At 68.7% G+C, this 55,149-nt stretch carries 57 protein-coding genes and 1 riboswitch (2 of these 58 only partly in view); of the genes, 24 read left to right on the top strand and 33 right to left on the bottom strand.

Annotation, left to right across the window (positions count from 1 at the left end; genetic code table 11):
- The 3 genes from DD542_RS16475 to DD542_RS16465 form a co-directional block, all read right to left on the bottom strand.
- On the bottom strand, window positions 1-569 hold the 5' end (the start) of the coding sequence (locus DD542_RS16475; RefSeq protein WP_127806387.1) for an FAD-dependent oxidoreductase. 787 nt of this gene lie to the left of the window's left edge; 569 of the gene's 1,356 nt are visible here — the first part of the coding sequence; it begins with the start codon at window positions 567-569; the stop codon falls past the left edge of the window.
- A 71-nt stretch (window positions 570-640) separates the two neighbouring features.
- A complete protein-coding gene (locus DD542_RS16470) occupies window positions 641-2,488 on the bottom strand; it encodes an aldehyde ferredoxin oxidoreductase family protein (RefSeq protein WP_066155698.1) in 1,848 nt (615 codons plus the stop codon).
- Window positions 2,489-2,516: 28 nt separating this feature from the next.
- Window positions 2,517-2,990: a 4Fe-4S dicluster domain-containing protein gene (locus tag DD542_RS16465; protein WP_066155694.1), complete on the bottom strand. Its 474-nt coding sequence runs from the start codon at window positions 2,988-2,990 to the stop codon at window positions 2,517-2,519.
- A 441-nt stretch (window positions 2,991-3,431) separates the two neighbouring features.
- On the opposite strand from DD542_RS16465, the gene DD542_RS16460 reads away from it, so the two are divergent.
- From DD542_RS16460 to DD542_RS16425, 8 genes are all read left to right on the top strand, one after another.
- A complete protein-coding gene (locus DD542_RS16460; RefSeq protein ID WP_127806386.1) occupies window positions 3,432-3,902 on the top strand; it encodes a (2Fe-2S)-binding protein in 471 nt (156 codons plus the stop codon).
- Between the two features lie 11 nt (window positions 3,903-3,913).
- Window positions 3,914-6,286 carry a xanthine dehydrogenase family protein molybdopterin-binding subunit gene (locus tag DD542_RS16455; protein ID WP_079365267.1) on the top strand — a complete coding sequence of 791 codons (2,373 nt, stop codon included), beginning with the start codon at window positions 3,914-3,916 and terminating at the stop codon, window positions 6,284-6,286.
- Window positions 6,287-6,302: 16 nt separating this feature from the next.
- Window positions 6,303-7,091, top strand: a complete 789-nt coding sequence (locus DD542_RS16450; protein WP_127806385.1) for a xanthine dehydrogenase family protein subunit M — start codon at window positions 6,303-6,305, stop codon at window positions 7,089-7,091.
- A gap of 70 nt (window positions 7,092-7,161) precedes the next feature.
- Window positions 7,162-8,094, top strand: a complete 933-nt coding sequence (locus DD542_RS16445) for a MoxR family ATPase (protein ID WP_066155685.1) — start codon at window positions 7,162-7,164, stop codon at window positions 8,092-8,094.
- Between the two features lie 11 nt (window positions 8,095-8,105).
- The gene (locus DD542_RS16440) at window positions 8,106-9,290 is read left to right on the top strand and encodes a VWA domain-containing protein (RefSeq protein ID WP_127806384.1); all 1,185 of its coding nucleotides are present in this window, start codon (window positions 8,106-8,108) and stop codon (window positions 9,288-9,290) included.
- A gap of 40 nt (window positions 9,291-9,330) precedes the next feature.
- On the top strand, window positions 9,331-9,930 hold the full coding sequence (locus DD542_RS16435; protein ID WP_127806383.1) for a carbon monoxide dehydrogenase subunit G: 600 nt from the start codon (window positions 9,331-9,333) through the stop codon (window positions 9,928-9,930).
- 41 nt (window positions 9,931-9,971) lie between these two features.
- Entirely contained in the window at window positions 9,972-11,045 is a 1,074-nt protein-coding gene (locus DD542_RS16430; RefSeq protein WP_127806382.1) for an XdhC family protein, read from the top strand.
- A 133-nt stretch (window positions 11,046-11,178) separates the two neighbouring features.
- Complete coding sequence (locus DD542_RS16425) at window positions 11,179-12,288, top strand: helix-turn-helix domain-containing protein (RefSeq protein ID WP_127806381.1); 1,110 nt, start codon at window positions 11,179-11,181, stop codon at window positions 12,286-12,288.
- Between the two features lie 21 nt (window positions 12,289-12,309).
- Here DD542_RS16425 and DD542_RS16420 read toward each other — a convergent pair whose 3' ends face one another.
- A complete protein-coding gene (locus tag DD542_RS16420) occupies window positions 12,310-13,200 on the bottom strand; it encodes a transporter substrate-binding domain-containing protein (protein ID WP_127806380.1) in 891 nt (296 codons plus the stop codon).
- Between the two features lie 53 nt (window positions 13,201-13,253).
- A complete protein-coding gene (gene pedF, locus DD542_RS16415) occupies window positions 13,254-13,739 on the bottom strand; it encodes a cytochrome c-550 PedF (protein ID WP_127806379.1) in 486 nt (161 codons plus the stop codon).
- A 404-nt stretch (window positions 13,740-14,143) separates the two neighbouring features.
- Here pedF and DD542_RS16410 point away from each other — a divergent pair, with 404 nt between their 5' ends.
- A complete protein-coding gene (locus tag DD542_RS16410) occupies window positions 14,144-16,195 on the top strand; it encodes a sigma-54-dependent Fis family transcriptional regulator (protein ID WP_127806378.1) in 2,052 nt (683 codons plus the stop codon).
- On the opposite strand, the gene DD542_RS16405 is transcribed toward DD542_RS16410, so the two are convergent.
- Window positions 16,172-17,176, bottom strand: coding sequence for an MBL fold metallo-hydrolase (locus tag DD542_RS16405; protein WP_127806377.1), 1,005 nt, complete (start codon window positions 17,174-17,176; stop codon window positions 16,172-16,174). The genes DD542_RS16410 and DD542_RS16405 overlap by 24 nt on opposite strands.
- 8 nt (window positions 17,177-17,184) lie before the next feature.
- Window positions 17,185-18,291, bottom strand: coding sequence for an alpha/beta fold hydrolase (locus tag DD542_RS16400; RefSeq protein ID WP_241559579.1), 1,107 nt, complete (start codon window positions 18,289-18,291; stop codon window positions 17,185-17,187).
- 31 nt (window positions 18,292-18,322) lie between these two features.
- On the opposite strand from DD542_RS16400, the gene pqqA reads away from it, so the two are divergent.
- The 9 genes from pqqA (at window position 18,323) to DD542_RS16355 (ending at window position 24,149) form a co-directional block, all read left to right on the top strand.
- Window positions 18,323-18,397, top strand: coding sequence for a pyrroloquinoline quinone precursor peptide PqqA (gene pqqA, locus DD542_RS16395; protein ID WP_068167214.1), 75 nt, complete (start codon window positions 18,323-18,325; stop codon window positions 18,395-18,397).
- A gap of 72 nt (window positions 18,398-18,469) precedes the next feature.
- Window positions 18,470-19,387, top strand: coding sequence for a pyrroloquinoline quinone biosynthesis protein PqqB (gene pqqB, locus DD542_RS16390; RefSeq protein ID WP_127806375.1), 918 nt, complete (start codon window positions 18,470-18,472; stop codon window positions 19,385-19,387).
- Window positions 19,388-19,394: 7 nt separating this feature from the next.
- On the top strand, window positions 19,395-20,126 hold the full coding sequence (gene pqqC / locus DD542_RS16385; RefSeq protein ID WP_127806374.1) for a pyrroloquinoline-quinone synthase PqqC: 732 nt from the start codon (window positions 19,395-19,397) through the stop codon (window positions 20,124-20,126).
- On the top strand, window positions 20,117-20,389 hold the full coding sequence (pqqD, locus tag DD542_RS16380; protein ID WP_127806373.1) for a pyrroloquinoline quinone biosynthesis peptide chaperone PqqD: 273 nt from the start codon (window positions 20,117-20,119) through the stop codon (window positions 20,387-20,389). The genes pqqC and pqqD overlap by 10 nt, the downstream gene beginning before the upstream one ends.
- Entirely contained in the window at window positions 20,373-21,599 is a 1,227-nt protein-coding gene (gene pqqE, locus DD542_RS16375) for a pyrroloquinoline quinone biosynthesis protein PqqE (RefSeq protein ID WP_241559578.1), read from the top strand. Before pqqD ends, pqqE begins: the two co-directional genes overlap by 17 nt.
- A 4-nt stretch (window positions 21,600-21,603) precedes the next feature.
- Window positions 21,604-22,329, top strand: a complete 726-nt coding sequence (locus DD542_RS16370; RefSeq protein WP_206610685.1) for a hypothetical protein — start codon at window positions 21,604-21,606, stop codon at window positions 22,327-22,329.
- Entirely contained in the window at window positions 22,304-22,915 is a 612-nt protein-coding gene (locus tag DD542_RS16365) for a hypothetical protein (protein ID WP_127806372.1), read from the top strand. Before DD542_RS16370 ends, DD542_RS16365 begins: the two co-directional genes overlap by 26 nt.
- 20 nt (window positions 22,916-22,935) lie before the next feature.
- On the top strand, window positions 22,936-23,460 hold the full coding sequence (locus DD542_RS16360) for a hypothetical protein (protein ID WP_066155650.1): 525 nt from the start codon (window positions 22,936-22,938) through the stop codon (window positions 23,458-23,460).
- A complete protein-coding gene (locus tag DD542_RS16355; protein ID WP_127806371.1) occupies window positions 23,457-24,149 on the top strand; it encodes a hypothetical protein in 693 nt (230 codons plus the stop codon). The genes DD542_RS16360 and DD542_RS16355 overlap by 4 nt, the downstream gene beginning before the upstream one ends.
- 22 nt (window positions 24,150-24,171) lie before the next feature.
- Here DD542_RS16355 and DD542_RS16350 read toward each other — a convergent pair whose 3' ends face one another.
- Entirely contained in the window at window positions 24,172-24,867 is a 696-nt protein-coding gene (locus DD542_RS16350; RefSeq protein ID WP_127806370.1) for a hypothetical protein, read from the bottom strand.
- Window positions 24,868-25,120: 253 nt separating this feature from the next.
- On the opposite strand from DD542_RS16350, the gene DD542_RS16345 reads away from it, so the two are divergent.
- Window positions 25,121-25,825 carry a DUF5666 domain-containing protein gene (locus DD542_RS16345; protein WP_127806369.1) on the top strand — a complete coding sequence of 235 codons (705 nt, stop codon included), beginning with the start codon at window positions 25,121-25,123 and terminating at the stop codon, window positions 25,823-25,825.
- 33 nt (window positions 25,826-25,858) lie between these two features.
- On the opposite strand, the gene DD542_RS16340 is transcribed toward DD542_RS16345, so the two are convergent.
- From DD542_RS16340 to DD542_RS16305, 8 genes are all read right to left on the bottom strand, one after another.
- On the bottom strand, window positions 25,859-26,425 hold the full coding sequence (locus tag DD542_RS16340; protein WP_127806368.1) for a hypothetical protein: 567 nt from the start codon (window positions 26,423-26,425) through the stop codon (window positions 25,859-25,861).
- Window positions 26,401-26,721: a c-type cytochrome gene (locus DD542_RS16335; protein ID WP_066155633.1), complete on the bottom strand. Its 321-nt coding sequence runs from the start codon at window positions 26,719-26,721 to the stop codon at window positions 26,401-26,403. The genes DD542_RS16340 and DD542_RS16335 overlap by 25 nt, the downstream gene beginning before the upstream one ends.
- A gap of 164 nt (window positions 26,722-26,885) precedes the next feature.
- Window positions 26,886-28,577 carry a PQQ-dependent methanol/ethanol family dehydrogenase gene (locus DD542_RS16330; RefSeq protein WP_066156046.1) on the bottom strand — a complete coding sequence of 564 codons (1,692 nt, stop codon included), beginning with the start codon at window positions 28,575-28,577 and terminating at the stop codon, window positions 26,886-26,888.
- 297 nt (window positions 28,578-28,874) lie between these two features.
- Window positions 28,875-29,873 (bottom strand): quinoprotein relay system zinc metallohydrolase 1, encoded by a 999-nt coding sequence (locus DD542_RS16325; protein WP_127806367.1) that lies wholly within the window; start codon window positions 29,871-29,873, stop codon window positions 28,875-28,877.
- Window positions 29,870-30,667, bottom strand: a complete 798-nt coding sequence (locus DD542_RS16320; RefSeq protein WP_127806366.1) for a quinoprotein dehydrogenase-associated SoxYZ-like carrier — start codon at window positions 30,665-30,667, stop codon at window positions 29,870-29,872. Before DD542_RS16320 ends, DD542_RS16325 begins: the two co-directional genes overlap by 4 nt.
- A 21-nt stretch (window positions 30,668-30,688) precedes the next feature.
- Window positions 30,689-31,534, bottom strand: a complete 846-nt coding sequence (locus DD542_RS16315; RefSeq protein ID WP_127806365.1) for an ABC transporter permease — start codon at window positions 31,532-31,534, stop codon at window positions 30,689-30,691.
- Window positions 31,516-32,673, bottom strand: coding sequence for an ABC transporter substrate-binding protein (locus tag DD542_RS16310; protein WP_241559577.1), 1,158 nt, complete (start codon window positions 32,671-32,673; stop codon window positions 31,516-31,518). The genes DD542_RS16315 and DD542_RS16310 overlap by 19 nt, the downstream gene beginning before the upstream one ends.
- A gap of 128 nt (window positions 32,674-32,801) precedes the next feature.
- Window positions 32,802-33,806: a PQQ-dependent catabolism-associated beta-propeller protein gene (locus DD542_RS16305; protein WP_066155616.1), complete on the bottom strand. Its 1,005-nt coding sequence runs from the start codon at window positions 33,804-33,806 to the stop codon at window positions 32,802-32,804.
- A 177-nt stretch (window positions 33,807-33,983) separates the two neighbouring features.
- Between DD542_RS16305 and DD542_RS16300 the strand changes: the two genes are divergently transcribed.
- Window positions 33,984-35,042 (top strand): tripartite tricarboxylate transporter substrate binding protein, encoded by a 1,059-nt coding sequence (locus tag DD542_RS16300; protein WP_164868417.1) that lies wholly within the window; start codon window positions 33,984-33,986, stop codon window positions 35,040-35,042.
- Window positions 35,039-35,797 (top strand): ABC transporter ATP-binding protein, encoded by a 759-nt coding sequence (locus tag DD542_RS16295; protein WP_127806362.1) that lies wholly within the window; start codon window positions 35,039-35,041, stop codon window positions 35,795-35,797. The genes DD542_RS16300 and DD542_RS16295 overlap by 4 nt, the downstream gene beginning before the upstream one ends.
- A gap of 13 nt (window positions 35,798-35,810) precedes the next feature.
- Here DD542_RS16295 and DD542_RS16290 read toward each other — a convergent pair whose 3' ends face one another.
- From DD542_RS16290 to DD542_RS16210, 17 genes are all read right to left on the bottom strand, one after another.
- Entirely contained in the window at window positions 35,811-37,901 is a 2,091-nt protein-coding gene (locus DD542_RS16290; protein ID WP_164868416.1) for a TonB-dependent receptor, read from the bottom strand.
- A 94-nt stretch (window positions 37,902-37,995) separates the two neighbouring features.
- Window positions 37,996-38,376 carry a DUF779 domain-containing protein gene (locus DD542_RS16285; RefSeq protein ID WP_127806360.1) on the bottom strand — a complete coding sequence of 127 codons (381 nt, stop codon included), beginning with the start codon at window positions 38,374-38,376 and terminating at the stop codon, window positions 37,996-37,998.
- A gap of 78 nt (window positions 38,377-38,454) precedes the next feature.
- Window positions 38,455-39,975 (bottom strand): aldehyde dehydrogenase family protein, encoded by a 1,521-nt coding sequence (locus DD542_RS16280; protein ID WP_127806359.1) that lies wholly within the window; start codon window positions 39,973-39,975, stop codon window positions 38,455-38,457.
- 229 nt (window positions 39,976-40,204) lie between these two features.
- Window positions 40,205-40,972 carry a TOBE domain-containing protein gene (locus DD542_RS16275; RefSeq protein ID WP_127806358.1) on the bottom strand — a complete coding sequence of 256 codons (768 nt, stop codon included), beginning with the start codon at window positions 40,970-40,972 and terminating at the stop codon, window positions 40,205-40,207.
- 217 nt (window positions 40,973-41,189) lie between these two features.
- Entirely contained in the window at window positions 41,190-41,948 is a 759-nt protein-coding gene (gene cobA / locus DD542_RS16270; RefSeq protein ID WP_066155599.1) for a uroporphyrinogen-III C-methyltransferase, read from the bottom strand.
- Window positions 41,938-42,288: an NAD(P)H-dependent oxidoreductase subunit E gene (locus DD542_RS16265; protein WP_127806357.1), complete on the bottom strand. Its 351-nt coding sequence runs from the start codon at window positions 42,286-42,288 to the stop codon at window positions 41,938-41,940. Before DD542_RS16265 ends, cobA begins: the two co-directional genes overlap by 11 nt.
- Entirely contained in the window at window positions 42,285-43,313 is a 1,029-nt protein-coding gene (gene cobJ / locus DD542_RS16260) for a precorrin-3B C(17)-methyltransferase (protein ID WP_127806356.1), read from the bottom strand. Before cobJ ends, DD542_RS16265 begins: the two co-directional genes overlap by 4 nt.
- Before the next feature lie 43 nt (window positions 43,314-43,356).
- A complete protein-coding gene (gene bluB, locus DD542_RS16255) occupies window positions 43,357-44,481 on the bottom strand; it encodes a 5,6-dimethylbenzimidazole synthase (RefSeq protein ID WP_127806355.1) in 1,125 nt (374 codons plus the stop codon).
- Window positions 44,478-45,263 carry a cobalamin biosynthesis central domain-containing protein gene (locus tag DD542_RS16250; RefSeq protein WP_206610684.1) on the bottom strand — a complete coding sequence of 262 codons (786 nt, stop codon included), beginning with the start codon at window positions 45,261-45,263 and terminating at the stop codon, window positions 44,478-44,480. Before DD542_RS16250 ends, bluB begins: the two co-directional genes overlap by 4 nt.
- The gene (gene cobI, locus DD542_RS16245; RefSeq protein ID WP_127806354.1) at window positions 45,260-46,078 is read right to left on the bottom strand and encodes a precorrin-2 C(20)-methyltransferase; all 819 of its coding nucleotides are present in this window, start codon (window positions 46,076-46,078) and stop codon (window positions 45,260-45,262) included. Before cobI ends, DD542_RS16250 begins: the two co-directional genes overlap by 4 nt.
- Entirely contained in the window at window positions 46,071-47,426 is a 1,356-nt protein-coding gene (gene cbiE, locus DD542_RS16240) for a precorrin-6y C5,15-methyltransferase (decarboxylating) subunit CbiE (RefSeq protein ID WP_127806353.1), read from the bottom strand. Before cbiE ends, cobI begins: the two co-directional genes overlap by 8 nt.
- Window positions 47,423-48,622 carry a cobalt-precorrin-5B (C(1))-methyltransferase gene (locus DD542_RS16235; protein WP_127806352.1) on the bottom strand — a complete coding sequence of 400 codons (1,200 nt, stop codon included), beginning with the start codon at window positions 48,620-48,622 and terminating at the stop codon, window positions 47,423-47,425. Before DD542_RS16235 ends, cbiE begins: the two co-directional genes overlap by 4 nt.
- Window positions 48,623-49,303 carry a precorrin-8X methylmutase gene (locus DD542_RS16230; protein ID WP_127806351.1) on the bottom strand — a complete coding sequence of 227 codons (681 nt, stop codon included), beginning with the start codon at window positions 49,301-49,303 and terminating at the stop codon, window positions 48,623-48,625.
- A complete protein-coding gene (locus DD542_RS16225) occupies window positions 49,300-50,190 on the bottom strand; it encodes a sirohydrochlorin chelatase (protein ID WP_127806350.1) in 891 nt (296 codons plus the stop codon). The genes DD542_RS16230 and DD542_RS16225 overlap by 4 nt, the downstream gene beginning before the upstream one ends.
- Complete coding sequence (cobM, locus tag DD542_RS16220) at window positions 50,187-50,969, bottom strand: precorrin-4 C(11)-methyltransferase (RefSeq protein ID WP_127806349.1); 783 nt, start codon at window positions 50,967-50,969, stop codon at window positions 50,187-50,189. The genes DD542_RS16225 and cobM overlap by 4 nt, the downstream gene beginning before the upstream one ends.
- A 13-nt stretch (window positions 50,970-50,982) precedes the next feature.
- On the bottom strand, window positions 50,983-51,660 hold the full coding sequence (locus tag DD542_RS16215) for an energy-coupling factor ABC transporter permease (RefSeq protein ID WP_127806348.1): 678 nt from the start codon (window positions 51,658-51,660) through the stop codon (window positions 50,983-50,985).
- Window positions 51,661-51,895: 235 nt separating this feature from the next.
- Window positions 51,896-52,137: riboswitch (cobalamin riboswitch) on the bottom strand.
- A gap of 374 nt (window positions 52,138-52,511) precedes the next feature.
- On the bottom strand, window positions 52,512-52,796 hold the full coding sequence (locus tag DD542_RS16210) for a VF530 family protein (RefSeq protein WP_127806347.1): 285 nt from the start codon (window positions 52,794-52,796) through the stop codon (window positions 52,512-52,514).
- A 94-nt stretch (window positions 52,797-52,890) separates the two neighbouring features.
- Here DD542_RS16210 and modA point away from each other — a divergent pair, with 94 nt between their 5' ends.
- The 3 genes in view from modA to modC are tightly spaced (at most 1 nt apart) and all read left to right on the top strand, a layout consistent with a single transcriptional unit that may run on beyond the window.
- A complete protein-coding gene (gene modA, locus DD542_RS16205; protein ID WP_127806346.1) occupies window positions 52,891-53,646 on the top strand; it encodes a molybdate ABC transporter substrate-binding protein in 756 nt (251 codons plus the stop codon).
- 1 nt (window position 53,647) lies between these two features.
- Window positions 53,648-54,337 carry a molybdate ABC transporter permease subunit gene (gene modB / locus DD542_RS16200; RefSeq protein ID WP_127806345.1) on the top strand — a complete coding sequence of 230 codons (690 nt, stop codon included), beginning with the start codon at window positions 53,648-53,650 and terminating at the stop codon, window positions 54,335-54,337.
- Window positions 54,334-55,149, top strand: the 5' portion of a protein-coding gene (modC, locus tag DD542_RS16195; RefSeq protein ID WP_127806344.1) for a molybdenum ABC transporter ATP-binding protein. 288 nt of this gene lie beyond the right edge of the window; only the first 816 of its 1,104 coding nucleotides appear in the window; the start codon lies at window positions 54,334-54,336; its stop codon lies beyond the right edge, outside the window. The genes modB and modC overlap by 4 nt, the downstream gene beginning before the upstream one ends.

The raw sequence follows: 55,149 nt of genomic DNA, 5'->3' as shown, positions 1-55,149 counted from the left end.
ATGCCGCCGGCCGTCGGCCCCATCATGCGCGGCACCATGCGGTCGCCCATCTCGACCACTGACAGCTCCACACCGCGCTGTTGCAGCGCTTCCATGATGATGCAGCCGATGAAGCCCGCGCCCATCTGCAGCACCTTGGCGCCGGGCTGGGCGAGGTTGGCGATGGCGCGCGCGTCGGCCAGGGTCCAGCAGCTGTGCACGCCGGGACCGTTGATGCCGGGGATCGGCGGCGTCGCGGGGGATGAGCCGGTGGCGATCAGCAGCTTGTCGAAGCCGATGGTGTTGCCGTCGCTCAGTTCGATGGTCCGCTTGGCCGAATCCAGCACCTTGGCGCGCACCCCGCGCCGCACGGTGATGCCCAGCTTCTCGAAGTGGCCCGCCGTGTGGCGCAGGTGTGTGCCCTCCTCGCCGACCTTGCCGATCAGCAGGTAGGGAATGGCCATGCGCGAATACGGCGCTTCGTTCTCGTCGCCGATGACGGTGATCTGGTCCTTGGGTGCGTGCTTGCGGATGGTTTCGGCCGCGATGACGCCGGCCGGGCCGGCGCCGAGGATGACGTGGTGGGTCATGTTCTGTTCTCCAAACTCCAAAAAAAGAAGCGGTCACGGGGACCGCTTCTTCGTTGTCCCCGATGGCGCAATCAGAGACCCAGGCGCGCCTTGGTGTCGGCGGTCGGGCGGCCCTCGGTGTCCCAGCCGCGCACTTCGTAGTACTTGGGCAGCATCTCGCCGAGCTTGCTGACCGTGCCCTTGCCCGGGCCGGTCTTGGCGGCTTCGGTCATCAGGCGCTTGGGCAGGTTGTCGTCGGCCTTGGTGAAGCCGGCCGCGTTGTTGAACTCGCGCTCCATGTTCCAGATGCGCTCGCCGATGTGGTTGAGGTGTTCCATCGTGAACTCCTCTCCGCAGGCGGCCTGCACCTGGGGTGCCACGTCGGCCAGGGTCCAGGCGAAGCTGGTGAAGATGCAGATGCCGGCGGAGTCGAAGGCCGCGGTCGCGTCCTGGAAGGCCTTGACCAGCTCGGGCTTGCCCGCGCTCTCGGACGGCTCGGTCTTGACCGGGATGCCCAGCACTTCGGACGCGATGGTGTAGCCGCGCAGGTGGCAGGCGCCTCGGTTGGACGTGGCATAGGCCAGGCCGATGCCCTGGATCACACGACCGTCGTAGGCCGGGAATTCCTGGCCCTTGACGCTCATGGACAGGTCGGGGTGGCCGTACTTGGCGGTCAGGCGCTTGGAGCCCAGGCCGATCTCCTTGCCAAAGCCTTCGCCCTTGGCGGTCATCACAGCCAGTTCGCACAGCGCCTTGGCCGAGCCGAACGGCGCTTCGATGCCGATCTGCTCCTTGGTGAGCACGCCCATTTCGTACAGCTCCATCACGGCGCCGATGGTGGCGCCGAAGCTGATCGGGTCCATGCCCTCTTCGTTGCAGATCAGGTTGGCGAACTGCAGCGCTTCGAGGTCGTTCACGCCGTTGGCGGCGCCCAGGGCCCAGGCGGCTTCGTATTCCAGACCACCCGACGCACCCCAGTACTCGGGCTTGTTGGCCACCGAGAAGTGGCTCTCGTCGATCTTGGAGATGCGGCCGCAGGCGATGGTGCAGCCAAAGCAGGCCTGGTTGGTCACCAGGTGCTTCTTGCCGTCGGTCGCGCGCGGCGTGGCCATGGCTTCGGCCGAGATGTCCTTGGCGCCCTCGAACTGCACGTCGCGGTGGTTGCGCGTGGGCAAGCCGCCGATTTCGTTGATCACGTTCATCAGCACCTGGGTGCCATAGGTGGGCAGGCCCTGGCCGGTGACGGCGTTGTCGGCCAGCACCTTCTTGGCGGCCTTGGCGGCGGCCATGAAGGCCTTGGGGTCGCGCACATTGCCCACGCCCTTGGTGCCGCGCACGGCAATCGCCTTGAGGTTCTTGCTGCCCATGACGGTGCCCACGCCCGAGCGGCCGGCCGCACGGTGCAGGTCGTTCACCACGGCCGCGTACAGCACGCCCACTTCACCGGACTTGCCGATGCTGGAGACGCGCAGCAGCGGGTCCTGCAGGCTGGTCTTGAGCATCTCTTCGGTCTTCCAGACGCTCTGGCCCCAGAGGTGGCCCGCGTCGCGCAGCTCGGCCACGTCGTCGTTGATGTAGAGGTAGACCGGCTTGGCCGACTTGCCTTCGAAGATGACCATGTCCCAGCCGGCCATCTTGAGTTCGGCACCCCAGTAGCCGCCCGAGTTGGAGCAGGCGATGGCGCCGGTCAGCGGGCCCTTGGTGACCACGGTGTAGCGGCCACCGGTGGAGGCCATGGTGCCGGTCAGCGGGCCGGTGGCCCAGATGATCTTGTTCTCCGGCGACAGCGGGTCGACCTTGGGGTCGATTTCGCTGGTGAGGTATTTGGTGGCGAGGCCGCGCGAACCCAGGTAGGCCTTGGCCCACTCCATGTTCAGCGGTTCGGAGGTGACGGTGCCCGCGGTCAGGTTGACGCGGAGGATTTTTCCAGCCCAAGACATGTTGATGCTCCTTGTATGTGTTGGGGGATCAGGCGGCCGCCTGGTTGCCCAGCTTGTCGGCCCACTGCTTCATCTTGTCGATGCCAGACCAGTTGGCATCGATGAACGTGATGGCGCCGGTCGGGCAGGCGTCGGCACAGGCCGGCTCGCCGCCGCAGAGGTCGCACTTCTGGACCTTGCCGGTTTCCTGCACGTAGTTGATGGTGCCGAAAGGGCAGCTGATGGTGCAGACCTTGCAGCCCACGCAGGTGGTTTCGTTCACCACCTTGGCGCCGGTCACCTTGTCGACCGTGATGGCCTCCACCGGGCAGGCGTGCAGGCACCAGGCCTCGTCGCACTGGGTGCAGGTGTAGGGCACCTTCTTGCCGGTGTGGTGGAAGTCGAAGACCTTGATGCGCGACTTCGAGGTGGCGTAGGTGCCGTAGTTCTCGAACGAGCAGGCCATTTCGCACTGCAGGCAGCCGGTGCACTTGTCGGCGTTGATGTGGAGTGTTTTCTGCATGTAGTTTCTCCGGTGGTGGGGCACACATGGCCCATCAGGAGACCTATGACCATGTGTTCATACGATTGTTGACGTGAAGCACAGCCACTTCGTCAGGGTTAACCCGAAAAGCTCCGCGCCGCTATCAGAAAGTCTCAGATTGAGACTGCCACATGCTGCCCTGCACAACGCCTTGATTTCAAACGGAATTACCGAATCAACAACGTTCATCCGGCGAAATAACACCACCCAACATAGGAATCGGAATACATAGCTTAGAAATGCAGCTGATTTCACAAATTTCCTTTGAAATCAATGCATTTCATTGCCTTTTCAAGCGTCTCAATTTGAGAATGTTTCAGACCGCAATTTGCAATTGAGGGTTAACACTCAAATCGCCGCGGCGCTGCGATGTTTCACTGTTTGAGGACCCCAAGAGGCCCCAACCATCAGGAGACACAGATGCAGGTTCAGCTCACGGTCAACGGCCAGGCCCGGTCGGTCGACGTTCCGCCCAATACCCTTCTCGTCCAGGTGCTCCGGGAGCACCTCAAGCTCACCGGCACCCACATCGGCTGCGACACCTCGCAGTGCGGCGCCTGCACCGTCATCAAGGACGGCCGCGCCATCAAGTCGTGCAGCGTGCTGGCCGCCCAGGTCAGCGGTTCGGAGATCACCACCATCGAAGGGCTGGCCGCCGCCGACGGCGCCATGCACCCGATGCAGGCGGCGTTCAAGGAATGCCACGGCCTGCAGTGCGGCTTCTGCACCCCGGGCATGGTCATGAGCGCGGTGGACCTCTGCAAGCACCACCCCAAGGCCGACGAGACGGAAGTCCGCGAGCTGCTCGAAGGCAACCTGTGCCGCTGCACCGGTTACCAGAACATCGTCAAGGCCGTGCTCAAGGGCAAGGCCGACATGGCTTCGGCCTGAGGAGACACGACATGGGTGCATCCGACTTCAGCAAGCTGCCGCACATCGGCGAAGGCGTCCGCCGCAAGGAGGACTACCGCTTCCTCACCGGCGCCGGCCAGTACACCGACGACATCACGCAGGCCGCGCAGACCTACGCGGTCTTCGTGCGCAGCCCGCACGCGCACGCCGCCATCAAGGGCATCGACACCAGCCGCGCCAAGGCCATGCCGGGCGTGGTGGCCGTGTTCACCGGCGCCGACATCGACGGCAAGATGGGCGGCCTGCCCTGCGGCTGGCTCATCACCTCGACCGACGGCACGCCGATGAAGGAGCCCCCGCACCCGATCCTGGCCATCGGCAAGGCGCGCTACGTGGGCGACCAGGTGGCCATGGTGATCGCCGACACGCTGGAGCAGGCCAAGAATGCCGCGGAGGCGGTGGAGGTGGACTACGACGTGCTGCCGGCCGTGATCGACATGCGCGAGGCCAGCAAGGGCCCCGCCCTGCACGACGCCGCGCCCGACAACCACTGCTACAAGTGGGCCATCGGTGACAAGGGCCAGGTGGACGCGGCGTTCGCGCAGGCTGCGCACGTGACGAAGATCGACCTGACCAACAACCGCCTGGTGCCCAACGCCATGGAGCCGCGCGCGGCCATCGGCAGCTACAACCGCGCGACCGAGGAATACACGCTCTACGTCGCCAACCAGAACCCGCACGTCGAGCGCCTGCTGATGACCGCCTTCGTGCTGGGCCTGCCCGAGCACAAGGTGCGTGTGATCGCGCCCGACGTGGGCGGCGGCTTCGGCTCGAAGATCTTCCTGTACGCCGAAGACGTGGCCCTGACCTGGGCCGCCAAGCAGACCAACCGCAGCATCAAGTGGACCTGCGAACGCAGCGAGTCCTTCCTGACCGATGCGCACGGCCGCGACCACATCAGCCACGCCGAGATGGCGATGGACAAGGACGGCAAGTTCCTGGCGATGCGGGTGCACACCGACGCGAACATGGGCGCCTACCTCTCGACCTTCGCGTCCGCGGTGCCGACCATCCTCTACGCCACCCTGCTGGCCGGCCAGTACACCTGCCCGCAGATCTATGTGGAGGTGGACGCCTGGTTCACCAACACCGCGCCGGTCGACGCCTACCGCGGCGCCGGCCGCCCCGAGGCCACCTACCTGCTGGAGCGCCTGGTCAGCCGCTGCGGCTGGGACCTGGGCCTGTCGCAGGCCGAGATCCGCAAACGCAACTTCATCAACAGCTGGCCCTACCAGACGCCGGTGGCCCTGCAGTACGACGTGGGCGACTACCTGGGCGCGCTGACCAAGGCCGAAGACATGGCCGACGTGGCCGGCTTCGAGCAGCGCAAGGCCGCCAGCGCGGCCAAGGGCCTGCTGCGCGGCATCGGCTACAGCTCGTACATCGAGGCCTGCGGCATCGCGCCGTCGAACATCGCCGGCGCGCTCGGTGCGCGGGCCGGCCTGTTCGAGTGCGGCGAGGTGCGCGTGCACCCCACCGGCAGCGTGACCGTGTTCACCGGCTCCCACAGCCACGGACAAGGCCATGAAACCACCTTCGCCCAGGTCGTGGCCGCCCGTCTGGGCATCGCGGTGGACGCGGTGGACGTGGTGCACGGCGACACCGGCCGCGTGCCCTTCGGCATGGGCACCTACGGTTCGCGCTCCATCTCGGTCGGTGGCGCGGCCATCATGAAGGCGCTCGACAAGATCGAGACCAAAGCCAAGAAGATCGCGGCCCACCTGATGGAGGCCAGCGACGCCGACGTGGAGTTCGCCAACGGCGAGTTCACCGTCAAGGGCACCGACAAGAAGGTCACCTTCGGCCAGGTCGCGCTGACCGCCTACGTGCCGCACAACTACCCGCTGGACAAGCTGGAGCCGGGCCTGAACGAGACCGCGTTCTACGACCCGACCAACTTCACCTTCCCGGCCGGCACCTACATCTGCGAGGTCGAGGTGGACCCCGCGACCGGCAAGACCCGCGTCGACAAGTTCACCGCCGTCGACGACTTCGGCACCATCATCAACCCGATGATCGTCGAGGGCCAGGTGCACGGCGGCATCGTGCAGGGCATCGGCCAGGCACTGCTGGAGAACTGCGTCTACGACAAGGAAAGCGGCCAGCTGCTGACCGGCTCGTTCATGGACTACGCCATGCCGCGCGCCGACGACTTCCCCGAGTTCAAGATCGGCACCATCTGCACCCCCTGCACCCACAACCCGCTGGGCACCAAGGGCTGCGGCGAGGCCGGCGCCATCGGCTCGCCACCGGCCGTCATCAACGCCGTGCTGGACGCCCTGAAACCGCTGGGCGTCACCGAGTTCGACATGCCCGCCTCGCCGGGGCGCGTGTGGGAAGCCATTCAATCCGCCAAGGCCTGACCGGGAGGAGGACACCATGTACGCATTCACGCTCGACAAACCCGCGACCCTCGCCGACGCCCAGAAGGCCGCCGCCGGCGGCGCCAAGCCCCTGGCCGGTGGTCAGACCCTGCTGGCCTCGATGAAGCTGCGCCTGTCCGACCCGGGCAACCTGGTCGATCTCGGCGGAGTGAAGGAACTCGCCGGCATCCGCCGCGAAGGCAACGCCCTCGTCATCGGCGCCATGACGCGCCACATCGACGTGGCGACCAGCGCGGAGGTGGCTGCCGCCATTCCCGCCCTCACCCACCTGGCCGGCCACATCGGCGACAAGCAGGTGCGCGCCATGGGCACCATGGGTGGTTCGGTCGCCAACAACGACCCCGCCGCCTGCTACCCCAGCGCCGTGCTCGGCCTGGGCGCCACGGTGCACACCACGAAGCGCAAGATCGCCGCCGACGACTTCTTCCAGGGCATGTTCAGCACCGCGCTGGAAGACGGCGAGCTGATCACCACGATCAGCTTCCCGATCCCGAAGAAGGCGGCCTACCTGAAGTTCAACCAGCCGGCCTCGCGCTTTGCGCTGATCGGTGTGTTCGTGGCGCAGACCGACGGCGGCGTGCGCGTGGCCGTGACCGGCGCCGGCAACGGCGTGTTCCGCCATGCCGGTCTGGAAGCGGCGCTGAACGCCAGCTTTACGCCCCAGTCGGCCGCCGGCGTCAAGGTCAGCGCCGACGACTGCAGCGGCGACCTGCACGCCAGCGCGGCCTACCGCGCCAACCTGATCAGCGTGCTGACCCAGCGCGCCGTCGCCCAACTGGCCTGATTTCCGGCTGTCACCGCCAGGGCCCCGCGTTCACCGACCCGGGGCCCTTTTTCCTTCACAGAACATCCCCATGAGCGCCTTCGCCTCGATCGATGCCCTGATGCAAGCCCTGCAGTCGGCCGGCTACTACGCCGACCGCCGCCTGGCCACCGCCGTGTTCCTGGCCCTGAAGCTGCAGCGCCCGCTGCTGCTCGAAGGCGAACCGGGCGTCGGCAAGACCGAGCTGGCCAAGGCGCTGTCGGTGGCACTGGGCCGCGCCCTGCTGCGCCTGCAGTGCTACGACGGACTGGAGCAGCGCGAGGCTCTCTACGAGTGGAACTACGCCGCACAGCTGCTGCACATGCGCGCCGCCCAGACCCGGCTGGAGGTCGCGCACACGGACGGCGGCGCCGACGAGGTGGCGCGCATCGAGCGCGAGGTCTACCAGGAGCGCTACCTGATCAAACGGCCGCTGCTGGCGGCGCTGCAGGCCCCCGAGCCCGGCGCGCTGCTGCTGATCGACGAGGTCGACCGCGCCGACGAGCCCTTCGAGGCCTTTCTGCTGGAGTACCTGGGCGAGTACCAGGTCAGCATCCCCGAGTTCGGCACGGTGCGCGCGGCCTGCCCGCCGGTCACCATCCTCACCAGCAACCGCACGCGCGAGCTCAACGACGCGGTCAAGCGCCGCTGCCTCTACCACTGGCTCGACTACCCCGAGCGCGAACGCGAGCTGGACATCGTGCGCGCCCAGGTGCCGCAGGCCTCGGCCGCGCTGGCGACCCAGGTGGCCGACGTGGTGCAGCGCCTGCGCAGCCAGCCCTTTGCCAACGCTTTCCAGCGCTCGCCCGGCATTGCTGAAAGTGTCGAGTGGGCCAAGGCGCTGGTGGCCCTGGACACGCTGGCGGTCGACCCCGAGGTGCTGAGCGACACCGCCGGCATCCTGTTCAAGCAGCGCGAGGACGTGGCCGCGCTCACGCGCGACATGGCCGCCGAGTTGCTCAAGCCGGCCGACACGCCCGCCTGAGTTCGCCGCTCATGCAGCTCGGAGATTCCCGCACCGGCAAACTGGCCGACAACATCGCCGGCTTCGGCCGCGCGCTGCGCCGCGCCGGCGTGCGTGTGGACAGCTCGCGCATCGTACTGGCCACGCGCGCCGCCATGGCGGTCGGCCTGGAGCGCAAGGAGGACGTGAGCGCGGCGATGGAGGCGGTGTTCGTGACCCGCGAGCAGGACCGCCTGGTGTTCCGCGAGCTGTTCGACACCTACTTCCGCAACCCCGAGATCGCGCAGAAGCTGCTGTCGCAGTTGCTGCCCAGCGCCGAGGGCAAGGCCGAGCCGAGCAAGCGCCGGCCGCGCGTGCGCGAGGCGCTGTCGCCGCAAAAGAGCTTCGGGCAGCAGGCCAAGCCCAAACAGGAAGACCAGAAGGTCGAGTTCGACGCCGCCATGACGGCCAGCGACATCCGGCGCCTGCACCACGCCGACTTCAACGCGCTGTCGGGCACCGAATACCGGCTGGTCGAGCGGCTGGCGCGCGACATCCGCCTGCCGCTGCCGACCTACGATTCGCGCCGCACCCGGCCCGGGCCCGGCGGCACCCGCCCCCACTGGCAGCGCGCCCTGCGCCGCGCGGTGCGCCACGGCGGCGAGCTGATGGAGCTGCCGCAGCTCTCGCGCCGCGAACAGCCGCTGCCGCTGATGGTGCTGGTGGATGTGTCCGGCTCGATGGAGCGCTACACCCGGCTGCTGCTGGCCTTCCTGCACGCGGCCACGCGCCACCACCGGCGCCGCGACGTGTTCGCCTTCGGCACCCGGCTGACCGACCTCACGCCGGCGTTCCGGCTTGCCGACACCGACGACATGCTGGTCGCCGCCAACGAACTGATCGCCGACTTCGCCGGCGGCACCCAGCTCGGTGCCTCGCTGCAGGCGCTGCAGCAGGACCACGCGCGCCGCCTGGTCGGCCGCCGCACGCTGGTGCTGATCGTCAGCGACGGCCTGGACACCGGCGAGCCCACGGCGCTGTCCGAATCGCTGGCCTGGCTGCGCCGGCGCTGCGGCCGCCTGCTCTGGCTCAACCCGCTGCTGCGCTTCGAGGGCTATGCCCCGCTGGCCCGCGGCGCAGCCGCACTGCACACCCACGCGCACGGCATGCTGGCCGTGCACAACCTCAGCAAGCTCGAAGACCTGGCCGCCAGCATCGCGGCGGTGCTGCGGCGCTGAGCCCTTCGTTCAGACCCCACAAGAAAGAGGACACACCACCATGGACATGCAAGGCAACCGCTCCCTGGCCATCACCCAGCAGCAGGCCTGGGACGCGCTCAACGACCCCGCCGTGCTCAAGGCCTGCATCCCAGGCTGCGACAAGGTCGAGGCCACGGGAGAGAACCAGTACGCGGTGGGCATGGCGGTCAAGATCGGGCCGGTGGCGGCCAAGTTCGCCGGCAAGATCCTGCTCTCGGACATCGTGGCGCCCGAGTCCTACAAGATCAATTTCGAAGGCCAGGGCGGCGTGGCCGGCTTCGGCAAAGGCACCGCGGCGGTCAAGCTCACGCCCGACGGCAGCGGCTGCACGCTGGACTACACCGTGCACGCCACCGTCGGCGGCAAGGTGGCGCAGCTGGGCCAGCGCCTGATCGACGGCACGGCCAGGTCCATGGCCGAGGACTTCTTCAAGCGCTTCGACGAGGCCATGCAGCAGGCCCACCCCGAGGCCTACGCCGCGCGCGACGCGGCGGCGAAGGCCGCTGCGGCGGGCGAGGCACCGGTGGCCGAGGCCCCCGCGGCAAGCGGCGGCATTCCCGCCTGGGTCTGGATCGCGGGCGGTGTGGTGCTGCTGGCCCTGTGGTGGCTCAGCCGCTGAAGGCTTCGCCGCGCACAATACCTGCCAGGACTGGAGACACCATGGAAAACCTCGACATCACGGTGCTGCGCCATCTGCTGCAATGGCGCCAGCAAGGGCAGCGTGCGCTGCTGGCCACGGTGATCCGCACCTGGGGGTCTTCGCCCCGCCCGGTCGGCTCGATCATGGCGCTGTGCGAGACCGGCGCCGTGATCGGTTCGGTCTCGGGCGGCTGCATCGAGGACGACCTGATCTACCGCTACCGCCGTGCGGACGGCGCTGCGGGTGCGGGCACCCACGACATCCCCGACGGCCCGCCCGAGCGGGTGAAGTACGGTGTGAGCGCCGACGAGGCCCACCGCTTCGGCCTGCCCTGCGGCGGCACGCTGGAGCTGATGCTGGAGTTCAACCCCGACGCCGACGCGCTGGCCACGCTGGTGACGGCGCTGGGCGAGGGGCGGCTGATGCAGCGCAGCACCGACCTGGCCACCGGCCGGGTCACGGTCGCGCCCTGCGAGCGGCCCGAGGCGCTCAGCGACGACGGCCAGGTGCTGCGCAACACCTTCGGGCCCGAGTACCGCATGCTGCTGATCGGCGCCGGCCAGCTGGCCGAGTACCTCTCGACCATGGCGATCTTCTGCGGCTTCTCGGTCTCGGTCTGCGACCCGCGCGAGGAATACCGCGGCAGCTGGAACGTGCCCGGCGCCAAGCTGCTCACCGGCATGCCCGACGACGTGGTGCATACCTTCGGCGTCGACCGCCGCACCTGCGTCATCGCGCTCACGCACGACCCCAAGCTGGACGACCTGGCGCTGCTCGAAGCCCTGGGCACCGAGGCCTTCTACGTCGGCGCCATCGGCTCGCGCCGCAACAACGAGGCCCGGCGCGCGCGCATGATCGAACACTTCGACCAGACCGAAGAGAGCCTGGTCGCCATGCGCGGCCCCATCGGCATCTACATCGGCAGCAAGATGCCCTCGGAAATCGCGGTCAGCATCATGGCCGAGGTGCTGGCGGTGAAGAACGGCGTGGCCCTGCCGCGCGACGCCCAGGTCGGCCCGGCCAAGGACCAGCTCCAGCCCCGCAGCGCGGACGAAGGCGGCGCCGTCTGCTTCAGCGCGTCCCGCGTGGCCTGAGCGCCGCGGCCCCGGCCGCGGCGTGGCATGTGACTTGCGGTTGACTGCAAAAGAGGTGCATTGTCCGGGGGCCTGCCCGGGCACTGTCTCAATCTGCAACACTGTTGTTCCGCCCACGAACGCCGAGGCCGATGTGACCACCACCGTCCATGCCCCCCTGCTCCCTGACCAGCGTCTGGCCCTGATCGAACGGGCGCGCCTGTCTGTGCTGGAGGCGCGCGACAGCGCCCCCTCGCCCTGGCTGGCCGCGCCCATCGAGCGCTCCTGGCGGCGCTGTCTGGCCATGGGACAGGACCCGCACCAGCGCGTGGCCTTCGAGCCGGTGTCGGCCAGCGCCATGCGCCAGGCGCTGGAGGCGAGCCAGCCCCTGATCCAGGCCGCCGCGCCGGTGATCCGCTCGCTCTCGCGGGCGATGGTGCACACCCGCTACTTCGCCATCCTGACCGACGCGCGCGGCACGGTGATCGACGTGGACGGCCCGGTCGACCGCAACAATCCGCGGGCCGCAGCCATCGCGCGCGTGGGGGTCGACCTCTCCGAGCGGGCCGTCGGCACCACCGCCATCGGCACCACGCTGACCGACCACGAGCCGGTCTGGCTGCACCGCGGCGAACACTTCTTCCACGACAACGGCGCCTTCAGCTGCGCCGGTGCGCCGATCTGGGGGCCGGACGGCCACTGCGTCGGCATGCTGGATCTCACCGGCGTCGACGTGGCGGAGCAACCCGCCCTCAAGCACCTGGTGACGCAGTCGGCGCGCAGCATCGAAAACGCGCTGACCACCTCGCGCCCGCACCGCATGCTGCTGCGCCTGAACTGGCCGGGCCGTGTGCTCGGGGACGACAACGACGGACTGGTCTGCGTGGACGACGACGGCCGCATCATAGGCGCCAACCGGGCCGCGTCCGACATGCTGGGCCTCATGCCGCAGCAGGCCGCGATGCACTGCAGTGACGTCTTCGCGGTGCCCACCGATGGCCTGTTCGACGCCGCCCGCGCACAACGCCCCGCTTTCGAGGTGCCGCTGTGGTCTGGCCTGCGGCTGCAGCTGCTGGCCCAGGGGCCGGGCCGCGTCTCCGGCTCGCCGCGCCCGGCCAGCCACAGCGTGCCACTCAAGGACGTGGAGGCCGCCCTGATCCGCCGCGCCGTGGAAGACGCGCGCGGCAACGTCATGGAAGCGGCCCGCGCGCTGGGCATCAGCCGCGCGACCGTCTACCGCAAGCTCACAAAGAAGAAGGCCTGACCGGCGCGGAAGGCCCGCCGGTCAAGGCGCAGTCAGGGTGAGCCCGTGCTGCTTGAACATCGCGAGCAGCTCGCCGCTCTCGCGCAGCGATTTCATCGCCATGTCCAGCGCCGCGCCCAGGTCCTTGTGGGCCGCCTTGATCGCCATGCCCACCGGCCAGCCCGTGTCGGCGATGCCGTTGTTGAGGTTGAGCTTGGACAGCGGGAACTGGTCCACCGAGGCCTTGCGCTGGAACAGCGCGGCTTCGGCCTGCGCCCGCAGCACGAACGCGCCTGCAGCCTTGCCGTCGATCACCGCCTGCGCGGCCTCGACACCCGAGGGGTAGATCGAGACCTGGTTGCGCAACAGCCCACCGCCGTAGCCCATGAGCACGCTGGCCGCGCCCGCGCCGCGCTCGGCCGCCAGCGGCAGGCCCTTGAGGTCTTCGGGGGAAGCGGCCGAGGCCAGGCGCCGGCTGTCGTGCAGCAGCACATTCGACTGGCGCATATAGGGCGCCATGATGGTCACCTGCGGGTTGCCGTTGGCCAGGAAGCGGTCGGCCGGCACCTGCAGCATCACGTCGGCCGGACCGTAGCCCAGGTAGTGGCCGCGCCAGACCATGTTGCGCAGGTCGTCGTTCATGTTCTCGCCCGCGTCGAACGGCAGCAGCGAGAGCTTGAGGTTCATCTGCCGCGCCAGCGCCTCGGCCAGCGACACGTCCAGGCCCGTCATGTCCGTGGCCGGGCCGCTGGAGAACGGCGCGTTGTCCTTGTACACCGCGACCTTGAGCGCCCCGTTCGCACGGATGCGCGCCAGGTCGCTCAGGTCGGTCTGCGCCAGCACCGGCCAGGGCATGGCCAGCGCGGCCGGCAGCAGCGCCAGGGCTTCGCGGCGGCGCAGGCCTCTGGAAGTCTTCAGGGTGGAGTCGGTCATGGGTCTTGTCTCTCTGTGATGTTGTAGCTGACGGCCCGTCCGGTGGCGCGGGCTCAGGGTTCGCGGCGGGTCTCGATGTAGGTGCGGATGGTCCAGATCGCTTCCTGCGTGAGCGTGCCTTCGAACGGCGGCATGTAGACGCGCCCGTCGCGCACGCGGCCGCGGCGCACGGTGGAGATGAAGTAGTCGTCCATCTCCTTCATGCAGGAGGCCTTCTTGGCCGCGTCGGCCAGGCCGGAGCAGTCGCTGTCCATCTTGCGCAGGTCGGGCGAGATGCCGCCGGAGATGGCTTCCAGGCCATGGCAGCGGGCGCAGTTCTGGTTGTAGGCCGAGGTGCCGATGCGCAGCGCTTCCTTACGGGCCGGGCTCTGCTCGTTGTAGGGGTTGGCATCGAGCCACTTGGCGCCCAGCTGCGGCAGGGTGCTGGTGTCCACGGCCTGCGGGACCACGTCCCCGTGGGCGTACACCGCAATGGCGGTCAGGCCGGCCACCAGCAGGGCGACGGCGCGTCGGGATGCGAGGGAAAAACGGACGTTCATGGGCTTGTCTCCAGGTTCAGAAAAAAGAGGCTTCTGACACCCGGTCAGCAATAAGCGGGCCACAAAAAGAACCGCCCCTGTACCACCCACATCCCGGCCCGATTGCAACGACCATGTGTTCCAAATTGAACCACCCTGTTGTTCCACGCCCCAACCACTGTCCCATTCCGAACGGGCACAACAGGCTGCTTCGGGCTGGCCGGGGATTTGCTTTGTACCGGAAGGAGGCACCCGCCACAGCTTGTTTCATTCAGGGATTTCCCACTGTTGATTTGTGGCACAGATATGAAGAAAATCACATGAGTCAGGACAGCAACGACCACGACCCCCTTCAGTTCGGCCCCATTGAGCCGAACTGGTCGATGGATTACTGGGGAGGCCTTCCCCCGGACCCTGGAGACAACATGAATGCCGCCATGTACACGCCACCCGGCCGAGAGCGTGTCAACATGCCTTCCGCCCCCCACGAGGCCGGTCACGATCCGATCGGCCAGTCGCACCAGCGCTCGCGTGCATTTGGCATCACCGAACAGAGCGAACCCGACTTTTCCAGCCCGCTGCGCGGCGACCTGACCAGCGCCCTGGACGAAAACCGCTTCCTGTTCCAGCACGCGGCACCGGTCATGGAAACGCTCTACGACCAGATCGCCAACACCCACAGCATGGTGCTGCTGACCTCGGCCAAGGGCATGGTGCTGCACTCGCTGGGCGACAACGACTTTCTGGAGAAGGCCTCGCGCGTGGCCCTGATGCCGGGCATGGACTGGTCCGAGCAGACCAAGGGCACCAACGCCATCGGCACCGCGCTGACCGAAGAGGAAGCGCTCACCGTCCATGGCAACCAGCATTTCCTGAATGCCAACAAGTTCCTGACCTGCTCGTGCTCGCCGATCTTCGACCCCTACGGTCAGGTCATCGGCGCGCTGGACGTGACCGGCGACCAGCGCAGCTTCCACCAGCACACGCTGGCCCTGGTGCGCATGTCGGCGCAGATGATCGAGAACCACATGTTCGCCGACATCTTCCCGAAGGCGATCCGGGTGCACTTCCACACCCGCTCGGAGTTTCTCGGCACGCTGGTCGAGGGCATCGCGGTGTTCTCGCCCGAAGGCCGCTTCATCTCGGCCAACCGCAGCGCACAGTTCCAGATCGGCCTGCCGTTTGCCGCGCTCAAGGCCCACACCTTCTCTTCGCTGTTCGGCATCCCGATCTCCTCGCTGGTCGATCTGTTCAGCGGCACCCTGCCCACGCCCAAGCAGCTGGTGTTGCACAACGGCGTGGCCGTGTGGTGCCGGGTCAAGATCAAGGCGGCCAATCCCTGGAACGCCGGCCGGCCCATGCCGGTCACGCCGCAGCAGGCCGAGGAACAGGCCGCCGCCACACCGTCGCCCGCAGTGGCCAAGGTGGTGCCGCGCAAACCGCATTTGTCCACGCTGCAGTACCTGGACACCGGGGACCCGCAGGTCTCGGCCGTGATCCACAAGCTGCGCATGGTCTCGGGCAAGGACATCCCTGTGATGATCCTGGGCGAAACCGGCACCGGCAAGGACCTGCTGGCGCAGGCCATCCACGGTGATTCGAACCGCTCGGGCCAGCCCTTCGTCTCGGTCAACTGCGCCTCGATCCCGGACACGCTGATCGAGTCCGAGCTGTTCGGCTACGAGGAAGGCGCCTTCACCGGCGCGCGCAAGAAGGGCTCGATCGGCAAGATCCTGCAGGCCAACGGCGGCACCCTGTTCCTCGACGAGATCGGCGACATGCCCAAACACCTGCAGGCGCGGCTGCTGCGCGTGCTGCAGGAGCGGCGCGTGAGCCCGCTGGGTGCGGGCAAGGAGGTCGACGTGGACGTGGCGGTCGTCAGCGCCACCCACAAGAACCTCAAGGACATGATCGCGCGCGGCGACTTCCGCGAAGACCTCTATTACCGCCTCAACGGCCTGGTGGTGCGCCTGCCGGCGCTGCGCGAGCGCACCGACTTCGACCTGGTGGTTCAGAAGATCGTCAAGGCGCTGTGCGAGAACGGCCAGCACATCGGCATCGCGCCGCGGGTGATGGAGATCTTCAAGCGCTACCACTGGCCGGGCAACTTCCGCCAGCTGCACAACCTGCTGCGCACGGCGGTGGTGATGGTCGGCTGCGCGGGCGTGATCGATCTGGAGCACCTGCCGGACGACTTCCTGGAAGAACTGGAACACGGCCTGCCGCACCCGGTGGCACAGCGCCTGAGCAAACCGGTGCCCACCATCGACACGTCCCTGCCGGAGGTGCCCAGCGCGCCGCCCATGCCCGAACCCACGCTGGACGGACAGAAGCTGCAGGACGTGGCGATCAGCGCGATGGCGCAGATGCTGCGGCTGCACGGCGGCAACGTGTCGGCCGCCGCCAAGGCGCTGGGCGTCTCGCGCAACACCATCTACCGCAAGAAGCACCTGCTACCGCCCGACCTCCTCGGCTGACGGCTGGCGGTCCATCCACACCGGCTCCAGCTCGCGCCAGGCGCGCAGCACGTTGAAGCCGTGCCGCGCCTCGTAGCCTGCCCAGCCGTGGAAGGCGGGCAAGGCGACCCGGTCGATCTCCTGCGGCTGTCCGCCTTCGTCCATGGCCCGCAAGGTCTTCTCGCGCAGCGCGCCCAGGTAGGCGCGCGTGTCCTGCAGCGCCGGCGCAGACCCCGATGCGGGCGCGACCGACCAGGTGGTGGCGATCACCTGCTTCGGCCCCAGGGCCAGCAGGCGGTCCAGCGCGGCGATCCAGCCGTCCAGATGGCCTTGCGCGAGTTCGGGCACGCGGTGCTGGTAGACCAGCCCACCGGCCCACAACACGCGCTGCCGCGCATCCCACAGCACCAGGTCGCCCTCGGTGTGCGCGTGCTCCACCCGCATCACGCGCAATCGCCAGCGGCCCAGTCGCAACACCTCGCCTTCGGACAGCGTGCGCGTGGGCAGCACGATCTGCGTGCCCGCCATGCCGGCCTCGCCCACCCGCTGGGTCAGGCTGGCCAGGCAGTCCGGGCAGCGCAGCGCCATGCCCTCGCGGGTCGGTGCGGTCGCGAGAATCTGCGTGCGCCCGGCCGCCACGTCGGCGGCAAAGGCCGAGTTCGCCAGCACGTTCTCGGAATGCGCGTGGGTGTTGACGATCCAGCGCACCTGCGCGCCAAAGCGGCAGGCCAGCGAACGCCGCACACGCTCGCCATGCCGGTGGCTGGGCCCGGGGTCGATCACCAGCGCCTGGCGCCCCGACACCAGCACGCTGGTGGGCACCACGTGGCCGGCGTTGGCGGGCGACACATCGCCGCCGTCCGGCGGCAGCCAGACCCAGGCGCCCGGCGCCACGGCGCGCCAGGGCACCGGTTCCAGCGTGTCGCAGCCCGGGGCCGCGCACAGCGACGCCGCCTGCGCCAGCAGCAGTGCCACCAGCGCCCGGCGGCACCATGTGGTCACGCCCGCCGTCACGACCGCCTCACTTGCTCGCGCAGCGCCGCCAGCGTCTGCGGTTCGTGGCCCAGATGGCCGGCGCGGGTGAGCGTGAGCGACGACCGACCGGGCGCCAGACGCTCCATCAGCGACTGCCAGCGCTGGCTGTTCTGCGGCGGGCATACCGCGTCGAACGCACCATGCACCCAGTCCACCGGCACACCCGCGAGCGCGACCGCGCGCACCGCCCTGTCCAGGCCGCCGGGGCGCACAAAGCCGCGCCGCAACAGGTAGTGCGACTGGATGCGGAACTTGCGCCGCAGCGCCCGGTCCGTGCGGTCGGAGCGGTCGCCACGGCGCTGGAACCCTGCGGCCATGCGCCGCTCGTGCCGCCGCTGACCGGCCCAGACCGCGCGGGCTCCGGCCACGGGCCGGTCGGCACCGAGCACCGCGCGCCACATGCCACGGGCCGCTGCGCGCGATTCGAGCAGGGCCCAGCGCCGTGCCGCGCGCAGACCTGCAACAGCGGGTGTACCGGATTGGAGCAACCGGCGCAGACGCGCCAGCAGCGCGGGCAGTGCCACGCTGCGCGAGGCCGGCCAGACGGCCACAGGAACACTCAGGGTCTTCCCTGATGCCGCGCCCCGCAACAGCCCCCCGACCTCTCGCCGCGACAGCGCAAAGGCCCCGCGCAGCACCATCCGCTGCACCCGCTGCGGATGGGCCTGTGCGTAGGCCAGCGCGAGCACCGTGCCCCATGAGCCGGCCTGCAGCGACCAGCGCTCCAGACCCAGCTGCCGCCGCAGGGCTTCGAGGTCGGACACCAACGCCGCCGTGTGGTTGCGCAGCGTGCTGCCGCGCGGGCGGCTGCTTCCGCTGCCACGCTGGTCGGGCACGATGGCGCGGTGCCGGCGCAGATCCAGCGGTGCCAACAGTCCCGGGTTCGCTCCGCTGCCCGGCCCCCCGTGCAGCAGCAGCCAGGGCTCGCCCTCAGGGTTTCCACCGAGATGCCAGGCCATGCGGTGCGGCGCCGCGAGCCCAAGGTCGCGCTGGCGTCGCCAGGGGGCTTGTGCGGTGGCATCGTTTTTGCTGATCATCGGGTGCGGCTTGAACTGCAACAGTGCAGGCAGGTCGGCAGTCACGATTCATGCCAACCCCAACTGGAGACAAGACATGCAGTGGACCACTCCCGCCTTCACCGACCTTCGTTTCGGTTTTGAAATCACGATGTACATCGCCAACCGCTGACCACCGGCGACGAGCGACCTCAGGCGCACGGGTGTTCTCACACGTGCGCCTTTTTTCTTCCCAATCCAGTCTATGCGCATCCGCGTTCTTGGTTCTTCCGCCGGCGGCGGTTTCCCGCAGTGGAACTGCAACTGCCCCAACTGCAGCGGCCTGCGCCGCGGCACGCTCAAGGCGCGCGCCCGCACCCAGTCGTCGATCGCGGTGAGCGACGACGGCCAGGACTGGCTGCTGGTCAACGCCTCACCCGACATCCTCACCCAGATCCGCGACAACCCTGAGCTGCAGCCGGGCCGCGCCATCCGCGACAGCGGCATCGCCGCCGTGCTGCTGATGGACGCACAGATCGACCACGTCACCGGCCTGCTGATGCTGCGCGAGCGCAAGACGCCGCTGCCGCTGCTGGCCACGCCGGAAGTGTTCTCGGACATCGGCTCCGGTTTCCCGATCACCAGCATCCTCTCGCACTACTGCGGCACCGAGCGGCAGGAACTGCCCATCGACGGCCGCGCGGTGCACATCACCGCCCTGCCCGGCCTGCAGCTGCACACCGTCTCGCTGTCGTCCAAGCCGCCGCCGTACTCGCCCTTCCGCGGCAACCCGCGGCCGGGCGACAACATCGGCCTGCTGATCACCAACCCGGCCACAGGCGCCAAGGCGTTCTACGCGCCCGGCCTGGCCGAGGTCACCGACGATCTGATCGAGCTCATGAGCGGCTGCGCCGTGGTGCTGGTCGACGGCACCTTCTGGACCCACGACGAGATGCAGCGCCTGGGCCTCTCGGCCAAGGCCGCGCTGGACATGGGGCACCTGCCGCAAAGCGGCCCAGGCGGCATGATCGAACGGCTGGACCGCCTGCCCGTCAGCGTGCGCAAGGTCCTCATCCACATCAACAACACCAACCCGATGCTGGTGGAAGACTCGCCCGAGCGCGCCGAACTCACGGCCCACGGCATCGAGGTCGCCCACGACGGCATGGACATTTCTTTCTGAGCACGCCATGGAGATCGCCCGCCACCACCGCCCCCACGAAGGGCTGCCCGCCTGGAACGCCAAAGAGTTCGAGGCCCAGCTGCGCGACAAGGGCCGCAGCTACCACATCCACCACCCGTTCAACGTGCGCATGAACTCGGGCGGCTGCACGCCCGACGAGATCCGCTGCTGGGTGGCCAACCGCTTCTACTACCAGATCTGCATCCCGCGCAAGGACGCCGCCATCCTGGCCAACATGCCCGACCGCGAGCACCGGCGCCTCTGGGTCGAGCGCATCCTCGACCACGACGGCCATGGCGACCACCAGGGTTCTGCCGCCGGTGGCATCGAGGCCTGGACGCGGTTGGGCGAAGCGGTGGGCATCTCGCGCGAAGAGCTGTGGTCGCTGCAGCACGTGGTGCCCGCGGTGCGCTTTGCCTGCGACGCCTATGTGCACTTCGCGGCCACCGCGCCCTGGCAGGAAGCGGTGTGCTCGTCGCTGACCGAGATGTTCGCGCCGCAGATCCACAAGGACCGACTGGCCACCTGGCCCACACACTATCCGTGGATCGAATCCAATGGCCTGGCCTACTTCCGCAGCCGCATCCCGCTGGCCAGCCGCGACGTGGAGCATGGCCTGCGCGTGACGCTGGACCACTTCAAGACCCGCGAGCAGCAGCACCATGCGCTGGACATCCTGCAGTTCAAGCTGGATATTCTGTGGACCATGCTGGACGCCATCGAAAAGGCTTGTCAGTGAACGCCGCCCTGCCCGCCCAACCCAGGCTGTCGCGCCGATTCCGGTTGCAGTACGAAGAGGCCCAATCGCGCTGGGTGCTGCTCTACCCGGAAGGCATGGTGCAGCTCAACCCGAGTGCGGCCGAGATCCTCAGGCGCTGCGATGGCGAGCGCTCGGTCGATGCCATCGTCACTGAGCTGGAAGCCGCGTTCAACGCCCAGGGCATAGCCCCGGAAGTCCGCAACCTGCTCGAAGAAGGCCAACGCCGTGGCTGGATCGACTGAACTCCTGAGCGCCGCCCCCATCCCCGCCGGCCCGCCGCTGTGGCTGCTGGCGGAGCTGACCTACCAGTGCCCGCTGCACTGCGTCTTTTGCTACAACCCGACGCAGCACGCCAAAGTCACCGACGAGCTGACCACGGCGCAGTGGGTGGACGTGATGACGCAGGCGCGCAAGCTCGGCGCGGCGCAGCTGGGTTTCTCCGGCGGCGAGCCGCTGCTGCGCGACGACCTCGAAGAACTGGTGCAGGAGGCGCACCGACTGGGCTACTACACCAACCTCATCACCTCGGGCGTGGGCCTCACCCCGGCCCGCGCGCAGAAGCTCAAGGACGCCGGCCTGGACCATGTGCAGCTGTCGTTCCAGGACTCCACCAAGGAGCTGAACGACTTCCTCAGCCACACCAAGACCTTCGACCTCAAGCAGCGCGTGGCCAAGCTCATCAAGGCGCACGACTGGCCGATGGTCATGAACTGCGTGCTGCACCGGCACAACCTGCCGCACGTGCGCAAGATCATCGACATGGCCGTGGCGCTGGAGGCCGAGTACCTGGAACTGGCCAACACCCAGTACTACGGCTGGGCCTGGATCAACCGCGATCACCTCATGCCCACGGCCGAGGAACTGAAGGTCGCCGAAGCCGAGGTCAACGCCTTCCGAGCCGAGCAGGACGCGAAGACCGATGGCCACAAGACCCGCGTGCTCTTCGTGGTGCCCGACTACTTCGAGGAACGCCCCAAGGCCTGCATGAATGGCTGGGGCGCGGTGTTCCTCTCCATCGCGCCCGACGGCCTGGCCATGCCCTGCCACAACGCGCGCGACCTGCCCGGCCTGCGGCTGCCCAACGTCAAGGACGTGTCCATCGCCGACATCTGGCAGCGCAGCAACGCCTTCAACACCTTCCGCGGCGACGCCTGGATGAAGCCGACCTGCCGGACCTGCGACGAGCGCCACAAGGACTTCGGCGGCTGCCGCTGCCAGGCCTTCCTGCTCACCGGCGACCCGGCCGAGACCGACCCGGTGTGCAGCAAGTCGGCCCACCATCAGAAGGTGGTGGCGGTGGTGCGCGACGCACCGAAGCACCGCAACATCCCGATCGTGTTCCGCAGCGACGCCGAGTCGAAGGCATTGCACGAGCCCCCACGCTCCACGCCTGCGGCGGTCGCCGCCCCCCAAGGGGGCGCGTTCACGGCTTCTGGCGGCCGTGCGCCGTGAACCCATGAACACCTCCACCCACCACATGTTCGGCGCGCTGCTGGTGCGGCGCCTGCCGGGTGCCGCCCGGCCCACGCTGAACGTGGAACGCGCGGACCAGGGCCTGTTCCTGCTCTGGCTGGCCTATATGGGGGTGCTGGTGTTCGCGGCCTGGCTGCTCTGGCGCGCGGGGGCCTGGCACCGGCTGGTGGAGGCCGACCCGACGCACCTCACGCTGGTGATCGTGGTGCTGTTCATCGGCTGCTCGCTCTGGGCCGGGCGCCGCGCCTGGGACCTGGGCCGCCAGCGCAGCGCACTCGACGAGGGCCAGGCGCACGGATGGAGCAGCGAGTTCCTGCAGGGTTCTGCACGGCCCGGCGCCGACCGGGCGTCCTGGCTGCAGGTGCTGGGCGAGCGCGCGCACGGTCCGCACGAGATGGCCTGGTGGCTCAACGGCATCCAGCTTAAGCTAGGCCTGCTGGGCAAGGTGATCGGCTTTTCCATCCTCGCGCTGCAACTGGGCCAGATGGACAGCTTCGACCCGAGCCAGAGCGCACAGCTGCTCAAGAGCCTAACGGGTGGCCTGGGCATCGCGCTGCTGACCACGGTGACGGGCCTGACCGGCAACATCCTGCTGGGCCTGCAGCTGATGCGGCTGGACCGCTTTGCCGACGCTCTGGTGGCCGACGCGCTGGCGCTCTCGCTCACGAACGAAGGACTGCGCGATGGCGATCGGCCGGCCGATTCGTGACACCGAGGCCGATCCGTTCTACGACATGTTGTTCAACATGTTGATCGCCTTCGTCTTCTGTTTTGTCATCGCCATCCTGGCCTTCAACCCGCAGGCCCGCAAGGCGGGCGACGTGCCGGCCAAGGCCGAGTTCATGGTCACGGTCTCCTGGCCCGACAACAACCCCAACGACGTGGACACCTGGGTGCTCGAACCCGGCGGCAAGACGCTGTGGTTCCGCCAGCGCGACGCCGGCATGCTGCACCTGGACCGCGACGACCGCGGCGCCAAGAACAACAGCGTGCTGGTCAACGGCAAGCTGATCAGCAGCGCCATCCGGCAGGAGATCGTCACCCTGCGTGGCATCGTGCCCGGCGAATACGTGGTGAACGCCCACTACTACGACAGCGGCGACCTGCAGCCCGTGGAGGTGACGGTGGCGGTGGTGAAGGTCAATCCGCAGGCCGAGATCGTCTACACCGGCACCCAGCAAATCCCGCGCAAGGGCGACGAACGCACCCTGGTGCGCTTCACGCTGGACGAGGCGGGACAGGTTCTGGACCTTTCCACGACTCCCAAGACCATCGTGCAGCGCGCCGGGCTCTGAACCCCACCACAACAAGAACCATGATCCCTGCCGTCTCCTCCCAGTTGCTGCTGCTGTCCATCGCCTACGCGCTGCTGGCCTTCCTGCTGCTGATCCTGTGCCTGGGCACACGCTGGCACTGGGGCCTGAAGGCCTCGCTGGTCGTGCTGGTCAGCGGCTTTTATGTGTTCTCGTTCCAGACCTTCCGCGGCCTGGCCGGCTGGCCGGCCGAGGACGAGCTGCCGCGTCAGTTCGTGCTGCTCTCGGCGGTGTTCGACGAACCCAGCCCCGGCCGTGGCCACGAAGGCGCCATCTTTCTCTGGGTGCATCCGATGAAGGACGATGCGCCGCTGGCCATGCCCCGCCAGTTCAAGCTGCCCTACGAGAAGGACCTGCACCGCATCCTGGGCGACGGCATCAAGAAGGCGCGCGACGGCAACACCCAGCTGGGCGAAACCGAACCGAAGCGCGGCACCGGCAGCCTGCCCTGGCTGCGCCCGGCGGGCAACGACAAGGTCGAGATCAAGCTGCGCGACCTGCCCCGCGCCCAATTGCCCGAAAAATGAGCCGCCACCTGCTTTTCTGCGCACCGCTGGCGCTGCTGGCCGCCTGCAGCGGCCGTGACATGGGCAGCGAGTGGTTCCCGCTGCGCGTGGGCGACGAACAGACGATGTCGGTGAGCTACCAGATGGACGAGCCGCGCGATCCTGAACAGTGGGTGATGCGCGTGGACGAACCTGTGGTGTTCCAGGACCAACCGGTCGCGGTGCGGCATCATTCGGCCGGTGTGAGCTACTACCTGAAGGTCGACGACCAGGGCGTGCGCCGCATCGCGACCCGCACCGACATCGACAGCGAACCGACGGCCGATGCCGAACCCATGTGGGTGCTCAAGGCGCCCTACGCGGTCGGCACCGAATGGACCACGGCCACCGTGCCCTACCTCCTGCAACGCAGGAACGAACACCCGCGCGACCTGAAGTACACGCACAAGGTGCAGATGACCTGGCGCATCGAGGCGGTGGACGACATGGTGACGCTGGCCGACGGCAGCGCGCACCAACCCTGCCTGCGCGTGGTGGGCCAGGCCCGGTTGAATCTCTACACCGACCCAGTGAACGGCTTCACCGACGTGCCCCTGATCAGCCGCGAGTGGTACTGCAAAGGCCAGGGGCTGGTGAAGCTGGAACGCGAAGAGCAAGTGCCGGCGGGCTTCATGACCGGCGGCACGCTGCGGGCCGAGCAGCTGCGCTGAGCAACCCGGCCCACGTCAGCGATCAGTTCTTTCCGCCGCCCTTGCCCCCGCCGTTTCCGCCGCCGTTGCCACCACCCTTGCCGCCACTGTTGCCGCCACGGTTGCCACCGGCGTTGCTTCCACCTTTGCCACCGCCCGCATTGCCGGAGTTGCCGGCGCCCTTGCCGCCGCCACCATCACCACCGCCGCTGGCGTTGCCACCGCCTTTGCCGCCACCCGCGTTGCCCGACGAGCCAGCGCCGTCGCTGCGGCCCTTGCCCGCATCGGACGGACGTCCCAGGGCCAGGCCCACGCGGTCCTGTTCGGGCGCATCGGTGCTCACCGTGTCGCGCGGCTTGGTCTTGCGCAGAGCGTCTTTCTCGGCCTGATCGGCGCGGTTGGCGGCGCTGACCACCGCCCCCAGGCGAAGACCCAGGCTGTTCGCAATGGCGCCCCAGCCCATGCCCTGGTCGCGAAGCGCCTGCACGTTGCTGGCCGCCAGGGCCAGTTGTTCTGTGGTCGGTTCGGTGATGCCCTGCTTGCTGAGATCGGCCTTGGCCAGCTGCATGGTGAGTTCCTGCTGGCGAGCCGAGGGCGAGGTGGTCGGCGCGGTGGGTGTCGGCGTCGGGGTGGTCCCGACGGTCACCACCACGTCGGCGGCCGAGGCTGCGCCCATGCAGACCACCGCGGCGACGGCCAGCAGGCCACTGGTCAGAGAGGTGGTGTGGGGTGTCTTCATAGTCGTTGTCCTGTGTGGTTGACGGAGCACGAATGCTACCCACCGGGGTACCACCCTGGGTGTCCGTTTGTTACAGGCCAGCGCCCTGGCCGGATGCGGCGCAACCAAAGGTAAGCCTTGAAAAACCCTTTGCCATTTCAGCCTGTCTTAATGCTCGCCCCTGATCTTGTGCGCCGACGCGAGCGACTGCGCCACACCCCGCTGGCGTGCGTTGCATGGCCGTCATTCACAACAACACCGAGGAACCTTCACCATGACGCACACCCCCACCACGCCCACCCGCTTGTCCTTGACCGCAGGGCGGCTGATCATCACCGCCCTGCTGGTTGCAGGCCTGGCCGCCTGCGGTGGTGGCAGCGGAGACAGCAGCAGCACCACCGCCAGCGGCCGCTCCCTCACCGGCACCGTGACCAGCTACGAGAGCCCACAGAACTTCAGCGTCGATGGCATTCCGGTGGATGCGAGTGGCTCCAGCGCCACGCCCCAGGGCATGACCACCGGCAGCCGCGTGGAGGTCCACGGCGAAATGGTCAACGGCACGCTGCAGGCGAGCAAGGTCGAACTCGATGACAGCGACGACCGCGACGACGACAACGCCAACCCGAACGAACTGGAAGGCCGCGTGACGGCCTACGCCAGCCCCGCCAGCTTCAGCGTGGACGGCATCCCCGTGGACGCCAGCGCCGCCCCGCGCACGCTGAGCGTGGGCATGCGCGTCGAGGTCTACGGCACCATGACCAACGGCGTCCTGGTGGCCAGCCGCGTCAAGATTGAAGACGGTGACGATGAGTCCGATGACGATGCGAACGACGACAACTGCACCGCCACCGGCAAGTCCGATTGCCACGACGACGATGGCGACGACCATGACGATGGGGACGACCACGACGACGACAACTCGGACGAGAGCGACGACGACTGCGACGCGCTGGGCAAATCGGACTGCGACAAGGATTGAGATGGGCGCGCGGGCCGCGCGCCCACACCCTCTTCACTCGATCCGCAGTTCCTGCACCCAGCGCGCGCCGGGCGCGAAGTCGTCGCGGTCAAAGCGGCCGTAGGGCGGCTCGTCGGCTTTTTCCGGCGGCACGCCGATGCGGTTGAGATCCACAGCCTGCGGCGTGCCCACCAGCCCGGTGGGCGTCGGTGCGAACTTGAAGATGACACCGTTCCACAGCTTGGCGCCAAAGTCGGCCGGCTGCTTGAAAAAGAACAGCAGGTTGTGTTCCAGCCAGGCGTAGTCACCAACGCCCACCGTGCCCGGGTGCGGGTACGGATAGGGCACGAAGCAGGTGATCTCCTGCGCCGCCGGCAGGCACTTGAATTCGCGCATCGACAGGAAGTGGTCGCGCATCACCGAGTGGTCCATCTTCACCTGGAAGCTGGCCCGGCCTCCGCTGGGCGTACCGAAGGTCACGGTGCCGATGCGGGTGCGCTGGCCGTCGCGCGCAACCGCCACGAGGGACTTCTCGCCCTCGGGCAGGACCGGCTGTGCCACCGCGGCGCCCATGCAGAGCGCCGCGGCCAGAGCGGTCAGTGCTTGGCGGTCATGACCCATTGCGCCAGGGTCTTGATGTCGGCCGCGCTCATGTTCGGGTGCGCAGGCATGGGGATGCGGCCCCACTTGCCCTTGCTGCCGTACTGGATCGCCTGGACCAGGTTGGCCACGGCGTCCTTGTCGTCCCTGTACTTGTCGGCCACGTCGCTGTAGGCGGGGCCGACGACCTTTTCCTTGGCCGAGTGGCAGGACAGACAGCCATTGTTCTTGGCCAGCTCGATCGCGGCCGCTTCATCGACCGCATGCGCGGCACCCGCGGCGAGGAGAAGACTGGAAGTGAGGAGGAGAGTGCGCATGATCAATAACCAGAAAAACGACAGACGAAAAAATGGACAGGGCCCCCTCCAGAACATCATCGGAGGAAGTGCCCCATCCAGCACACACCGAGGAACCGGCTCCGCCGGGCCTCTGGTGTGGTCCCCCCTCCCAGGGGGGAAGCCGCGTCAGCGGCGCAGGGGGGTCACTTCATGACTTTGAAGGTCCAGACCGAGCCGCCCTGTTCGAGGAAGTTCACCTTCTTGGCCACTTCACCACCCCACAGTGGCACCGCACCACCCCAGCCGGACACGACCGAGATGTACTGCTCGCCATCCTGCGTCCAGGTGATGGGAGGCGCCACCACACCGGAGCCGGTCTGGAACTGCCACACCACCTTGCCGGTCTTGGCGTCGGCGGCCTTCAGGTAGCCCTCGGGCGTGCCCCAGAACACCAGGTCACCCGCGGTCAGCACGCCACCCCAGAGAGGGGCCTCGTTCTTGACTTCCCAGGCCACCTTGCCGGTCTTGGGGTCGATCGCGCGAAGCGAACCGATGTGGTCGTCGAACAGCGGCTTGATGGTGAAGCCGGCGCCCAGATAGGCCGCGCCCTTCTTGTAGGTGATGGGCTCGTTCCAGATCTCCATGCCCCATTCGTTGGTGGGCACGTAGAACAGACCGGTCTTGGGGCTGTAGGCCATCGGCATCTGGTTCTTGCCACCCAGGAAGCCGGGGGCCGAGAACACCGACTTGCCCTTGGCACCGTCGCCGCCGGCGGCCGTCGGGTCCCCAGGACGGTTGGCCGGGTCGTAGTTCGGACGGCCGGTCTTGAGGTCGATGCCGGTGGCCCAGGTCACCTTCTTCACGAAGGGGAAGGCGTTGAGCAGCTTGCCGGTTTCGGCGTCGTTCACGTAGAAAAAGCCGTTGCGGTCGGCCTTGGCACCGACGCGCTTGCCGTCCATGTCGAAGGTCACGAACTCGTTCACGCCGTCGTAGTCCCAGCCGTCGTTGGGCGTGGACTGGTAGTGCCACTTGATCTGGCCGCTTTGCACGTCGATGGCAACGGTCGACGCGGAGTACAGGTTGTCACCCTTGCGCACATGGCTGTTCCAGGGGCCGGGGTTGCCGGTGCCGAAATAGGCCAGCTTGGTCTTGGGGTCGTAGGTACCGCCCAGCCAGGTGGCCGCGCCGCCAGTCTTCCAGGTCTCGCCGGGCCAGGTGGCGTTGGTGGTGCCGGTGATGCCGTTTTCCTTGCCGTCCTTGTAGCCCATGTGGCCTTCGACCACCGGGCGCGTCCAGACCATCTTGCCGGTCTTGGGGTCGCGCGCTTCCACGCGGCCGACCACACCGAACTCACCGCCGGACACGCCGGTCATCAGCAGGCCTTCGGCGATCAGGGGCGCAGCGGTGTAGCTGTAGCCCGCAGAGTAGTCGTCGATCTTCTCGCGCCACACCACCTTGCCGGTGTCCTGGTCCAGGGCCACGAGCTGGGCGTCCAGCGTGCCGAAGATCACCAGGTTGTCGTACAGGGCGGCGCCGCGGTTGATCACGTCGCAGCAGGGCATGATGCCCTCGGGCAGGCGATGCTCGTACTTCCAGAGCTTCTTGCCGGTCTTGCTGTCCACCGCGTAGATGCGCGAGTAGGACGCGGTCACGAACATCTTGCCGTTGTGGACCAGCGGCTGGCTTTGCTGGCCGCGCTGCTTCTCGCCGCCGAAGGACATGGACCACACCGGGACCAGCTTGTTGATGTTCTTGGCGTTGATGCCCGTCAGGGTGGAGTGGCGCTGGCCTTGCGTGCCCAGGCCCCAGCTCAGAACGTTGTCGGGCGTCGCGGCGTCGTTGGCGATCATGGCGTCGGTCACGCCCTGGGCGCTGACGTGGGCCGTGGCGGCCATGACCAAAAGGCTCAGTAGGGTGCGTTTCACTGTGGGTCTCCTGCTCGTTCGAGGGTTGATGGCTTTTCTGTGGTGGGTGCCGCCGGACCGCTCGTGGCTCCGACCCTCCGGTGCCTGGCGTACACATCACAGACAGCAAAGGGCAACATCCGTGCCAGCGGGCCGGCCCCGAAAGGCCTAGGGTTTACACCGACGTTTGAGCGCGCTGGAGGCCCCGGGAGCGGTCCTCGAAGGCATCAGCTGCGCCAACCGTGCCACAGTGGCCGGGACACCTCTGTGACACTGTTCAAAAATGTGTCACCTGGCCGGCGCAGCCAGCACGCGCTGCTCGTAGCGCGGGTACCACTGGGTCAGCGAGCGCTGCAGTTCCGCGGGCTGTGCGGCCCACTTCGCAAAGCGCTCGGGCACCGGCGTGCGCAGCACCTCGCCCAGGTCCAGGCCGCGCTCGGCCGAGGTCTGCATCAGGTTCGTGAGCCACTGCAGCCAGTCGCGCGTCTGGCGCAGGCCGGCCAGCCCCTCGTGCACCGGGCCGTGGCTGGGCACCACGGTTTTGGCCTTGCCAGTGGCCAGCAGTTGCTCCAGCGTGTCCAGGCTGGCCAGCCACGCGGCGAAGTCGGCGTGCGGCGTGGTCGGCACGCGCTCGGTGAACACCAGGCCGCCCGCAAAGAGCACACCGGTGGTGGTGTCCAGCACCACCAGGTCGTCGGCGGTGTGGCCGTGCAGGCGCATCAGCTCCAGCTTGTGCGCTCCGAGTGACAGTGTCTGCGGCAGGTTCTTGGGGTCGATGGCCTCGCGCGAGGGCGTGGACTCGGTGCCGCGCATCCAGTCGCCACAGAGCCGGTACAGGTTGTCGGCGTAGGCGCCGCCCTCGGCGCGCGCGCCGGCAATGGTGCCGGCCAGCGCTTCGGTGGGCCGGTCGGCCCAGGCCTGGTGGCCGAAGAAATAGTCGGGGTGCAGATTCAGCTGCAGCACCTTGCGCACCGGGGCTTTGGTCAGTCGCTCGATGGCCCGCCGCTGCTGCTCGCCGTACAGCCGCGACGGCCCGGTGTTGATCACCACCACGCCGTCGCCGGTGTCGATGAAGGCGGTGTTGATGATGTTGCAGCCGTTGGCGCGCGAGAAGTCGGCCACCTCACCCTCGATCACCCAGGAGCCCGGGGCAATCTGGCGCGGCTTGAGGTCGTAGTCCGAGCGGGCCATGTCGGGCTTGGAGGCAAACGGTGGCACGGCCACCGGCTGCGCCAAGGCCGCGGTTGCCAACAGTGCCCACAGCGCGGCCACGCCCAGGCGCCTCATGCCCTCACCTCGGCGTCGATGCGGTTGCCGTTGTTGTCGCGGCCGAGCAGGCGGAAGGCCGGCGGCGAAACGGGCGGCAGCTCGAAGGTGATCAGCGGGTTCTCGGACACCGGTTCGTGCAGCGCCAGCCGCCACCAGGGCTGGCCGCCCGGGTCCTGCAGCTCCATCTGCTCGATGTAGAAGGCCGGGATGCCCGCCACCAGACCGGTGTCCATCGGGTGCATCACGCGCAGCCGCAGGCGGCGGCTGCCCTCGATCACGTTGTTGAAGAAGCGCGCCTGCACCTGGCCCAGGGTCTTGCTCCAGGAACCGTCGGCCCGTGTGATGCCCGGCACCGTGCAGCCGCCGCCCGCCGCCTGCACCCAGGTGCTGCCCACGTGCCACTGGCCGTCTTTGGTCTGCACGAAGGCGCGCACCGGCGAGGCCTGCTCCATACGGATGCGGAAGGCCAGCATGGGCAGTGCGCGCAGCGGTTCGAAGTCCAGCACCTGGCGCACCGGGTTGCGGTCCACCGACACCTTGATGCGCACCACCCCACCGCCGACCGCGGATAGCGCCCGCGCATCCACCAGCAGCGGCACGTTCATCGCGTCGTCGGCGAAGGCAGGCCCCTTGACGATCACCGCGTCGCTGAACGTCGCCTTGGCCCTGCCAATGGTCTGCTCGCGCAGACTCGGGTACTGCATCGAGCCCAGCGGATCGCCGCCGGTCTGGTCGTCCTGCGCCAGCGCTGCCCCGCCGACCAGGGCGGCGGTCGACAGCAGCCATTGGCGGCGGTTGGAAGCAAGGCGCATGGCTGGATCTCCGGGCCTGGCTCAACCGCCAGGCTTCTTGCTGATCGAGCCGCGTTGCGGGTCGTAGCCCCAGAGCGCGGCGACAAAAAACACCACCGTGCAGCCCAGCACCACCGCCCAGGCGGTGCCATTGAACTGCCCGTACATCGCAAAGCGGATCGCCTCGACCGCGTGGGTGAAGGGGTTGGCCTGCGCCAGTTTGAGCAGCCACCAGGCGCCCGACTCCTCCAGCTTCCACAGCGGGTACAGCGCCGGGCTGATGAAGAACATCGGGAAGATCACGAAGTTCATCGTGCCGGCGAAGTTCTCCAGCTGCTTCACGTAGACCGACAGCACCAGCCCCACCGAGGCCAGCATCACCGCGCCGCACACCATGGCCAGCAGCGCGGCCGGCAGGTGCAGCAGCGGCAGCTCGACGCCGAAGGCCCAGGCGATCACCAGGAACACCACCATCTGCAGCACCGACAGTGCGGTGCCGGCCAGCAGCTTGAACGCCAACAGCCAGCCGCGCGCCAGCGGCGCCGTGAGCAGCAGGCGCATCACGCCCATCTCGCGGTCGTAGACCATGGAGAGCGAGCTCTGCATGCCGTTGAACAGGGCCACCATGCCCAGCAGGCCGGGCACCATGTATTCCTTGTATTCGACGTAGGTCTCGTAGGGCGGCGCAATCGCCACGCCGAACACGTTGTGGAAGCCCGCCGAGAACACCACGAACCACAGGAGCGGCCGCACCAGGGCCGAGCCCAGGCGCGAGGGCTGGCGCAGGAAGCGACCGATCTCGCGGCCCACCACCGCGCGCAGGGCGCGCAGCAGGTGCGGCAACAGCGCGGGTGTCGGGTCGGGGGTGATCAGGGCCGCTGCTTGCATGCGCTTTCCGCTTCGTCCACGCCCAGCGTGTCCATGACTTCCCTGGGGTGCAGCACGCCGTCCAGCGGGGCCACGCCGACCACGCCGTCGACGTGGCTGAGGAAGATGGGCTGGCGCAGCTGCCCGTCCCAGGCGCGGAACGACAGGCGCGGCCCCTTGAAGCCGTCCACCGCCACCGGCCCGCCGCGCAGGGTCTTGAGCTGTTGCGCGATGGGCGCCTTGGGCAGGTCCACCAGCACGGTCGCCACCGCACGGACCGCGATCCAGGCGGCCCAGTCGTGGCCAGTCATGGGGCGCTTGTGCTCCTTGGCAAAACGGCGCGAGAGCTGCGGGCCGCCGTTGCGTTCCCACAGCGGGTGCCAGGGCACGGCCACCAGACCATTGGCGCCCACCACCGGCCGCGGCAGTTGCGTGGCGTACGGCACGGTGCGCGCGAACTCGCCGTCGCTGTCCAGCACCGCCACCACCTCGTGCTCACGGTCGCCGCCAGTCAGCAGGCGCACATTGCCCAGGTCGCGCTCGCGCGGGTCGCCGGTGAGCTTGAAGGGTTTGGTGGACGTGGCCTTGATGCCGTAGCGCTTGGCCGAGCGGTTGAAGGCCTCCAGCATGGGTGCGTCCCCCGGCAGCGGGCCCTGCAGCACCAGGGCCTTGCGCCAGTTGCGCGCCGCCAGGTACTGCGCCAGCGCGTCGCTGAGCATCGCGCGGCTCGGCACGGTGTGCAGCAGGTGCGCCGCGCACTGCGCGCCGCGCAGCGCGTCGTCGTCGGCCGCGGCGTTGAACACGATGGCGCCGCCCAGCGCGGCCGGCGCCGCCTGCACCAGCGCACGCAATTCGGCGGCCGGCAGGTCGGCCACCACGTGCTGCACCTTGGCGGCCTTCAGCTCGGCCAAGGCCTTGGTCAGGCCCGCGGCGTTGGGCAGCACCACGTCCTTCACCTCCAGCGCGATGCCGGCGGCGTCCAGCTCAAACGCCGAGTCTTCGGCCGCCAGCTGCACGCCGTCGATGGCGCGCCCGGTGGGGTGGCCGGGGTAGGCCTTCTCCAGCCGGCGCGGCGCGTGGCGCGGGTCGCCGTCCAGCGACACCACCGCGATGGTGACCTTGGTGGCGGCCAGCGCTGGAGCAGGCACCGACGCCCACACGCAGGCACACCACAAACCCAAGCCCAGAATGCCGCGGAACCGGCTTTGCCGGGCCGCAGGCATTGCCCCTTGAGGGGCGGAGCGGCCACACGAAGTGGGCAAGCGATGGGGGTGGGCCACAGGCTCTGTCATTTGCTCACAAGAATGGTGTGCGGCACACGCCCGGCCGGCACCGTCTTCAGTGCCTTGCCCGACGCCGTGTCCACCAGCGTCATGTCGTCCGACAGGCCGTTGGCCACGAACAGGGTCTTGCCGTCGGCCGTGAAGCCCAGGCCCCACGCGCGCTTGCCCACCAGCACCTGGTTCTTCACCGCCTTGCTCGCCACGTCCACCTCGGCCACGTGGTTGGCGCGGCCCAGGCCCACCCACATGCTCTTGCCGTCCGGGCTGATGGCCATGCCCACGGGGGTGATGTCGGCCGGGCGCATGCCCTTGACCTCGAACTTGATCTTCTGCTTCTCGGTGTGGGTCTTGGTGTCGACCACGCTCACGGTGGCGTCCAGTTCGTTGGTGACCCACAGCTCGCCGCCGTCGGGCGACATGACGAAGCGGCGCGGGCGCTTGCCGACCTTGATGTTCTTGGTCACCTTCTTCGTGCCCAGGTCGATCACATGGACGACGTTGGCCACTTCGGAGGTCACGTAGGCGGTTTTGCCATCGGGCGTGACCAGCACGCCTTCGGGCTCGCCGCCGGTTTTCACTTCAAACACCGCCTTTTTCGTTGCGATGTCGTAGGCCCCCAGCACGCTGTCGTCCTCGACCGACACGTAGGCGGTCTTGCCGTCGGGGCTGAGGTCGAACATCTCCGGGCTCTCGCCCAGCGGCACGGTGCCGGCCAGCTTGCCGCCAGCCACGTCCACCACGCCCATGGCGTTGCTGTCGCCGCAAATCACGAAGATCTGCGAACCATCGGCGTTGAACCTCATGTCGCGCGGGCGCTTGCACACGTCGATGGCGCCCTGGCGCTCGCCCGCGGTGTTGAACACGTAGAGCTTGTTGTCCTTCTCGCTGGACACGTAGACCTTGCTTTCGGCATGGGCGGGCAGGCTGAAGGCGAGCGTGGCGCCGGCGGCGCACAGGGCTGCGGTCAGGGGGCGCAGGGAACGGCGGAATGCGGTGGCACGGAGGGCCATGTCTTTGTCTCCTTGGTGTTGTCAAACGGTCAGCGGCCGGGCGGGCATCGCCACGGGCGCGCGATGCCTCTGCAAATTCGGTGCCAGTGGGCCATGGGCTGTTGCGGGAACAGAATTTGCCTCAAGATGCCCTGTCCCGAGGGCGCTCCGAGGGACAGGAGACTATCAGGCCCCGCCATGAGACACACACCGCTGTTCCCAGCGTTCAAAAATGACACAGGGATAACCCTGAGCCGTGACACAACCCAGGCCCGGCACCCGACGCGCCGCGACATCCTGTTCCAGGCCGGCGCGCTGGCCGTGGCGTCTGCGACGCCGCTGGCGAGGGCCCAGGCGCCCTTTCCCAGCAAGCCGCTGCAGCTCATCGTGCCCTGGCCCGCGGGCGGTCAGACCGATCTGACGATCCGCATCCTCTGCGAAGAGGCCGAGCCGCTGCTGGGCCAGCCGGTGCTGGTGGTCAACAAGCCCGGCGCGGCCGGCACGCTGGTGGCGCCCGCGCTCAAGGCGGCAGAGGCCGACGGTCACACCATCGGCCAGGTGCCCATCACGGTCTACCGCCACGCACTGATGAACCACGTGCCCTGGGACCCGGTGACCGACCTCGCGCCCATCCTGCAGGTCTCGGGCGTGAGCTTCGGCCTGCTGGTGCCGGCCAGCAGTCCGTTCAAGAGCGCCACCGAGCTGATCGACTGGGCCATCAAACACCCCGGTGAGCTGATCCTGGGCTCTACCGGCATCGGCACCACCGCCCACCTGGCGATGGAAGAGATCCTGCTGCAGCACAACGTGAAGTACGTGCACGTGCCCTACAAGGGCACGGCCGACCAGATGCTGGCCATCGCGGGCGCGCAGATCATGGCGGGCGTCAACTCCACCGGCTTCGCGCCCTGGGTCGAGAAAGGCCAGATGCGCGTGCTCGCCACCTTCAACGCCACGCGCAACCCGCGCTGGCCCGACGCGCCCACCATGCGCGAACTGGGTTATCCGCAGGCGGTCTACACCTCGCCATGGGGCCTGGCCGCGCCGGCCGCCACACCGCCCGCGGTGGTGCAGAAGCTGCACGACGTGTTCCACAAGGCCATGTTCAGCGAACGTCATGCGGGCGCGCTCGCCAAGTACGATCAGTCGCTCGATTACCTGGGCACGCGCGACTACCGCCAGGCGGTGCTCGCCACCGTGGAACGCGAAAAGAAGCTGCTCGCACGCATGAACCTGCTGGCCAAGACCGCCTCATGACCGAACCCACACCGCCCGCCTTCAACTCCGTGCTGCAGGCCGAGGGCCTGCACAAGGCCTACAACGGCAAACCCGCGCTCAAGGGCGTCACCCTGTCGATGCAACCCGGCGAGATGGTGGCCCTGCTCGGCCCCAACGGCGCCGGCAAGTCCACCCTGCTGCAGCTGCTCACCGGCCTGTTCACCCCCGACCAGGGCACGATCCATGTGCTCGGCCAGGACATGCGCCAGCACCCCGCGCGCGCGCTCGCGGGCCTGGGCGTGGTGTTCCAGCAGAGCGCGCTCGACCTGGACCTGACGGTGATGGCCAACCTGCTGTTCCACACCGACCTGCACGGCATCCCGCGCAAGACGGCGCGCGAGCGCATCGACGCGCAGCTCGCCGCCATCGGCCTGCAGGACCAGGCCAAGGCCGTGGTGCGCAGCCTCTCGGGCGGCACGCGGCGCAAGGTGGAGCTGGTGCGCGCGCTGCTGCACCGCCCGCGCCTGCTGCTGATGGACGAGGCCACCGTGGGCCTGGACCCGGCCTCGCGCCAGCAACTGCTGGACACGGTGCGCGGCCTGTGCCGCGACCAGGGCCTAGCGGTGCTCTGGGCCACGCACCTCATTGAAGAAGTGAAGACCGCCGACCGCCTGCTGCTGCTGCACCAGGGCACGGTGCGCTTCGACGGCGCCATCGGCGCCTTCATGGCCGCCGCCGAAGGCCCGGACTTCCAGACAGAGGTATTGAAGGCGCTGCAGAAGCCGGGGCTCTGAACCCCGGCCGGGTTCAGAACGCGTAGCTCACCGTGGCGCCGACACCCCACTGCCGACCCGGCGCCGGCTCGAAGAAGCGGCGGTTGCCGTCGTTGGCGATCACCGAACCGATGGTGGCCTTGTCGGCCAGGTTGTCCACGCGCACGTACTCGCGCAGCTTCCACGCGCCCAGCTTCTGTTCCCAGCCCAGCCGCAGGTTGAACAGCGTGGCCGCGTCGGTGCGGTCGCTGTTCACGTCGTCCACCACCATCGAGCCGCGGTGCACGACCTCCAGCGCGGTCGTGAAGCCGGGCCAGGCGCGCGGCTGCCAGACCAGCTCACCGAACAGCGTGCGGTTCATCGTGCCGGGAATGCGGTTGCCCTTGGCCACGGTGGCGCCGCTGCTGCTGGCAAAGGCCTGGTCGAAGCGGGCATTCAGCGTGGAGAACGCCAGGTGCGTGCGCCACTCGGGGCTCCACTGCGCGCTGTGCGCCAGCTCGATGCCCGAACGGCTGGTCTTGCCCGCGTTGGTGTAGACCGTGCGCCCGCCGCTGCTGGACGCGACCACGATTTCATCGGTGGTGCCGATGTGGAACAGCGCGGCGTCCAGCCGCTGGCCCTCGCCCAGCTTGGTCTTCAGGCCCAGTTCCACGTGGGTGCTGCGCGCGGACTTGAGATTCAGGTTGGGGCCGCTGCCGTCTGCCGTGTAGGCGATCTCGGTCAGCGTCGGCGTCTCAAAACCCTTGCCGATGTTGGCGTAGAGGTTGGTGTCGGGGCTGAGGTGGCGCGTGAGACCGATCACCGGGTTGGTGGCGTTGAAGCGTGCGCGGCCGCTGTCGTCGGGGTTGCCGGGGCGCACGAAAAAGTCCTTCACCTTGAAGCTCACCCGGTTGGCGCGCAGGCCGGCCACCGCGCTCCAGCCCTCGTTGATCGCCCAGTCGGCCTGGGTGTAGACGCCCGTGCTGTCCACGCTGTCGTCCTCGTCGCGCTTGAGCTCGCCCGGCTCGCCGAGGTTGTTGATGAAGCCGCGGCGGCGCTCGCTCATGCGCTCCAGGTCCAGGCCCGCACTCAGCCGCACCTCGCCCTCGCCCGCCGCGATGCGCCGGGCGTAGCGCAGGCCGGTGCCGCTGTAGCTGCGGTCCAGCTGCACCACGCCGCCGGCCGCCGTGGGCGAGGTCTGCGCCATCAGCGGGATGGAGAGCCGGTTGTCCAGGTCGCGCTGGCCCGCGTAGACCCGCGCCGAGAGTTCGCTCTTCGCATCCAGCTGGTGTTCTGCCACCAGGCCGACCTGGTTCTGCGACACGTCCTTGCCAGCCTTGTACAGCGTGGAGTTCGCCACCGCCTGGCGCGGATTGGCTTCGAACTGCTCGCGCGTCAGGCCCAGCGGGTCGCCCGATTCGGGCTGGTCAAACGAATTGGCCACCAGGGTGAGCTTCGTGGCGTCGCTGGGCGCCCAGCGCAGCTTGGCATTGGTGTGCTTGCGCTTGGCCGCGCTGTTGACGCGCCAGCCGTCGGTGGAGAAGTCGCTGTGGTCGATCACATAGTTCAGTGAACCTCTCTGCCCCGCCGCCTGCAGGCCGTAGCGGCGCAGCTGTTCGGAACCCGCATCCACGCTGAACCGGACTTCGGGTTTCGCCGGGCCGTCGGCGGTGAACACCTGCAGCACGCCGCCGGCCGAATTGCCGTAGAGCTGGGCCAGCGGCCCGCGCAGCACCTCGATGCGCTGGGCCGAGGGCAGGCTGATGGTCGATGCCTGGCCCTGGCCGTCGGGCATGGTGGCGGGAATGCCGTCGACGATGAGCCTGGCGCCGCGGATGCCGAACGGCGAGCGCGAGCCCGAGCCGCGGATGGAGAGCTGCAGGTCCTGCGCGTAGTTCTGGCGGTTCAGCACCGTGATGCCGGGCACCCGCGTCATCACCTCGGACAGGTTGACACGCGGCCCAGCCGCCTCGATGGCGTCCTGTCCCACAGCCTGCACCGAGGCCGGTGCGTCGAAGCTCTGCTGCTCCTGCCGCGAGGCGCTGACGACGACCTCCTGCAGGGTCTGGGCGCCGGCGGTGCCGGCCAGGGTCATGAGCAGCGCGGCGTTCAGGCGCCGCAGGGCGACGGTGGGGCGTGGGGTCATGGTCTTGTCTCCGGAAGGGGCCGATCTTCCAACAAGTTCCATGCCATGCGCCCCGGCCAGCGCACTGTTCAGGAATGGAACACCGGGCGGCCGTTCAGTGCCCGGCCGCGTGTTCCTCCGCCTCGATCTGCACCATTTCTTCCGGCGTGAACACCCGCGAACGGGTGTGGAAGGCCTTGCCTTCCGGCCCTTCGAGCGAGAAGGTGCCGCCGTGGCCTTCGATCACGTCGATGATCAGCTGCGTGTGGCGCCAGGTCGCGTACTGCGACTTGCTCATGTAGAACTCGCAACCGCCGATGGTGCCCAGGAACACGTCGCCCTGGCCCATGGTGATCTCGCCCAGCAGGTAGCAGTTGGCGGCGCTGTTGTCGCAGCAGCCGCCGCTCTGGTGGAACATCAGCCCGGGGCCGTGCTTGGCCTTGAGGAACTCGATCAGTTCCAGCGCCGCCGGTGTCGCCACGACTTTTTCAACCATGTCTGTCTCCTTGTTCTGAAAACCGAAAAGGGGAAGCGGTTGCCCGCCTCCCCTCGCACTCCGAAACCCTGGTGAGGATCAGAAGAAGCCGAGCTTGTTCTCGCTGTAGCTGACCAGCAGGTTCTTGGTCTGCTGGTAGTGGCCGAGCATGGCCTTGTGGTTTTCGCGGCCCAGGCCCGACTCCTTGTAGCCACCGAAGGCGGCGTGCGCGGGGTAGGCGTGGTAGCAGTTGGTCCACACGCGGCCGGCCTTGATGGCGCGGCCCATGCGGTAGGCCAGGTTGCCGTTGCGGGTCCACACGCCGGCGCCCAGGCCGTACAGCGTGTCGTTGGCGATTTCCAGGGCTTCGGCTTCGTCCTTGAAGGTGGTCACGGCCAGCACCGGGCCAAAGATTTCTTCCTGGAAGATGCGCATCTTGTTGTGGCCCTTGAACAGCGTGGGCTGCACGTAGTAGCCACCGTCCAGATCGCCACCGACCTTGGCCTGCTCGCCACCGATCAGCACCTGCGCGCCTTCGGCCTTGCCCAGTTCCAGGTAGCTCAGGATCTTGGTCAGCTGCTCTTTGGAAGCCTGCGCACCCATCATGGTGTCGGTGTCCAGCGGGCTGCCCATCTTGATGGCGGCCACGCGCTTCAAGACGCGCTCCATGAACTTGTCGTAGATGCTTTCCTGGATCAGCGCGCGGCTGGGGCAGGTGCAGACCTCGCCTTGGTTGAACGCGAACAGCACCAGGCCTTCGATCGCCTTGTCCAGGAACGAGTCGTCCTTGTCCATCACGTCGGCGAAGAAGATGTTGGGCGACTTGCCGCCCAGTTCCAGCGTGGCGGGAATCAGGTTGTTGGCGGCGGCCTGGGCGATCACGCGGCCGGTCGAGGTCGAACCGGTGAAGGCGATCTTGGCGATGCGCTTGCTGTTGGCCAGCGGCATGCCGGCTTCGCGGCCGAAACCGTTGACGATGTTCAGCACGCCCGGGGGCAGCAGGTCGGCGATCAGCTCGATCAGGATCAGCAGGCTGATAGGGGTGGATTCGGCGGGCTTCAAGACGATGCAGTTGCCGGCGGCCAGGGCCGGCGGGATCTTCCACGCGGCCATCAGGATGGGGAAGTTCCAGGGAATGATCTGGCCGACGACGCCCAGGGGTTCCTTGAAGTGGTAAGCCACGGTGTTGCCGTCGATTTCGCTCATGGAACCTTCTTCGCCCCGCAGGCAGCCTGCGAAGTAGCGGAAGTGGTCGACGGCGAGGGGGATGTCGGCGTTCAGGGTTTCGCGGATCGGCTTGCCGTTGTCCACGGTTTCGGCGTAGGCCAGCAGTTCGAGGTTGGCTTCGAGGCGGTCGGCGATCTTCAGCAGGATGTTCGAACGCGTGGTCGCGTCGGTCTTGCCCCAGGCATCGGCCGCAGCGTGCGCAGCGTCCAGTGCCAGATCGATGTCTTCGGCCGTGGAACGGGCCGCCTGGGTGTAGACCTTGCCATTGACGGGCGAGATCACATCGAAGTACTGGCCCTTGACCGGGGCGACCCACTTGCCGCCGATGAAGTTGTCGTAGCGCGATTTGTAGGTGATCTTGGCGCCTGCGGCGCCGGGAGCTGCGTAGATCATGTGTCGTCCTCTGAAAGGGGTGGTTGTGAACAAAGCCGGATCGGCTGACGCTCCTGTCCACAACATCCGTGCCACCGCGAAGGAGCGACTCAATCTGAGACGAATGCTCTTTTTTTTGACAACACAAAACGCAGGGTTGCGCCATTCGGGTCCAGACCTGCGCGCATTGCGTCAGGCTGCCACGGCACACCCGTTCATATGAACGCGGCTGCCAAAGGCGGCCGATGCTTCAGCCCGCCAGGCCCACCACCAGCGCGCTGGACGACATGGTGGCCACCGCCCGCTGGCCCTTGCGTGCAGGGAACGGGTGCTCGGCAAAACCCACCCACTGCCCGCCGCCATCCAGCGACAGCACCACCTCGTCACGTCCCTGCCCGCGCGAGAGGCGCTCGATGCGACCCGGCAGCGCACACCCACCGTCCGCATCCTCCACCTCACCGCGGCCGATGCGCACCGCCGTCGCCTTGCACAGCACCAGCACCTCCCGCCCCGCGGCCAGCGCCAGCAGATCGGCGCTCTCGCGCGTGATGCTGGACGTCAGCAGCGCCTGCCCCGGCGTGCGCAGTCGCACCAGCACCGCCGGGTCGTCGGGCCCGACCGGCTCCACCGCCTCCACGCGGCACGGCAGCTGGTTGCGCATGCTGGTGCGCAGGCCCAAGCCCATCGGCAAGGCGGCGCCGCCTGAGAACCGCAAGAGCACCGCCGCCCGCGCCCGCGCCAGCTCGTCCGCCAGGGAGAGCAATTGCAGGCCCTGCGGCGTGATGCGCGCCCCGCCACCGCCCGAACCGCCCACCGTGCGTTCCACCAGCGTCTGCCCACTGAGGTTGCTCAGCGTGTCGATGGCCTGCCAGGCGGCCTTGTAGCTGATGCCCGCGTCGCGCGCGGCCTGCGAGATGGAACCGGTCTCTGCCACGCGGCGCAGGACTTCCAGGCGCTTGTCGGCGGGGGCGTGGCCCAGGGCTTCGGAGAGTGAGGCGTGAGGGGCGGTGGCGGTCATCGCTGAATTGTTCCATGCAGCGGTGTCGCGGGAGGGCTGGGGGCCTGAGTCTGGTCAAGGCAGTCTGCTGTCACCCGTGGCGTCCGACTCAATGACCGCTGATACAGCAGTGCAACGCTTGCCTTGGCTGGCGCAAATGTGTCCGAATCCTCAAATTGCCTTCTGCACCCTGCAGGATCGATCAGCTCCAAGGAGCGTCAGCGCCCATGCCGCCCATTCAGACACGCGCATTTCCTTCATATGACGGACTCAGTCGCACCGTTTCGCCAACAATGAGCAAGCCCGGTCGTGGACCATACGGAGGAGCGATCTCGACCAGCAGGCGCAAAGGGTGGGCCAGTACACGCTGTGTAGGTCGGGTACCGTCTTGGACGATGGCCGCAGGTGTGTCGGGCGGTAGTCCATGGGCAATCAAGGCCTGGGCGATCTGCGCCAGTCGCTGAACGCCCATGTAGAACACCAGAGTCTGCCCCGCGCGCGCCAGAGCCTGCCAGTCGTGGCTGGCCTGGGCGTCCGCCAGATGGCCCGGCAGAAACACGCAGCTGGCCGCCAGGTGGCGGTGTGTCAGCGGAATGCCCGCGGCGGCCGAACAGCCGCTGGCCGCCGTCACACCGGGCACCACCTCGAACGCAATGCCGGCCGCCTGTAGCGCCAGCACTTCCTCGCCACCGCGTCCGAACACGAAGGGGTCGCCGCCCTTGAGGCGGACGACGCGCAGGCCCTGGCGCGCATGCGCCACCAGCAGCGCATGGATCTCCTCCTGAGGGACGGCGTGGTGTCCCAGGGCCTTGCCGACGTACACCCGCCGGGCGGTGGCCGGGATCAGCGCCAGCACATCCTCGGCGATCAGCCGGTCGTGCACCACCACCTGGGCCTGTTGCAGTCGGTTCAGCGCGCGCAGCGTCATCAGGTCGGCCGGTCCCGGCCCGGCACCAACGATGCAGACCGAGCCAGCGGCCGGTGTCTCACTCGCCATCGATGACCCCCGGTCCCTGGTGGAATACCAGATCGGCGACCACCTCTCCGCCCACGAGGTGCTGCCCGATGATGCGGTCCATGTGGTCGGGGGTCACGCCGTGGTACCAGGTGCCGTCGGGTTGCACGCACAAGATGGGGCCGCCCTTGCAAGCCGCAAAACAGCTCACGCGGCTGCGCTTGACGCGCAGCGCGCCCTCGTGCAGCCCGGCGGCCTTGAACTTCTCGCCCAGGCTGTCGAACAGCGCTTGCGATGCGCCGTCCTGCGTGCAGCGTGCGCCGGTGCAGACCAGCAGGTGCCGTCGGTAGTCGCCGATGCGGGGCTTTTCCGTGGTGCTCATTGTTCTGCTTCCTCGGTGCCGGCGTCGGCTGCTTCGGGCGCGTCGGGTGCCGCCAGCACCTGCGCTATGTAGTCGGCAGGCAGGCTGTGGCGGCTGGCGAGTTCGACCAGGCCCGCGCCTGCCGCCTGCTCGGCCCGCAGCCCCTCGATCCAGCCCAGCAGGCCGCTGGAGAGCGATCGGCCTGCCTTCTCGCCTTCGCGGGTCTCGAAGCCCTGGTCCACGTCGTACTTGTTGGCGTAGCCGCGCGGCGTGACCATCAGCCCCGAGCGCAGGAAGGTGCTGCTGTTGCCGATCAGCACGGTGCTGAGCATGCCGATCTCCTGGTCGGCCATCTGGTCCAGGGTGGTGTGCACGATGTGCTGGCGCCGCCGGTAGGCGCTCTTGACGATCGCCACCGGCGTGTCCGCCCGGCGGTGGCGCAGGAAGAGGCGCTGCGCTTCGACGATCTGGCGCGTGCGGCGGCCGCTCTTGGGGTTGTAGAGCGCTACCACGAAGTCGGCGGCGGCGGCGGCGTCCAGGCGCCGCGCGATCACCGGCCAGGGTGTCAGCAGGTCGGACAGCGAGATGGAGCAGAAGTCGTGCGTCAGCGGCGCGCCGACCAGGGCCGCGCAGGCGTTGATGGCCGACGCGCCGGGCACGATCTCCACCGCCACGTGGTCCTCCGGCGTCCAGCCGGCCTGGAACAGCACCTCGTAGGTCGGGCCGGCCATGCCGTAGACGCCGGCGTCGCCCGAGGAGATCAGCGCCACCTTCTTGCCGGCGCGGGCCGCGGCCAGCGCTTGAACGGCGCGGTCCAGCTCTTCGGTCATGCCCTTGCGCACGACTTCCTTGCCGTCCAGCAGGTCGGCCACCAGCTTGATGTAGGTGACATAGCCCACCACCACGTCGGCCTCGGCGATGGCGGCGCGCGCGCGGGCGGTCATGTGGTCGGTGTGGCCGGGGCCGATGCCCACCAGGCTGATGCGGCCGCTGGTGCCGGTGGTGCCCGCGTTGTGCGGGGTGGTGACGGGGGTGTCGGTGGTCATGTCGTTCCTTGGGACGGGCGGGGGTTCAATGGCAAGGCCGCGGTCAGCCATGCAGCGGTTGTTCGGTGATGGCGCTGGTGTCGGTGTTCCAGGACGGGGCCCAGGTGTTCTCGGTGAACAAGGCCGGAACCGGACGCGCCTGGCGCCACTGTTGCTGGATGAGCAGGGGTGTTTCGTAGAAGCGATCCACCGGACCGATGCACAGCAGGCCCAGCGGCACGGCGCCCGCGGGGAGCGCCAGCAGCGTGTGCAGGTCGCCGGGTTCGAACAGCGACACCCATCCGAGACCCAGGTGTTCGGCGCGCGCGGCCAGCCAGAGGTTCTGCACGGCGGCGCCTGCCGAGCACCACGCCATTTCGCTCGCCAGCGTGCGGCGACCGAACAGCGTGCCGTCGTCTGGCGCCAGCACCAGCGCCCACAGTTCAGCGCACTCGCGCACCCCTTCCACCTTCAGCGCCAGGAACTCGGCCGCGCGCGATCCCATGGCCTGGGCGGTGCGCATCCGCTCCGCGTCCACGGCGGCGGCCAGCCGGTCGCGCAACGCCGGGGCGGTGATGCGCAGCACCCGCAGGGGCTGCATCAGCCCCACCGACGGCGCGGCGAGCAGCGCCGACTGCAGGCGCGCCCTGACGTCGTCGGCGATTTGCGTACCGGCGCTGAAGTGGCGCATGTCGCGCCGCACCTGCATCAGCGACTGCACCGCCTCGCGCTCGGCGACCGTGAAGCGGCGGTTGGGGTCGGTGCTGGCGACGCAAGGCGGGATGGCCGTTCGGGGCATCACGCGCGCCACGGACACGGTGGCATGGCGCCCATCGTCGCCGCGCAGCCGGTGCTTCTCGACGCACAGGGCGGCGGCCTCGGTGGTGCCCGCGGCCAGCAGCGCCGCGGCTTCGGAGACCGAGGGGGTGCCGGTGTGGCGGCGCACGGTTTCGGACGGGTTCGGCACCGCGACCTCGGCCAGTTGTGCGGCGGGGTAGAACCGCAGCGGCCAGCCCTGCTGCGCCGCCAGGGCCAGCAGCGCGGGCTCGTCGGCCTTGAGCGTGATGCTGCCCAGGCCCGCCACCTGCCGGCGGTCCAGGCCGGCCACGGCCAAGGCCTCGTCGACCGCGCGCTCCAGCGTGGCCAGCGGGGTGCCGCGGTCGCAGCCGATGCCCAGGGCCACTTTCATGCCGCGGCCTCGGTGGTGGTGGTGCTGGTGCCCACGGGCTGTGGCGGGCGGTACACCACCAGCCGTTCGTTCAGGGTCTGCCACAGCGCGTCGTCCACCGGGCGGTGGGTGATCCACAGCACCGCGCGGTAGCGGGCCAGGTCCACGTCCTCCAGCCGCGTGTGGCGGTGGATGTTCGGCGGCAGCGGGGTGGGGCGGGTCCACCAGTGCGGGCTGCCGGCCTCCTGCACCAGGGCGACCGGTTCTTCGTTGACCACGGCGGCGGACACCCGGGTGATGTTGATCTTGGGGGCCTCGACACGCCAGCCCAGCTCGCGGCCCAGGATGTCCACGGGAATGGTCTTGCCCACGTCCGACGCGGTGGTGAGCACCGCCGTGGCGCCCAGCAGCGCGGCCACGGTCTCGGCCATGGCGTTGGCGCCGCCCACGTGGCCCGAGAGCACGGGAATGACGAACTGGCCGGCGTCATCCACCACCAGCACGCCGGGGTCCTCGTCCTTGCTCTTCAGGTGCGACGCGATCAGGCGCACCACGGCGCCCAGCGAGACGAAGAACACGATCTGGTCGAAGGCCTGGAAGAGCGACCCGATCTGGTCCTTGAACGCACCCTCGTAGGCCTGCACCGGGTTGGACAGGCCCTGGGTGGCGTCGGTGAACTTGGCCGTGACACAGAGCGACGCCTGCGGCAACTGCCGCGCCAGCGTGGCCGCCTGGGCAACGCCGTGCTTGGTGATGGCGACCAGGCAGACGCGGGGAGGTGCGTTGGTGATGTCCGGGTTCATGGGGCGGTCTCCAGTGGTGGCGGACCGCTCTTTTTCAGGCAGCCCTTGATGCGCTCGCCGCGCACGCGGCGGGGATTCTTCACGATCAGCAGCGAGAGGTAGCTGACCTTGCTGCCGCGCAGCGTGAGCAGTTCGGGGCCGGACAGCCGGCGCTCGTCCAGCGCGCCCACACGCTCCACGAAATGCGCGCCGCCCAGCAGGTCGCGCGCCTGCAGCCAGTCCAGCAGGTCCTCGATCAGCGGCTTGATCTTCATCAGCACGAGGGTGTCGAAGTCGGGCAGCAGCCGGTCAACCGCGCCCACGCCGTAGGCGGCCGGCACGATGGCCACGGTGTCGTCCTGTTCGGCAAAGGGTTCGCCGACGTCGGCGCAGGCGGCGGTGAAGGAGTTGACGCCGGCGATCACTTCAACGGACACGCGCTGGTCCAGCCCACGCAGGGTGCGCGCCAGGTGGCCGAAGGTGGCGTAGGTGGACGCATCGCCTTCCACCAGGAACAGCACGTCGCGCCCGGCCTGCAGCCAGGGCAGCACGGTCTGCGCGGCCTTCAGCCAGGCGCGCGCCAGCTTCTCGCCGTCGTGGGTCATGGGAAACAGCAGCGGCGTGTGGGTCTCGGGCAGCGGCAGCCCGGCGCGCATCACGATGTCCAGCGCATAGCTGGGCGTCTTGCCGCTGCGCACCGGGTAGACCCAGATGGCGTCGCGGCGCTCCAGCGCGGCCCAGGCCGCGCGGGTGACCAGGCCGGGGTCGCCCGGGCCCAGCGAGATGCCGTGCAGCGTGCCCATGCGCGGAGCGGTGGCGGGCGCGACGTCAGCCATGCGCCGTCTCCTCCGCCGCCACCACCGGCCCGTGTTCGCCGTGGACCATGGGACCCACGCCGGCGCACACCAGCCACACAGGGTTCTCGGCGGCCATGCGGTGCATGTGCAGGATGGGGCGGCTGCGCGCGGCCTGCAGCTGCAGCACGTCCCAGTCGGCGTTCAGCTGCTGCAGGGCCTGGGTGGCGGTGGCCAGATTCTCCAGCGTCACGAAGTTCATCACCAGCCGGCCGCCGGGCCGCAGGCGCCGCAGCACCTGGCCGATCAGTCCGGCCAGCTCGCCACCCGAGCCACCGACGAACACCGCATCGGGGTCGGGCCAGGCCTCCAGGCCCTCGGGCGCCTTGCCATGCTGCAAGGTGTAGTTGCTGACGCCGAAGGCCGCGTGGTTGCGCCGGGCGATGGCGTGGTCGGCCTCGTTCTTCTCGATGGCGAACACATGGCCCTGCGGGCACAGGCGGGCGGCCTCCAGCCCCACCGAGCCGCTGCCGGCACCGATGTCCCAGACCACGCTGTCGGCGCGCAGCTGCAGCCGCGCCAGACTGACGGCGCGCACCTCCTGCTTGGTGATCAGGCCCTTCTCGGGCTGGCGCTGTTCGAAGGCACTGTCCACCAGACCGAAGCGCACCGGCTGTGGCCGCGGCCGGGTGCGCCACAGCAGCACCACGTTCAGCTCGGCAAAGCGCATCCGGGCCGCGTCGGCGGGGCTGAGCTGCGCATGCACCTGTTCGTTGGCCTGCAGCAGGTTTTCGGCCACGGCCATGTGGAAGTCGCTGCCCAGGCCTTCGGCCAGCAGCAGGCGGGCGATGCGGTCGGGGCTGTTCGCCGGACTGGTCAGCAGCAGCAGGCGCTGCTCGGCGCGCAGGGCCTGGGCCAGCGCGTACAGGCCGTGTGTGGGCGGGGCGCCGCGCTGCCACTCGCCGGCATCGGCGGCGTGCACAGAGACGATGCGCGCATCCTGCCAGGCCAGACCGACGCGGGCGCAGGCCAGTTGCAGAGTGGACAGGTTGGGCAGGATCTCCAGCGCGTCCAGGCACAGGTGCTGGGCCAGGTAAGGCGCGATGCCGTGGCACAGCGGGTCGCCTGTGGCCAGCACCACGCAGGCCTGGTGGGCCTCGCGCGCGGCGCGCACCCAGCCGGGCACCGCCTTCAGCTGGCCTGTCAGGTCGTGGGTGACGGCGCCGGGTTTGAGCGCGTGCCGCAGCAGCGCCAGCGTGCGCGCGCCGCCGATCACCACGTCGGCCGTGCGCAGGTGGGCCAGTGCGGTGGCGCCGAGGCTGGCCACGCCGTCGTCGAGCACGCCGATCACGCGGCAGCGGTTGGGATCGTGGGAGGGAAGATCGTTCATTCGGTGTCGAAGTCGGAGTGGTGGGTGTGGCCGATGCCGGTGCGCCCGGCCGTGGCGGGGCGGGGTCGCGCCTCGGCGGGGGCCGAACGCACGTCGGCCACCGGCTGGCCGCTGAAGTCGCACACCAGCACGCGCAGCGCAAAGGCGTGGCCGTAGCGTTCGGGGGCGGTCAGGGTGTCGATGGCGCGCTGCGCCAGCGCTTCGTGAAAGGCCGGGCCCAGGCCGCGCTCGACCATCAGCTCGGCGCCGAAGCGCGCGGTTTCGGCGGCGGCGATGGCGGCGCAGTCCTCGGCCGTGGCGCCGATCTGGCGGGCGATCTCGGCCACCAGGTCGGTGTCCACCATGTTGCGGTTGGCGTGGGTGATGGTCTCGCCCTGGGCGATCTTGGTCAGCTTGCCCACCATCACGCCCAGCACCACCTCGGGCAGGCCCTGGGCCACCACCTCGTCGAGCGCGTAGCGCAGGAAGTCGCCCATCTGCACGAAGCAGGCGGCGGGCAGGCCGGGCCGCTCTGCGCGCAGCGTCTGCATGGCGAAGGTCTCGGTGCGGCCGCCGGTGGTCAGCGCCACCACGCCGTGGTCCAGTGTGGCCGCCACCTGGATGCCCTGCACCACGCTGGCCCGCCAGGCGGCGGTGGAATAGGGTTTGACGATGCCGGTGGTGCCCAGGATGCTGATGCCGCCCAGGATGCCCAGCCGCGCGTTGGTGGTCTTCTTCGCCATCTCCTGGCCGCCGGGCACGCTCACGGTGACCTCCAGCCCGTGCTGTGTGAGCAGCCTCGGCGCGGCCTCGCGCAGGTTGTCGGCGATGTTCTGGCGCGGCACCGGATTGATGGCCGGACCGCCCACCGCCAGCCCGAGGCCAGGCAGAGTCACCGTGCCCACGCCGTCGCCGGCCACGAAGCTGATCTCGCCCGCGCGGCCGGGCAGCAGGCACAGGTCCACCGTGAGGTGGGCGCCGTCGGTGCAGTCCGGGTCGTCGCCCGCGAACTTCACCACCATGGCGTGGGCGCTGTGCGCATCGCAGCGTCCGTCGTGCACGGCAAAACGCACGCGCTGGCCGTTGGGCAGCAGGCTCTCCATGGCATCGGGGACCGCACCGGTTTCCAGTCCCTGCGCGGCGGCCCGGGCGGCCGCGGCCGCACAGGCGCCGGTGGTGAAGCCGGTGCGGGTGCCGCGCGGGGTGGTGCTGTCCATTCAGGCGCCCTCGGTGCGTTGCTGCGCCTCGGCCAGCGCCAGCAGCGCGTGCAGGGCGGCGACCACCAGGGTAGAGCCGCCCTTGCGGCCGCGGATGACGATCCAGGGCACGTCGGCGATCTGCGCCATCAGGTCTTTCGACTCTGCGGCCGACACGAAGCCCACCGGCATGCCGACCACCAGGGCGGGGCGCACACCGTCTTCCACGATCAGCCGCACCAGCTCGATCAGCGCGGTGGGCGCGTTGCCGATGCCGACGATGGCGCCCTGCAGCAGGCCCAGGCGGTGCGCCTTGCGCATGGCCTGCACGGCGCGGGTGGTGTTCTGTGCCTGCGCCTGCGCAATCACGTCGGCATCGCTGATGAACTGGTGCGTGGCCATGCCGAAGTGCGCCAGGCGCGGCCGGGACAGGCCCGAGCAGATCATCTCCACGTCGGCCACCACGGGCGTGCCACCACGCAGCACCGCGGCCATGCCCGCCTGCACCGCGTCGGGGTGGAAGGCGGTCAGGCCGTTGAACTCGAAGTCGGCGTTGGCGTGGATCATGCGGCGCACGATGGGCCACTGCCCGGCCGTGTAGGCGTGCGGGCCGGCCTCGGCGTCGATGATGGCGAAGCTGTCGTGCTCGATCGCCTGGCCGGCGGCGGTGAGCTGCTCGGTGACGGTGTTGACGGTGCTCATGCAGGTTGCACCTGTGCGGTGTGCGGATGCACATGCACGGCGGCGTGCGTGTGCTCGTGCGAGTGCCCATGGCCCAGGTCGTGCGCGATCTCGCGGTAGCTGCAGCCGTCGCAGGGCATCCGGCTGTCGGGCACGCCGGCCAGCAGGTCGTGCACGCGCTGCTCCACCAGTTCGAAGATCTCCTTCTCGAAACCGAAGTGCGTGCCGCAGGCAAAACGGATCTGCGGGTACTGCGCGCGCAGGTGGTCCACCTGGCGGTGGATGCGCTGCATCAGCGTGCCGGTGTAGAGGTAGTAGGGCAGCACCACCACCTGCCGCAGACCGATCAGCGCCTGGCGCTGCACCACGCGCTCCAGCCGCGGCCAGGTGATGCCGGTGAAGGCCAGGTCCACCAGCTCGTGGTCGCTGTCCTCCTGCAGCCAGCGCGCCATCTTGGCCATGTCGCCGTTGGCACCGCGGTCCGACGAGCCCCGGCCCAGCAGCACCACACCGGTGGTGGTGGGGTCGGGCATGTCCAGCATGGCCATGGCCTGGCGCAGGCGGCGCTTGAGGATGGCGAGGATGGGGTCGCAGGCGCTCAGGTGCGGGCCGTAGAGGAACTCGGTGCCGGGCGCGTGTGCGCGGGCGTGTTCGATGGCTTCGGGAATTTCCATCTTGGCATGGCCGGCGGCGTTCAGGATCAGCGGCAGCACCAGCACGCGGCGCGACGACTGCGCCGCGGCCAGCAGGCCGTCGTGCAGCGAGGGCGCGGCGAATTCGATGAAGCAGACCTCGATGCGCCAGGCCGGTTGGCGGGCGCGCCACTGGTCGACGAAGTCGCGGATTTCCTGGTTGCCGGAGTCCTCGCGCGAGCCGTGGCCCACCAGCAGGATCGTGGTGTCGTTCATGTCGTGGCTTTCCTGAAGCGGTGTGTGAAGCCCGGGTCGTAGAGCCGGGACCTGGTCAGCTCGGGCCAGTGGCGCGCGCCCAGCGTGGGGCTGGCGATCACCATGGCCTGGCTGACGATGCCGGCGTCGCGGCACTGTTGTTTGATGGTGGCCAGCGTGCCGCGCACGATGCGCTCCTCGCCGGGCCAGCTGGCCTTGTGCACCACCAGCACCGGCGCGTCGTCGGGCCAGCCGGCCTGGCGCAGACCGGCCTCCACCTTGTGCAGCAGCGTGATGGACAGGAAGATGCACAAGGTCGTGCGGTGCGCCGCGAGCGCCGCCAGGTCCTCGCCGTCGGGCATGGGCGTGCGCCCCTCCACCCGCGTGAAGATGGTGGTCTGCGTGACCTCGGGCAAGGTGAAGCTCTCGACCGCCGCCGCCGCCGAGGCCATGGCCGAGGACACGCCCGGCACCACCGCCACCGGCGCACCGGCCGCATCCAGCGGCTGCACCAGTTCGATCAGCGTACCGTAGAGGGCCGGGTCGCCGGTCTGCAGGCGCACCACGGTGTCGCAGCGCGCGGCGTTCGCAATCAGCCAGGCGGACATCTGCTCCAGCGTCATGTCCTTGCTGTCAGCGATGACGCAGCCCGGCGGTGCCCAGCGGGTGGCCGCCTCGTTCACCAGCGACCCGGCGAACAGGATGGCCCCTGCGCGCGCGATCAGGTCGCGCCCCTTGACAGTGACCAGGTCCGGATCGCCCGGACCCGCCCCCACAAACCAGACCGTTCCGAGGCCCATGGTGTGCCCCCGGTCAGGCGGCCTGGTGCAGACGGCGCTCCACCACCGCGCTGCCCTGCAGGCCACGCAGCGTCTTGGCCAGTGCGAGCACGGCCAGGTCGATCAGCGGCTCGGCCAGCACCACGCTCATGTAGGCGGCGCCGAAGCTGCCGATGCTCACCAGGTTCTCGGCGCCCAGGCCACGCCCGTACAGCGCCCAGAAGCCCACCCACAGCACGATGCCGCCCTGGTAAGCCAGGGACAGCTTCAGGGCCTGGCCGTAGCGCAGATCCACATAGGCCATCTGGTCGGGAATGACGCGCCGAGCCAGCGCTGCGGTGGCGAACAGCGGCACCAGCAGCGTGGTCAGGTTCATGCCGTACTGCGGCAGGTCAAAAGGTGCAAAGAACAGGCCCTGGATCAGCAGGCCGCCCGCCAGCCCGATGGCCGCGGGCGCCGCGCCGAACAGCAGCATCAGCGTGGTGCCCAGGATCAGGTGCACCTCGGACACGCCCACCGGGTGGTGCGGCAGCACCTCGAAAAAGCAGAACACCAGCGCCGTCGCCAGCAGGGCCCGCAGCAGCAGGGCTGCCGCGCCATCTGTTTTGAGCATGTCGGCAGACAGCTTGAGCGTGTAGCCGCCACAGGCGGCCGCTGTGGCGTAGCTCAGTGCGAGCTTGGCCCCGTCCACCAGACCTGGTTCGATGTGCATGAAGTGACTCCTTGGGTTGGGTGCGTTGGACACAACGCGGTTGAAAAGGCGGCAAAGACCCAAGGGGAAAGCGAGCACAGGTTCCAGCGGCGAACGGACAGCCCCCTGCGAGCGCAGGCGCAGGCGCAGGCGCTGGCACAGACTCGCAAAGCAATGCGAAGGGACGACATGAGGACACCGGCGAAGACCCCTCACCGCCTTCCCCGACGGTGTTTGGGTAATGCGGCTGCGCCTGGGGCACAGCCTCCTTGTTGGCCGGTATCCGGGCTGACAGAACGTTTCCCAAAGCCTTCCCGGTGTGACCCAGTGGCGAAATTTTGAGAAATGGGGGCCTTGGCAATGCCTTGGTCCACCCGTCTGCTTACCGTTGCGGGGGCAGCGCAGGTTAGGTTCGTCCGTGTGGGACTCGCCCTCCTGCTTCCCGTTAAACTGCAATGCCTGAACAGCATCACGAGCACCAACAGCTTTTTATTCTATACCCCGAAAAACAGCTCGAGGCCTTTTGAGGGGCGACGTTGCAATCTCAGATCCCGTGCATCGGGACATAGCGCACCTGAGAGCCATTCGTCGTGGCTGACATGGGCACTCTGAATTCCAATGCTGCGATCTTGAAGCAAGGGTGCTGGGTGAGTACTGTTTCGCGGCTGAACGGAACCCTCGGGATCAGTGCCTTCACACAGGTGGGCGCAACTTGTTGGTTGCCGACGCATCGCAAGGTGAATCTCGTCTTTGGACCAGGACCGCTGAAGGTATTTGAATGACCGCCTCGTCTACCAAAGCAGTCCTGGAGCGGATACCCCCGAACCACGGCAATCGCTGCTTTGCCGCCAATGACACGGCGGCCTTGCTCCTCAGCCACCGCCCTGGAAACCTCTGACGCTACCCCGCTGCGACCGCCGCGCCTCCCGCAGCATGAACAGGTAAAGCCCCTCCACCTTCTCCCGCGCCCATGGCGTCTTGCGCAGGAACGTCAGGCTGGACTTGACGCTCGGGTCGATCGCGAAGCAGCGGATGGGGATGCGCCGCGCAAGCTCGTCCCAACCGTAGTGCGCCTCCAGTGCGCGGACCATGGCCTCGAGGGTCACGCCGTGGAGGAGGTTGCGGGGCTGTTCGGCCGGCGGTGGTGCGTCTGTCATGCCGCAATTCTGCCCGGCTGGCCACGCGCTACACTCGCTATTCCATTTTGGGATAACGACCCCCGCCACCTTTCCGCTTCACACCGAGGTGCCCATGCGTCTGCTGCTGTCTTCCCTTTCCGCCCTCCTGTGGGTCGCGTTCACGCACACCGCCGCCCACGCCGCCGAAGCCCAGGTGGCGGTGGCGGCCAACTTTGCGGAGCCGATGAAGGCGATTGCCGCCGTGCTGCAGAAGACCAGCGGCCACACGCTGAAGATTTCCACCGGTGCGTCGGGCGCGTTCTACACGCAGATCAAAAACGGCGCGCCGTTCGACGTCTTCCTCTCGGCCGACAACGAGCGCCCCGAGATGCTGGAGAAGGACGGCCTGGCGCAGCCGGGCACGCGCTTCACCTACGCCACCGGCAAGCTGGTGCTGTGGTCGGTCAGGCCCGGCCGGGTGGACGGCCAGGGCGCGGTGCTCAAGGCGGCCGACCTGGGCAAGGTGGCTTTCGCCAACCCCAAGACCGCGCCCTACGGCGCCGCCGCGCTGCAGGTGCTGGACAAGCTGGGCCTGAAGGACGCGCTGGCGCCGAAGCTGGTGCAGGGCGAGAGCATCGGCCAGACCTTCAACTTCGTGAAAACCGGCAATGCGGACGTCGGCTTTGTGGCGATGTCGCAGGTGCTCGAAGGCGGCCAACTCAAGGAAGGGTCGATGTGGGTGATTCCGCAGACCCAATACGACGCCATCCGGCAGGACGCGGTGTTGCTCAAGCGGGGAGCGAACAACGAGGCTGCGAAAGAGCTGTTCAAGCTGCTGCAGAGCCCGAACATCAAGGACCTGATCCGCAGTTACGGCTACGACCTCTGACATGTTCCTCACCCCGGACAACCTCCAGGCGCTCTGGCTGACCTTCAAAGTCGCTGCGCTGACCACGCTGATCCTGTTGCTGCTGGGCACGCCGCTGGCGTGGTGGCTGGCGCGCTCGCGCAGCTGGGTGGCCAGGCCCGTGGGCGCGCTGGTGGCGCTGCCGCTGGTGCTGCCGCCGTCGGTGCTCGGGTTCTATCTGCTGGTGGGGCTGGGGCCGAACGGGCCCATCGGCGCATGGATGGTGTCCCTGGGTCTGCCCACCCTGCCCTTCACCTTCGCCGGGCTGGTGGTGGCCTCGGTGTTCTATTCGCTGCCGTTCATGGTGCAGCCCATCCTGAACAGCATGCAGGCGCTGGGCGAGCGGCCGCTGGAGGCGGCGGCCACGCTGCGCGCCTCGCCGCTGGACCGCTTCTTTCATGTGGTGCTGCCGCTGTGCAAACCGGGCCTGGTGACGGGCTGCATCATGAGCTTCGCGCACACGGTGGGCGAGTTCGGCGTGGTGCTGATGGTGGGCGGCAACATCCCGGGCGTCACGCGGGTGGTGTCGGTGCAGATCTTCGACCACGTCGAGGCACTGGAATACGCCGACGCCCACCGGCTGGCGGCGGTGATGCTGGTGTTCGCGTTCGTGGCGCTGATGACGCTGCAGGTCTACAACGCGCGGCAGGCGCGCCGGGTGCGCACCTCATGAGCAAGACCACACTGACCCTGAACGCCCGCCTGGACCGGGGCGACTTCGCGCTGGACGTGCGGCTGGCCCTGCCGGGCCACGGCATCACCGCGCTGTTCGGCCCCTCGGGCAGTGGCAAGACCACCTGCCTGCGCGTGCTCGCCGGGCTGGAACGCCAGGCCACCGGCGCGGTGGTGGTGGACGGCCAGACCTGGCAGGACAGCGCGCGCGGTGTGTTCCTGCCCACGCACCAGCGCGCACTGGGCTATGTGTTCCAGGAGGCCAGCCTGTTCGACCACCTGACGGTGGAGGGCAACCTGCGCTTCGGCTTCGACCGCACACCGGCCGCGCAGCGCCGGCACGACTGGCGCCACGGGCTGGAGCTGCTGGGCATCGGCCACCTGCTGCAGCGCCGGCCGCACGAGCTCTCGGGCGGCGAGCGCCAGCGCGTGGCCATTGCCCGCGCGCTGGCCACCAGCCCGCAGCTGCTGCTGATGGACGAGCCGCTGGCCGCCCTGGACACGGCGCGCAAGGCCGAGATCCTGCCCTGGCTGGAGCAGCTGCACGAGGCGCTGGACGTGCCGGTGGTCTATGTGACCCATTCGCTGGACGAGGTGGCGCGGCTGGCCGACCACGTGGTGTTGCTCGAAGAGGGCCGGGTGCTGGCCGACGGCCCGCTGGCCCAGATGCTCGCGCGCAGCAACCTGCCGCTCGCGCGCGGTGACAGTGCGGTCTCGGTGCTGCAGGGCCACTGCAGCGGCTACTCGCCGGCCGACCAGCTCGCGGTCTACGACATCGACGGTGGGCAATTGCTGCTGCCGCAGTCGCGCCAG

The sequence above is a fragment of the Hydrogenophaga sp. NH-16 genome (assembly GCF_004006415.1).
In the GTDB taxonomy this organism is placed as follows: Bacteria; Pseudomonadota; Gammaproteobacteria; order Burkholderiales; family Burkholderiaceae_C; genus Hydrogenophaga; species Hydrogenophaga pseudoflava.
Note: the sequence above shows the minus strand (reverse complement) of the source record. Positions and strands in the feature narration are given on the sequence as shown.

Coding starts and splice junctions, on each gene's coding strand:
- DD542_RS16435 (WP_127806383.1), top strand. CDS start 9,331: ATGGACATGCAAGGCAACCGCTCCCTGGCCATCACCCAGCAGCAGGCC.
- DD542_RS16215 (WP_127806348.1), bottom strand. CDS start 51,660: ATGCACATCGAACCAGGTCTGGTGGACGGGGCCAAGCTCGCACTGAGC.
- DD542_RS16315 (WP_127806365.1), bottom strand. CDS start 31,534: ATGCAAGCAGCGGCCCTGATCACCCCCGACCCGACACCCGCGCTGTTG.
- DD542_RS16420 (WP_127806380.1), bottom strand. CDS start 13,200: ATGACCGACTCCACCCTGAAGACTTCCAGAGGCCTGCGCCGCCGCGAA.
- DD542_RS16355 (WP_127806371.1), top strand. CDS start 23,457: ATGAGCCGCCACCTGCTTTTCTGCGCACCGCTGGCGCTGCTGGCCGCC.
- cbiE (WP_127806353.1), bottom strand. CDS start 47,426: ATGAACGATCTTCCCTCCCACGATCCCAACCGCTGCCGCGTGATCGGC.
- DD542_RS16210 (WP_127806347.1), bottom strand. CDS start 52,796: ATGACAGACGCACCACCGCCGGCCGAACAGCCCCGCAACCTCCTCCAC.
- DD542_RS16345 (WP_127806369.1), top strand. CDS start 25,121: ATGACGCACACCCCCACCACGCCCACCCGCTTGTCCTTGACCGCAGGG.
- pedF (WP_127806379.1), bottom strand. CDS start 13,739: ATGAACGTCCGTTTTTCCCTCGCATCCCGACGCGCCGTCGCCCTGCTG.
- DD542_RS16340 (WP_127806368.1), bottom strand. CDS start 26,425: ATGGGTCATGACCGCCAAGCACTGACCGCTCTGGCCGCGGCGCTCTGC.
- DD542_RS16335 (WP_066155633.1), bottom strand. CDS start 26,721: ATGCGCACTCTCCTCCTCACTTCCAGTCTTCTCCTCGCCGCGGGTGCC.
- modA (WP_127806346.1), top strand. CDS start 52,891: ATGCGTCTGCTGCTGTCTTCCCTTTCCGCCCTCCTGTGGGTCGCGTTC.
- DD542_RS16460 (WP_127806386.1), top strand. CDS start 3,432: ATGCAGGTTCAGCTCACGGTCAACGGCCAGGCCCGGTCGGTCGACGTT.
- DD542_RS16450 (WP_127806385.1), top strand. CDS start 6,303: ATGTACGCATTCACGCTCGACAAACCCGCGACCCTCGCCGACGCCCAG.
- DD542_RS16465 (WP_066155694.1), bottom strand. CDS start 2,990: ATGCAGAAAACACTCCACATCAACGCCGACAAGTGCACCGGCTGCCTG.
- DD542_RS16445 (WP_066155685.1), top strand. CDS start 7,162: ATGAGCGCCTTCGCCTCGATCGATGCCCTGATGCAAGCCCTGCAGTCG.
- DD542_RS16370 (WP_206610685.1), top strand. CDS start 21,604: ATGAACACCTCCACCCACCACATGTTCGGCGCGCTGCTGGTGCGGCGC.
- cobM (WP_127806349.1), bottom strand. CDS start 50,969: ATGGGCCTCGGAACGGTCTGGTTTGTGGGGGCGGGTCCGGGCGATCCG.
- DD542_RS16300 (WP_164868417.1), top strand. CDS start 33,984: ATGAGACACACACCGCTGTTCCCAGCGTTCAAAAATGACACAGGGATA.
- DD542_RS16440 (WP_127806384.1), top strand. CDS start 8,106: ATGCAGCTCGGAGATTCCCGCACCGGCAAACTGGCCGACAACATCGCC.
- DD542_RS16235 (WP_127806352.1), bottom strand. CDS start 48,622: ATGGACAGCACCACCCCGCGCGGCACCCGCACCGGCTTCACCACCGGC.
- pqqC (WP_127806374.1), top strand. CDS start 19,395: ATGGAGATCGCCCGCCACCACCGCCCCCACGAAGGGCTGCCCGCCTGG.
- DD542_RS16285 (WP_127806360.1), bottom strand. CDS start 38,376: ATGGTTGAAAAAGTCGTGGCGACACCGGCGGCGCTGGAACTGATCGAG.
- DD542_RS16250 (WP_206610684.1), bottom strand. CDS start 45,263: ATGAACCCGGACATCACCAACGCACCTCCCCGCGTCTGCCTGGTCGCC.
- DD542_RS16470 (WP_066155698.1), bottom strand. CDS start 2,488: ATGTCTTGGGCTGGAAAAATCCTCCGCGTCAACCTGACCGCGGGCACC.
- DD542_RS16360 (WP_066155650.1), top strand. CDS start 22,936: ATGATCCCTGCCGTCTCCTCCCAGTTGCTGCTGCTGTCCATCGCCTAC.
- DD542_RS16290 (WP_164868416.1), bottom strand. CDS start 37,901: ATGACCCCACGCCCCACCGTCGCCCTGCGGCGCCTGAACGCCGCGCTG.
- bluB (WP_127806355.1), bottom strand. CDS start 44,481: ATGAAAGTGGCCCTGGGCATCGGCTGCGACCGCGGCACCCCGCTGGCC.
- DD542_RS16275 (WP_127806358.1), bottom strand. CDS start 40,972: ATGACCGCCACCGCCCCTCACGCCTCACTCTCCGAAGCCCTGGGCCAC.
- cobI (WP_127806354.1), bottom strand. CDS start 46,078: ATGGCTGACGTCGCGCCCGCCACCGCTCCGCGCATGGGCACGCTGCAC.
- DD542_RS16280 (WP_127806359.1), bottom strand. CDS start 39,975: ATGATCTACGCAGCTCCCGGCGCCGCAGGCGCCAAGATCACCTACAAA.
- DD542_RS16325 (WP_127806367.1), bottom strand. CDS start 29,873: ATGAGGCGCCTGGGCGTGGCCGCGCTGTGGGCACTGTTGGCAACCGCG.
- DD542_RS16265 (WP_127806357.1), bottom strand. CDS start 42,288: ATGAGCACCACGGAAAAGCCCCGCATCGGCGACTACCGACGGCACCTG.
- DD542_RS16455 (WP_079365267.1), top strand. CDS start 3,914: ATGGGTGCATCCGACTTCAGCAAGCTGCCGCACATCGGCGAAGGCGTC.
- DD542_RS16330 (WP_066156046.1), bottom strand. CDS start 28,577: ATGGCCGCCACGGCCCACGTCAGCGCCCAGGGCGTGACCGACGCCATG.
- DD542_RS16430 (WP_127806382.1), top strand. CDS start 9,972: ATGGAAAACCTCGACATCACGGTGCTGCGCCATCTGCTGCAATGGCGC.
- DD542_RS16320 (WP_127806366.1), bottom strand. CDS start 30,667: ATGCGCCTTGCTTCCAACCGCCGCCAATGGCTGCTGTCGACCGCCGCC.
- DD542_RS16410 (WP_127806378.1), top strand. CDS start 14,144: ATGAATGCCGCCATGTACACGCCACCCGGCCGAGAGCGTGTCAACATG.
- DD542_RS16305 (WP_066155616.1), bottom strand. CDS start 33,806: ATGGCCCTCCGTGCCACCGCATTCCGCCGTTCCCTGCGCCCCCTGACC.
- cobJ (WP_127806356.1), bottom strand. CDS start 43,313: ATGACCACCGACACCCCCGTCACCACCCCGCACAACGCGGGCACCACC.
- cobA (WP_066155599.1), bottom strand. CDS start 41,948: ATGGCGAGTGAGACACCGGCCGCTGGCTCGGTCTGCATCGTTGGTGCC.
- DD542_RS16365 (WP_127806372.1), top strand. CDS start 22,304: ATGGCGATCGGCCGGCCGATTCGTGACACCGAGGCCGATCCGTTCTAC.
- pqqB (WP_127806375.1), top strand. CDS start 18,470: ATGCGCATCCGCGTTCTTGGTTCTTCCGCCGGCGGCGGTTTCCCGCAG.
- DD542_RS16350 (WP_127806370.1), bottom strand. CDS start 24,867: ATGAAGACACCCCACACCACCTCTCTGACCAGTGGCCTGCTGGCCGTC.
- modB (WP_127806345.1), top strand. CDS start 53,648: ATGTTCCTCACCCCGGACAACCTCCAGGCGCTCTGGCTGACCTTCAAA.
- DD542_RS16295 (WP_127806362.1), top strand. CDS start 35,039: ATGACCGAACCCACACCGCCCGCCTTCAACTCCGTGCTGCAGGCCGAG.
- DD542_RS16225 (WP_127806350.1), bottom strand. CDS start 50,190: ATGAACGACACCACGATCCTGCTGGTGGGCCACGGCTCGCGCGAGGAC.
- DD542_RS16230 (WP_127806351.1), bottom strand. CDS start 49,303: ATGAGCACCGTCAACACCGTCACCGAGCAGCTCACCGCCGCCGGCCAG.